At 70.9% G+C, this 55,140-nt stretch carries 53 protein-coding genes, 1 pseudogene and 1 riboswitch (2 of these 55 running past the window's edge); of the genes and pseudogenes, 32 read left to right on the top strand and 22 right to left on the bottom strand.

Annotation, left to right across the window (positions count from 1 at the left end):
- The 4 genes from ACIBCU_RS33200 to ACIBCU_RS33185 all read right to left on the bottom strand — a co-directional run.
- A protein-coding gene (locus ACIBCU_RS33200) for a LysR family transcriptional regulator (protein ID WP_362928477.1) crosses the window boundary here: on the bottom strand, window positions 1–387 show its 5' end (the start). 519 nt of this gene lie to the left of the window's left edge; the window shows 387 of its 906 coding nt (coding positions 1–387); the start codon lies at window positions 385–387; the stop codon falls past the left edge of the window.
- 37 nt (window positions 388–424) lie between these two features.
- On the bottom strand, window positions 425–1,894 hold the full coding sequence (gene dctA, locus ACIBCU_RS33195; RefSeq protein WP_399236002.1) for a C4-dicarboxylate transporter DctA: 1,470 nt from the start codon (window positions 1,892–1,894) through the stop codon (window positions 425–427).
- A gap of 269 nt (window positions 1,895–2,163) precedes the next feature.
- Entirely contained in the window at window positions 2,164–2,331 is a 168-nt protein-coding gene (locus ACIBCU_RS33190; protein WP_399236000.1) for a hypothetical protein, read from the bottom strand.
- Window positions 2,332–2,963: 632 nt separating this feature from the next.
- Window positions 2,964–3,782 (bottom strand): DeoR/GlpR family DNA-binding transcription regulator, encoded by an 819-nt coding sequence (locus ACIBCU_RS33185; RefSeq protein WP_399236142.1) that lies wholly within the window; start codon window positions 3,780–3,782, stop codon window positions 2,964–2,966.
- A gap of 270 nt (window positions 3,783–4,052) precedes the next feature.
- Here ACIBCU_RS33185 and ACIBCU_RS33180 point away from each other — a divergent pair, with 270 nt between their 5' ends.
- From ACIBCU_RS33180 to ACIBCU_RS33125, 12 genes are all read left to right on the top strand, one after another.
- Window positions 4,053–5,123, top strand: coding sequence for a sugar ABC transporter substrate-binding protein (locus tag ACIBCU_RS33180; protein ID WP_399235998.1), 1,071 nt, complete (start codon window positions 4,053–4,055; stop codon window positions 5,121–5,123).
- A gap of 33 nt (window positions 5,124–5,156) precedes the next feature.
- Entirely contained in the window at window positions 5,157–6,005 is an 849-nt protein-coding gene (locus ACIBCU_RS33175) for an ATP-binding cassette domain-containing protein (RefSeq protein ID WP_399235996.1), read from the top strand.
- Window positions 6,002–7,252 carry a sugar ABC transporter permease gene (locus ACIBCU_RS33170; RefSeq protein ID WP_399235994.1) on the top strand — a complete coding sequence of 417 codons (1,251 nt, stop codon included), beginning with the start codon at window positions 6,002–6,004 and terminating at the stop codon, window positions 7,250–7,252. The genes ACIBCU_RS33175 and ACIBCU_RS33170 overlap by 4 nt, the downstream gene beginning before the upstream one ends.
- Before the next feature lie 4 nt (window positions 7,253–7,256).
- A complete protein-coding gene (locus ACIBCU_RS33165; RefSeq protein ID WP_362928465.1) occupies window positions 7,257–8,768 on the top strand; it encodes an FGGY-family carbohydrate kinase in 1,512 nt (503 codons plus the stop codon).
- Window positions 8,765–10,261 carry an FGGY-family carbohydrate kinase gene (locus tag ACIBCU_RS33160; RefSeq protein WP_399235991.1) on the top strand — a complete coding sequence of 499 codons (1,497 nt, stop codon included), beginning with the start codon at window positions 8,765–8,767 and terminating at the stop codon, window positions 10,259–10,261. The genes ACIBCU_RS33165 and ACIBCU_RS33160 overlap by 4 nt, the downstream gene beginning before the upstream one ends.
- Window positions 10,258–10,881 carry a histidine phosphatase family protein gene (locus ACIBCU_RS33155; RefSeq protein ID WP_399235989.1) on the top strand — a complete coding sequence of 208 codons (624 nt, stop codon included), beginning with the start codon at window positions 10,258–10,260 and terminating at the stop codon, window positions 10,879–10,881. Before ACIBCU_RS33160 ends, ACIBCU_RS33155 begins: the two co-directional genes overlap by 4 nt.
- Entirely contained in the window at window positions 10,878–11,912 is a 1,035-nt protein-coding gene (locus tag ACIBCU_RS33150; protein WP_399235987.1) for a 2-hydroxyacid dehydrogenase, read from the top strand. The genes ACIBCU_RS33155 and ACIBCU_RS33150 overlap by 4 nt, the downstream gene beginning before the upstream one ends.
- A 55-nt stretch (window positions 11,913–11,967) precedes the next feature.
- On the top strand, window positions 11,968–13,137 hold the full coding sequence (locus ACIBCU_RS33145) for a hypothetical protein (protein WP_399235985.1): 1,170 nt from the start codon (window positions 11,968–11,970) through the stop codon (window positions 13,135–13,137).
- Window positions 13,138–13,702: 565 nt separating this feature from the next.
- Window positions 13,703–14,215: a YlcI/YnfO family protein gene (locus ACIBCU_RS33140; protein WP_362928456.1), complete on the top strand. Its 513-nt coding sequence runs from the start codon at window positions 13,703–13,705 to the stop codon at window positions 14,213–14,215.
- Between the two features lie 81 nt (window positions 14,216–14,296).
- Window positions 14,297–15,148 carry a DUF4097 family beta strand repeat-containing protein gene (locus ACIBCU_RS33135; protein WP_399235982.1) on the top strand — a complete coding sequence of 284 codons (852 nt, stop codon included), beginning with the start codon at window positions 14,297–14,299 and terminating at the stop codon, window positions 15,146–15,148.
- A gap of 64 nt (window positions 15,149–15,212) precedes the next feature.
- Window positions 15,213–16,226, top strand: a complete 1,014-nt coding sequence (locus ACIBCU_RS33130; RefSeq protein ID WP_399235979.1) for an ATP-binding cassette domain-containing protein — start codon at window positions 15,213–15,215, stop codon at window positions 16,224–16,226.
- Complete coding sequence (locus tag ACIBCU_RS33125) at window positions 16,223–17,008, top strand: ABC transporter permease (protein ID WP_399235977.1); 786 nt, start codon at window positions 16,223–16,225, stop codon at window positions 17,006–17,008. Before ACIBCU_RS33130 ends, ACIBCU_RS33125 begins: the two co-directional genes overlap by 4 nt.
- Window positions 17,009–17,059: 51 nt before the next feature.
- On the opposite strand, the gene ACIBCU_RS33120 is transcribed toward ACIBCU_RS33125, so the two are convergent.
- The 4 genes from ACIBCU_RS33120 to ACIBCU_RS33105 all read right to left on the bottom strand — a co-directional run bounded on the left by ACIBCU_RS33120 (window position 17,060) and on the right by ACIBCU_RS33105 (window position 22,339).
- Window positions 17,060–17,698: a LysE family translocator gene (locus ACIBCU_RS33120; RefSeq protein ID WP_362928551.1), complete on the bottom strand. Its 639-nt coding sequence runs from the start codon at window positions 17,696–17,698 to the stop codon at window positions 17,060–17,062.
- A gap of 158 nt (window positions 17,699–17,856) precedes the next feature.
- Entirely contained in the window at window positions 17,857–20,259 is a 2,403-nt protein-coding gene (locus tag ACIBCU_RS33115; RefSeq protein ID WP_399235975.1) for a beta-N-acetylglucosaminidase domain-containing protein, read from the bottom strand.
- A gap of 227 nt (window positions 20,260–20,486) precedes the next feature.
- The gene (locus ACIBCU_RS33110) at window positions 20,487–21,143 is read right to left on the bottom strand and encodes a response regulator transcription factor (protein WP_362928448.1); all 657 of its coding nucleotides are present in this window, start codon (window positions 21,141–21,143) and stop codon (window positions 20,487–20,489) included.
- The gene (locus ACIBCU_RS33105; protein WP_399235973.1) at window positions 21,140–22,339 is read right to left on the bottom strand and encodes a sensor histidine kinase; all 1,200 of its coding nucleotides are present in this window, start codon (window positions 22,337–22,339) and stop codon (window positions 21,140–21,142) included. Before ACIBCU_RS33105 ends, ACIBCU_RS33110 begins: the two co-directional genes overlap by 4 nt.
- A 165-nt stretch (window positions 22,340–22,504) precedes the next feature.
- Here ACIBCU_RS33105 and ACIBCU_RS33100 point away from each other — a divergent pair, with 165 nt between their 5' ends.
- The 7 genes from ACIBCU_RS33100 (at window position 22,505) to ACIBCU_RS33070 (ending at window position 28,669) form a co-directional block, all read left to right on the top strand.
- A complete protein-coding gene (locus ACIBCU_RS33100) occupies window positions 22,505–23,488 on the top strand; it encodes an ABC transporter ATP-binding protein (RefSeq protein WP_399235971.1) in 984 nt (327 codons plus the stop codon).
- Complete coding sequence (locus ACIBCU_RS33095; RefSeq protein ID WP_399235969.1) at window positions 23,485–24,507, top strand: ABC transporter permease; 1,023 nt, start codon at window positions 23,485–23,487, stop codon at window positions 24,505–24,507. The genes ACIBCU_RS33100 and ACIBCU_RS33095 overlap by 4 nt, the downstream gene beginning before the upstream one ends.
- A gap of 122 nt (window positions 24,508–24,629) precedes the next feature.
- A complete protein-coding gene (locus ACIBCU_RS33090) occupies window positions 24,630–25,433 on the top strand; it encodes a methyltransferase domain-containing protein (protein ID WP_362928547.1) in 804 nt (267 codons plus the stop codon).
- A gap of 319 nt (window positions 25,434–25,752) precedes the next feature.
- Window positions 25,753–25,958: riboswitch (cobalamin riboswitch) on the top strand.
- Window positions 25,959–25,987: 29 nt separating this feature from the next.
- Window positions 25,988–26,698 carry an energy-coupling factor ABC transporter permease gene (locus ACIBCU_RS33085; RefSeq protein WP_362928440.1) on the top strand — a complete coding sequence of 237 codons (711 nt, stop codon included), beginning with the start codon at window positions 25,988–25,990 and terminating at the stop codon, window positions 26,696–26,698.
- On the top strand, window positions 26,695–27,051 hold the full coding sequence (locus ACIBCU_RS33080; protein ID WP_399235967.1) for an energy-coupling factor ABC transporter substrate-binding protein: 357 nt from the start codon (window positions 26,695–26,697) through the stop codon (window positions 27,049–27,051). Before ACIBCU_RS33085 ends, ACIBCU_RS33080 begins: the two co-directional genes overlap by 4 nt.
- A 5-nt stretch (window positions 27,052–27,056) precedes the next feature.
- The gene (gene cbiQ / locus ACIBCU_RS33075; protein ID WP_399235964.1) at window positions 27,057–27,806 is read left to right on the top strand and encodes a cobalt ECF transporter T component CbiQ; all 750 of its coding nucleotides are present in this window, start codon (window positions 27,057–27,059) and stop codon (window positions 27,804–27,806) included.
- Entirely contained in the window at window positions 27,803–28,669 is an 867-nt protein-coding gene (locus ACIBCU_RS33070) for an energy-coupling factor ABC transporter ATP-binding protein (protein ID WP_399235962.1), read from the top strand. Before cbiQ ends, ACIBCU_RS33070 begins: the two co-directional genes overlap by 4 nt.
- A 4-nt stretch (window positions 28,670–28,673) precedes the next feature.
- Here the strand turns inward: ACIBCU_RS33070 and ACIBCU_RS33065 are convergent, their stop codons facing one another.
- The gene (locus ACIBCU_RS33065; RefSeq protein ID WP_399235960.1) at window positions 28,674–28,862 is read right to left on the bottom strand and encodes a hypothetical protein; all 189 of its coding nucleotides are present in this window, start codon (window positions 28,860–28,862) and stop codon (window positions 28,674–28,676) included.
- 691 nt (window positions 28,863–29,553) lie between these two features.
- Here ACIBCU_RS33065 and ACIBCU_RS33060 point away from each other — a divergent pair.
- Window positions 29,554–29,946 carry a hypothetical protein gene (locus tag ACIBCU_RS33060; RefSeq protein WP_362928430.1) on the top strand — a complete coding sequence of 131 codons (393 nt, stop codon included), beginning with the start codon at window positions 29,554–29,556 and terminating at the stop codon, window positions 29,944–29,946.
- Window positions 29,947–30,213: 267 nt separating this feature from the next.
- Complete coding sequence (locus tag ACIBCU_RS33055; protein WP_362928428.1) at window positions 30,214–31,698, top strand: SulP family inorganic anion transporter; 1,485 nt, start codon at window positions 30,214–30,216, stop codon at window positions 31,696–31,698.
- Between the two features lie 59 nt (window positions 31,699–31,757).
- Here the strand turns inward: ACIBCU_RS33055 and ACIBCU_RS33050 are convergent, their stop codons facing one another.
- The 5 genes from ACIBCU_RS33050 to ACIBCU_RS33030 form a co-directional block, all read right to left on the bottom strand.
- On the bottom strand, window positions 31,758–32,798 hold the full coding sequence (locus tag ACIBCU_RS33050; RefSeq protein WP_362928427.1) for an NAD(P)-dependent alcohol dehydrogenase: 1,041 nt from the start codon (window positions 32,796–32,798) through the stop codon (window positions 31,758–31,760).
- Window positions 32,799–32,859: 61 nt separating this feature from the next.
- The gene (locus tag ACIBCU_RS33045; RefSeq protein ID WP_399235957.1) at window positions 32,860–33,636 is read right to left on the bottom strand and encodes an SDR family NAD(P)-dependent oxidoreductase; all 777 of its coding nucleotides are present in this window, start codon (window positions 33,634–33,636) and stop codon (window positions 32,860–32,862) included.
- Complete coding sequence (locus tag ACIBCU_RS33040; RefSeq protein ID WP_399235954.1) at window positions 33,633–34,301, bottom strand: TetR family transcriptional regulator; 669 nt, start codon at window positions 34,299–34,301, stop codon at window positions 33,633–33,635. The genes ACIBCU_RS33045 and ACIBCU_RS33040 overlap by 4 nt, the downstream gene beginning before the upstream one ends.
- Before the next feature lie 99 nt (window positions 34,302–34,400).
- A complete protein-coding gene (locus ACIBCU_RS33035) occupies window positions 34,401–36,533 on the bottom strand; it encodes an MMPL family transporter (protein ID WP_399235952.1) in 2,133 nt (710 codons plus the stop codon).
- Window positions 36,534–36,629: 96 nt separating this feature from the next.
- Window positions 36,630–37,124, bottom strand: coding sequence for a MarR family winged helix-turn-helix transcriptional regulator (locus ACIBCU_RS33030; protein WP_399235950.1), 495 nt, complete (start codon window positions 37,122–37,124; stop codon window positions 36,630–36,632).
- Between the two features lie 178 nt (window positions 37,125–37,302).
- Between ACIBCU_RS33030 and ACIBCU_RS33025 the strand changes: the two genes are divergently transcribed.
- From ACIBCU_RS33025 to ACIBCU_RS33015, 3 genes and pseudogenes are all read left to right on the top strand, one after another.
- The gene (locus tag ACIBCU_RS33025; protein WP_399235948.1) at window positions 37,303–37,542 is read left to right on the top strand and encodes a twin-arginine translocase TatA/TatE family subunit; all 240 of its coding nucleotides are present in this window, start codon (window positions 37,303–37,305) and stop codon (window positions 37,540–37,542) included.
- Window positions 37,543–37,649: 107 nt separating this feature from the next.
- Window positions 37,650–39,158 (top strand): SDR family oxidoreductase, encoded by a 1,509-nt coding sequence (locus ACIBCU_RS33020; protein ID WP_362928418.1) that lies wholly within the window; start codon window positions 37,650–37,652, stop codon window positions 39,156–39,158.
- A pseudogene (locus ACIBCU_RS33015) lies at window positions 39,155–39,403 on the top strand (deoxyribodipyrimidine photo-lyase); the annotation flags it as partial. The gene ACIBCU_RS33020 and the pseudogene ACIBCU_RS33015, both read left to right, overlap by 4 nt.
- 97 nt (window positions 39,404–39,500) lie before the next feature.
- Here the strand turns inward: ACIBCU_RS33015 and ACIBCU_RS33010 are convergent.
- Window positions 39,501–40,343 carry a DUF1206 domain-containing protein gene (locus ACIBCU_RS33010; protein WP_399235946.1) on the bottom strand — a complete coding sequence of 281 codons (843 nt, stop codon included), beginning with the start codon at window positions 40,341–40,343 and terminating at the stop codon, window positions 39,501–39,503.
- A gap of 42 nt (window positions 40,344–40,385) precedes the next feature.
- Window positions 40,386–40,922, bottom strand: a complete 537-nt coding sequence (locus tag ACIBCU_RS33005) for a DoxX family membrane protein (RefSeq protein ID WP_362928414.1) — start codon at window positions 40,920–40,922, stop codon at window positions 40,386–40,388.
- A 208-nt stretch (window positions 40,923–41,130) separates the two neighbouring features.
- Between ACIBCU_RS33005 and ACIBCU_RS33000 the strand changes: the two genes are divergently transcribed.
- Together ACIBCU_RS33000 and ACIBCU_RS32995 are read left to right on the top strand one after the other, a co-directional pair.
- Complete coding sequence (locus ACIBCU_RS33000) at window positions 41,131–43,146, top strand: FAD-dependent oxidoreductase (RefSeq protein WP_399235944.1); 2,016 nt, start codon at window positions 41,131–41,133, stop codon at window positions 43,144–43,146.
- A 33-nt stretch (window positions 43,147–43,179) separates the two neighbouring features.
- Window positions 43,180–43,713 carry a PadR family transcriptional regulator gene (locus ACIBCU_RS32995; RefSeq protein WP_362928410.1) on the top strand — a complete coding sequence of 178 codons (534 nt, stop codon included), beginning with the start codon at window positions 43,180–43,182 and terminating at the stop codon, window positions 43,711–43,713.
- A 31-nt stretch (window positions 43,714–43,744) separates the two neighbouring features.
- On the opposite strand, the gene ACIBCU_RS32990 is transcribed toward ACIBCU_RS32995, so the two are convergent.
- The gene (locus tag ACIBCU_RS32990) at window positions 43,745–44,749 is read right to left on the bottom strand and encodes a DMT family transporter (RefSeq protein ID WP_399235940.1); all 1,005 of its coding nucleotides are present in this window, start codon (window positions 44,747–44,749) and stop codon (window positions 43,745–43,747) included.
- Window positions 44,746–45,558 carry a phosphatase PAP2 family protein gene (locus tag ACIBCU_RS32985; protein WP_399235938.1) on the bottom strand — a complete coding sequence of 271 codons (813 nt, stop codon included), beginning with the start codon at window positions 45,556–45,558 and terminating at the stop codon, window positions 44,746–44,748. Before ACIBCU_RS32985 ends, ACIBCU_RS32990 begins: the two co-directional genes overlap by 4 nt.
- 163 nt (window positions 45,559–45,721) lie before the next feature.
- On the opposite strand from ACIBCU_RS32985, the gene ACIBCU_RS32980 reads away from it, so the two are divergent.
- From ACIBCU_RS32980 to ACIBCU_RS32960, 5 genes are all read left to right on the top strand, one after another.
- Window positions 45,722–46,369 (top strand): TetR/AcrR family transcriptional regulator, encoded by a 648-nt coding sequence (locus ACIBCU_RS32980; protein ID WP_362928404.1) that lies wholly within the window; start codon window positions 45,722–45,724, stop codon window positions 46,367–46,369.
- A 204-nt stretch (window positions 46,370–46,573) separates the two neighbouring features.
- Entirely contained in the window at window positions 46,574–47,587 is a 1,014-nt protein-coding gene (locus ACIBCU_RS32975) for an SPFH domain-containing protein (RefSeq protein WP_362928402.1), read from the top strand.
- Window positions 47,584–48,483 (top strand): hypothetical protein, encoded by a 900-nt coding sequence (locus ACIBCU_RS32970; protein ID WP_399235936.1) that lies wholly within the window; start codon window positions 47,584–47,586, stop codon window positions 48,481–48,483. The genes ACIBCU_RS32975 and ACIBCU_RS32970 overlap by 4 nt, the downstream gene beginning before the upstream one ends.
- A 62-nt stretch (window positions 48,484–48,545) precedes the next feature.
- Window positions 48,546–49,046: an NUDIX hydrolase gene (locus tag ACIBCU_RS32965; RefSeq protein WP_399235934.1), complete on the top strand. Its 501-nt coding sequence runs from the start codon at window positions 48,546–48,548 to the stop codon at window positions 49,044–49,046.
- Window positions 49,047–49,096: 50 nt separating this feature from the next.
- Complete coding sequence (locus ACIBCU_RS32960; protein ID WP_399235932.1) at window positions 49,097–49,591, top strand: FBP domain-containing protein; 495 nt, start codon at window positions 49,097–49,099, stop codon at window positions 49,589–49,591.
- 140 nt (window positions 49,592–49,731) lie between these two features.
- Here ACIBCU_RS32960 and ACIBCU_RS32955 read toward each other — a convergent pair whose 3' ends face one another.
- Window positions 49,732–50,103 carry a VOC family protein gene (locus tag ACIBCU_RS32955; protein ID WP_362928394.1) on the bottom strand — a complete coding sequence of 124 codons (372 nt, stop codon included), beginning with the start codon at window positions 50,101–50,103 and terminating at the stop codon, window positions 49,732–49,734.
- Between the two features lie 90 nt (window positions 50,104–50,193).
- On the opposite strand from ACIBCU_RS32955, the gene ACIBCU_RS32950 reads away from it, so the two are divergent.
- Window positions 50,194–50,655, top strand: coding sequence for a MarR family winged helix-turn-helix transcriptional regulator (locus ACIBCU_RS32950; protein WP_399235929.1), 462 nt, complete (start codon window positions 50,194–50,196; stop codon window positions 50,653–50,655).
- A gap of 750 nt (window positions 50,656–51,405) precedes the next feature.
- Here ACIBCU_RS32950 and ACIBCU_RS32945 read toward each other — a convergent pair.
- From ACIBCU_RS32945 to ACIBCU_RS32935, 3 genes are all read right to left on the bottom strand, one after another.
- Entirely contained in the window at window positions 51,406–53,436 is a 2,031-nt protein-coding gene (locus ACIBCU_RS32945; RefSeq protein ID WP_399235927.1) for a CocE/NonD family hydrolase, read from the bottom strand.
- Window positions 53,437–53,475: 39 nt separating this feature from the next.
- Complete coding sequence (locus tag ACIBCU_RS32940) at window positions 53,476–54,792, bottom strand: acetyl-CoA carboxylase biotin carboxylase subunit family protein (RefSeq protein WP_399235925.1); 1,317 nt, start codon at window positions 54,790–54,792, stop codon at window positions 53,476–53,478.
- Between the two features lie 116 nt (window positions 54,793–54,908).
- Window positions 54,909–55,140: the 3' portion of an alpha-ketoglutarate-dependent dioxygenase AlkB gene (locus tag ACIBCU_RS32935; RefSeq protein WP_362928386.1), read on the bottom strand. Its footprint extends 395 nt past the window's final position; the window shows 232 of its 627 coding nt (coding positions 396–627); its start codon lies off the right edge, out of view; it ends in the stop codon at window positions 54,909–54,911.

The following is a 55,140-nucleotide window of genomic DNA, read 5'->3' as shown; positions in this document are numbered from 1 at the left end:
GAAGGCCGCGTGGCTGCTGACGGTGACGGACGGATGCGAGGCTGCGAAGCGGTGGATCAGGGTCGTCAGCGGCTCGATTCCGGGCGAGGGCATGGCCGCCACGTCGACGGTCCCGCCGTGCAACCCCGACAGCGCCGCGGCCCTGTCCCGTACGGCGGCCATGTCACGCAGCACGCGGCGGCTGGGTTCGAGGAGTTCCGCACCGGCCTCACTGAGCGTCACCCCGCGGCCCATGCGGTGGAACAGCGGGACGCCCAGATCCGCTTCCAGGTTCGCCATCGCCTGGGACAGGGAGGGCTGGGCCACGTGGAGCGCGACGGCCGCCTTGCTGAAGCCGCCGTGCTCCACGATGGCGAGGAAGTATTCGAGTTGCCGAGCGTCCACCATGCCTCCAAGCCCGCGGTCTGCGGGTACCAGAGGGACCTTAACTCCTGGTGGAGGCCACGCTCTCGCCCTCGGTGTCCAGGCTGTTCTCCCGCGCCGTCGGCACCGCGGCCGCTCCGTCGCGTGCCTGTGCGGCTCGCCCGTCCCGCACTGCCAGGTCCGTCGCAGGACTCTCCGCCTCGCCGTCCGGCACGTAGGCGTCCTCTCGGATCTCGCCTGACAGCACCTTGCGGGCCCGGGTCAGGTCGAGGCCGTTCTCCCAGCGGGCGACGACCAGGGTGGCTACTGCGTTTCCGTAGAAGTTGACCAGGGCCCGGCATTCGGACATGAACTTGTCGATGCCGAAGATGAGCATGATGCCGGCCGCAGGCACATGCCCGACGGTGGAGAGGGTCGCGGTGAGCGCGATGAAGCCGCCGCCGGCGACTCCGGCCGCCCCCTTGGACGTCAACAGCATCACCGCGAGCAGACCGAGCTGCTGGCCGATGGACAACGTGGTGTCGGTGGCCTGCGCGATGTACAGCGTGGCCAGGGACAGATAGATCGCGGCCCCGTCGAGATTGAAGCTGTAGCCGGTGGGCACCACCAGGCCGACCGTCGACTTCTCGGCACCCATGAAGTTCAGCTTCCGCATCAGCCCGGGGAGTGCGGGCTCGGCGGTGGAGGTGCCCAGGACGAGGAAGAACTCCTCCTTGAAGTACCGGAACAGCTGGAAGATGTTCAGCCGCACATATGCGGCCAGCACCCCGCCCAGCACGACCACGACGAAGAGGATGGAAGTGACGTAGAAAAGCAGGATCAGCGAGCCGAGACTGGTCAGCGTCGAGAGCCCGAACTTCCCGATGGCGTAGGCCATCGCGCCGAAGGCGCCCAGAGGGGCCGCCTTCATCACGAACGAGAGCACCTTGAACACCACTTCGGTCAGCCGGTTGACTCCCGCTATGAGCGGCTCACCTGCCTTGCCGACAGACTTCAGCGCGATGCCGAAGATCACCGCGAGGAAGATCACCTGCAGGATGTCTCCCTCGACGAACGCACCGAAGAAGCTGTTCGGGACCAGCCCGGTGAGGAACTCCCACCAGTGCTGGTGCTCCCCCGCCTCGATGTACTGGCCGGCGTCACCGGAGACATCCAGTTCGGAAGGGTCCGCGTGCACTCCGTCGCCCAGCCGGAAGACATTGATCGCCACCAACCCGGTGACCAGAGCGACGATGGTGCCCACCTGGAAGTAGGTGAGGGCCTTGATGCCGGTCCGGCCGACCTTCCTGAGATCGGCGACACCCGCGATGCCACCGATGATGGTCAGGAAGACGATGGGCCCGATCAGCATCTTCATCGCCGTGATGAAGGTGGTGCCGATCGGCTCCATCGAGGTGGCCAGATCCGGCCGGCGCCAGCCGAGCAGGATCCCGACCACTATGGCCACCAACACCTGTACATACAGCAACCGGTACCACGGCCTGCTCTTCATCACTGCGCCGCCTGCGGCTTCGTTCGGGGCATGCGTCATTGCAACCTCCATCCAGGCACGGGCATGGGTCGGCGGCGCTCTCGCACAAGGCGAGCACTCATCCTTGGGAAGATGCTGTGCGCGCGGTGCCGGCTCCGACGACCCGTACGACCCCGGGTCCCACCCGCCGTCGCACCACCTACGGGCCACAGTGAAGCCGGTAACGGGCCACGGGGTCCACGACCAAAAACCGATCCCCCGTATAGGCAGTACCTATACTTCAGCCCTCTGATGGGCGGGGCGCCCGCAGACCGGAGAGCACTCCGGTGTCAGGGGCGGGACAGCGCACGGGCGATTCCTGCGGCGACAGTAGTGGCAAGTACCCAGCCCGCCGCGACCAGCAGGTACGACAACCGCTGGGCGCCTCCCTCCGGGTTGAAGTCGCGCTCCTGCCCGAGGTCGACCAGCGGCAGCAGCAGGTCGGTCGTACAGGCCACCGGGTTGAAGTGTGGGGGCTCGGCCGGCTTCAGTGGGGACGGGGGTGAGACCGAGTACGCGGCAGGTGCGGTGGAGCCGGGGGCCGGCCCCGGCGCTGCCAAGCGCTCCTCGCGTACAGCACTCGGCGTGCTTCGGCCTGGTCGCCCGCTCGGAGGTATAACTCGGCGAGCTGTTCGTACGGTTGGGGCCGGTATCCGGACGGGTCCCGCGCCAGCCGGCGGAGCCGTGCCGCGGCGGGGAGCTCCGGCTTAGGAGCCTCGTACCTGAGGCCGTCCAGGCCGAGCTGTGCGGGCCAGCGCTCCGGATCGTCGCCGATGACGCCGAGCTGGGCGTGTTCCAGGTCCACCTCCCCGTATCGGCTCGGCCGGCCGCAGCAGGAGTTCGGTGGCTCGAAGCACGGGGTCGAATGTGAAACCGGCGACCGTTCGCCCGTCCACTTGATCACCGCGTGCGATCGGGGCATGCGCGGAACGGGCATAGGCATCGAATATCCCACCACGACCTCGACTCCGCCATGAACCACCTCCGGCGAGATCGGCGCTTTCCGCGAATACGTCACCCTATTTTGTCCGATGGGTCGACTGAGCGGCTCATATGAGGAGTTCTGGCGTTCGGCCGCTCACACCCGCCGCTACCGCCTCGGTCCCGTGCCGGGCGTCGCCTGCGCCCGCGGTTGTTCCGGGCGGGCCACGAGTACCTCGACGCCGTCCGCCTGGAGGGCGTCGAGGTCGAAGGCCGGGATGCCCGAGTCGACGATGACGAGGTCGAAGGCGGTCACGGGGGCCAGTTGGTAGAGCCCGCGCCGGCGGAACTTCGTGTGGTCGACCAGAAGGACCTTGCGGGCGCACGCATCCATCAGGGCTCGCTTCACCGCCACCGTCTCCTGCGACTGGTGGTAGCAGTGGCCACGGGTGATGGCGGTCGTGGAGGCGAAGAGCGTGTCGGCGCTGAGACTGTTCACGGCGTCCACCGTGCGCAGGCCGAGGAAGGCGTCGTAGGCAGGGTAGTAGGTGCCGCCCAGGGAGATGAGCTCGATGCCCGGGCTGCCGGCCAGCGTCTGGGTGACGGGACCGAAGTTGGTGATGACGGTCAACGGGGCGTGCCGGCCCAGGAGACGGGTGAGTGCCAGAGCCGTCGTACTGTCGTCGATGACGACCGCCTGCCCGGGCTTGACCAGAGGCAGGGCGGCGCGGGCGATGGCCTCCTTGGCCCCCGTCATGGCGCGGGCACGGTGGCGCACGTCGCCGTGGAAGGCGGTCGAGGGCTGCGCCGTCGCACCCCCGCGGACCTTTCTCAGCCAGCCCCGGTCCTGAAGGTAGTCGAGGTCCCGGCGGATGGTCATGGCGGTCACGCCCAGCTCGTCCGCCAGCTGCTCGATCCGGACGAAGCCCCTGTCCACGACGCGGACTTTGATCCGCTCCCTCCGCTCGCGGGGTTTCCTGCCGCTCATGTCGGCCGGTTGCCGGTCCTCTGCTCCCACAGGCGCTCCTGTTCGTTTTCTGTGAAGTGCACATCCCCTGCCGCCGACGGCCCCCCGTTGCGGAACGAGGGCCGTCGGCCGGAGTCCGCATCCCGCATGCCTTGATCCCGAACGCCGAGCGAACATCGAATGCCGGGGAAACAGCACAGCAATTGTTCAATTACTGCGGTCCGTTGACACAAATGAAACATCTGAGTTTCCTGAGCGTTGCCTTCAGTGTCGATGAGCAGGGAGTGGAACATGAGAAGACCGGCACGTCTCGCTCTCACCGGCATCCTCGCCATGGGCGCGCTCGTATCGTGCGCGGAGGAGCCCGGCGGCACGGCCGGCTCCGGTGGCAGCAGTGGCACGGGCAAGGTGGCGTTCCTGATGCCCGACCTCGCCTCCACCAGGTACGAGCAGTACGACGCCCCCCTTTTCAAGAAGCGCATGGGGGCGCTCTGCCAGGAATGCAAGGTCATCTACCAGAACGCCGACAGTGACGCGTCGTTGCAGCAGCAGCAGGCCAACTCGGCGATGGCGCAGGGCGCCAAGGTCATCGTGCTGGACCCGGTCGACTCCGATTCCGCGTCCACCATCGTGCAGATGGCGCATTCCCAGGGCGTCAAGGTGATCGCCTACGACCGCCCGGTGACCAGGAAGGCCGCGGATTTCTATGTCTCGTTCGACAACGAGGCGATCGGTGAATCCATCGGCCGGTCGCTGGTCGGCCGCCTCGAGAAGACGGGAGCGAAGGGCGGACTGCTCCAGGTCAACGGTTCTCCGACCGACGCCGCCGCCGGGCTGATCAAGAAGGGCATCCACAAGGCGATCGACGACAGCGGGTTCGAACTGCTCGCCGAGTACGACACGCCGGACTGGTCACCGGAGAAGGCGCAGCAGTGGGCGAGCGGGCAGATCGCCCAGTACCCCGGCCGGATCGCCGGCGTGGTGGCCGCCAACGACGGCACCGGGGGCGGAGTGATCGCGGCCTTCAAGGGCGCCGAGGTGAAGGTCCCTCCGGTCACCGGCAACGACGCCGAGCTGGCGGCGGTCCAGCGCGTCGTATCGGGCGACCAGTACAACACCATCTCCAAGCCCATCAAGACGGTCGCGGAGGCGGCGGCGGAGGCCGCCCATCAGCTGATGGAGGGTGAGACGCCCAAGGGGGACTCGACGCTCTTCGACACGCCTTCGCAGCTTTTCGAACCGACGGTGGTGACGCGGGAGAACGTCAAGGAGGTCATCTTCGGTCCCGGCGGGGTGCTCGAGCCCGCGGATGTCTGCACCCGCGTGTACGCCGACGACTGCCGGCGTCTGGGCATCGAGTAGCGGCGTCCTGTGCCGGAGCGAGAGAGGGGACACATGACGAGCTCCGCGATCCCGGCGACCTCCGGTTCGCCTGGGACGGGCCCGGGAACCGACGGGACGGTCGTGCTGTCGCTGCGGGGTGTGAGCAAGCAGTTCGGCGCGGTCGCCGCGCTCAGCGGCATCGATCTCGACGTCGAGGCCGGTGAGGTGGTCGCCGTGGTCGGGGACAACGGCGCCGGCAAGTCCACGCTCGTGAAGATCCTCTCGGGTGTGTACGCGCCCGACGCGGGGGCGGTCTCCTTCCACGGAAGGGAGGTCTCGTTCGACTCCCCGGGCGCCGCGCACGCGTTGGGCATCGCGACGGTCTACCAGGACCTGGCGCTGTGCGAGAACCTCGACGTCAAGGCGAACCTCTTCCTGGGCCAGGAGCTGCGGCCCTGGATGCTGGACGACGTCGCCATGGAGAAGCGGTCCTGGGAACTGCTGCGTGAGCTGAGGGCCAGGATCCCCACGCTCGACGTCCCGGTGGCCGCTCTCTCCGGCGGTCAGAGGCAGACGGTGGCGATCGCCCGGGCCCTGCTCGGCCGGCCGGAGGTCGTCCTGCTGGACGAACCGACGGCCGCCCTCGGTGTGGCGCAGACCGCGGAGGTGCTCAACCTCATCGAGCGGCTGAGGGGCAAGGGGCTCGGCGTCGTCATGATCAGCCACAACATGGAGGACGTCCGGGCGGTCGCCGACCGGGTGGCCGTGCTCCGGCTCGGGCGCAACAACGGTGTGTTCGACGCCCGCGAGGTGACCTCCGAGGAGGTCGTCGCCGCGATCACCGGCGCCTCCGACAATGCCGTTTCGCAGCGTGCCGCGCGCCGCGCGGTCACTTCTCGGGAAGAGGAGGGACAGTCGTGACCTCTCTCGGCTCTCCGGTGGCGGCGGCCACCGGCCTGCAGGACGAGCCTCCGGCGGCGCGGCACGGTTTCCGGGACAGCGTCCGGGGCACGGTCCGCCAGGCACGCGCCGGCGACCTGGGCATGCTGCCGGTCGTCGCCGGTGTCGTGGTGATCTGGACGATCTTCCAGTCGCTCAACCAGACCTTCCTGTCCAGCACCAACCTGGTGAACCTGTCCTTCGACATGGTGTCCCTGGGTGTGATCGCGCTCGGAATCGTGTGCGTCCTGCTGGTCGGCCAGATCGACCTGTCGGTCGGCTCGGTGAGCGGGGTCGCCGCAGCCGTCACGGGCGTGGTGATGGTCCGTCACGAACAGTCGGTGTGGCTGGCGGTCCTCATCGCGGCCGGCGTCGGCGCGCTGATCGGCTGGGTCTACGGGCAGGTGCTCAACCGCTTCGGAGTGCCCAGCTTCGTCGTCACCCTCGGCGGCCTGCTCGCCTTCCTCGGCACCCAGCTCTGGCTCCTGCGCGGCCAGAACGCCATCAATCTGCCGTACGACTCCGCCCTGGTGAAGTTCGCCCAGGTGTGGTTCGTCCCCGACGCGCTGGCCTACGTGCTCATGCTCCTGACCGCCGGCGGTTTCCTCGCCGTCGGCCTGGCCCGCTCCCGCAGCCGCCGCCGTGCCGGGCTGTCGTCCGTATCTCCGCGGTGGCTGGCGGTGCAGTCCCTGGCCCTGGCGGCGGCGCTGCTGTTCGCGGCGTACTACCTGAACCGCACCCGTGGTGTCCCGTGGATGTTCGTGCTCTTCGTCGCCCTGGTCCTGATCCTGCACTACGTCCTCACCCGGACCGGGTTCGGCCGGTCCCTGTACGCGGTGGGCGGCAACGCGGAGGCCGCCCGCAGGGCGGGTATCGACGTACGCGGCGTGTACACCGCGGCGTTCGTCATGTGTTCCACCCTCGCCGCGACCGGCGGGGTCCTGGCCGCCGCCCGTCTCGCGGCGGCCAACCAGAGCACCGGCACCGCGGACGTGAACCTGAACGCCATCGCCGCGGCGGTGATCGGCGGGACCAGCCTCTTCGGCGGCCGTGGTTCCGCCTTCGCCGCGCTCCTCGGCGTGCTCGTCATCCAGTCGATCTCCAGCGGGCTCACCCTGCTCAATCTCGATTCCTCGTACCGCTTCATCATCACGGGCTGCGTGCTGCTGGTCGCCGTCGCCCTGGACTCCGCCGCCCGCCGCTCGCGGCAGGCACACGGAAGGGGCTGAGGGCATGACGTCGCTGGCCATCGACGCGGGCACCACCACGGTCAAGGTGGTCGGATACGGCTCGGACGGAACAGAACTGACGGTCAGCCACCGGCCGACGCGGGTGCTGCGGCCCCGGCCGGGTCTGGCGGAGCAGGACATGGGCCAGGTCTGGGAGGCGGTCGTCTCCGCCGTCCGCGAGGTCGTGGCCGCGCTGCCCGAAGCGCCTGATCTGGTCGCCGTCACCGGGCAGGGCGACGGAGCATGGCTCGTCGACGGCCGGGGCCGGCCCACCGGGCCCGCCGTGCTGTGGAACGACGGCCGGGCCGCCGACCTGGTCACCGGGTGGGAGCGCGACGGCACCCTGGAGCAGGCCTTCAGGATCTGCGGCTCCAGGCTGTCCACCGGCATGCCCAACGCCGTGATGGCCTGGATGCGGGAGCACGACCCGGACCGGACGCGCCGCTCCCGCCACCTGCTGACCTGCGGCGGCTGGCTCTTCCTGAAGCTCACCGGGGAAGCGGCCGTGGACGAGTCCGAGGCGTCGGCGCCCTTCCTGGACATCGGGCGACGTACGTGGTCCGATCGGCTGTTCGAGCTGTACGGCGTGGAGTGGGCCCGTGACCTGCTGCCCGAACTGCGCGACGACGACCACCGTGTGACCGCGCTCAGCACCGCCGCCACCGCCGCGACGGGACTGCCCGAGGGCATCCCGGTGGTGCTCGCCCCCTACGACATCTGCGCCACCGCCATCGGCTCCGGCGCCGTCAGCACCGGCCGCGCCTGCACCGTGCTCGGCACCACGCTGTCCACCGAGATCGTCACCGACTCGGCCGGCTGTGCGCTCACCGACGAGCCGGTGGGCATCACCGTCACCCTGGGCGTCCCCGGGCACTACCTGCGCGCCTTCCCCACCATGAGCGGCGGCGACATGCTGCACTGGGGCGCACGGCTCCTCGGGCTCGATTCGGTCGCGGACCTGATGGCCCTGGCCGAGCGCGGCGCCGAGGACACGGCCGGAGTGCGGTTCCTGCCCTACGTCTCCTCGGCCGGGGAACGCGCCCCGTTCTTCGACCCGGGAGCGCGCGGTTCCCTGTCCGGCCTGTCCCTGGACAGCGGCCGGGAGGACGTGGCCCGCGCGGTGGTGGAGGGCGCCACCATGGCCATCCGCGACTGTCTGGCCGCTTCCGTGGCCACCCCGGAGCTGTTGACCCTCAGTGGGGGCGGCGCACGGAGCGCGTACTGGACGCGGCTGATCGCGGATGTCGTCGGCCTCCCGGTGGCGATCCCCGCCGACGCGGAGACCGGGGCCCGGGGCGCCTGGCTGACCGGCATGGTCGCGACCGGCCGCGAGCCCGACTTCACGACCGCGGCGGCACGGCACGTACGGATCTCCGCGACCTGCGAGCCGGACCCGGGCAAGGGCTTGGCCGTGGGTGCCCGTTACGAGGAGTTCGTCCGGCTGCGGGAGCTGCACCGGCCGATCTGGGCGCTCGGGCGCGACGGCGCGGGTCTCGTCGGCGGAGCGGGCGCGTGAGCGGCGCCGACCAGGACGTCTGGCTGGGCATCGATCTGGGCACCCAGGGGGTCCGCGCGGTCGCCGTGGCCTCGGACGGCCGGCTGCTCGGGTCGGGGTCGTCGCCGCTGACCAGTAACCGGCGGGGCGAACGCCATGAACAGGACCCGGAACAGTGGTGGCGTGCGGTCTGCTCGGCCGTGGGGCAGACCTGCGCCGCGGGCACCGACCCGCGCCGCATCCGCGCCCTGGCCGTCGACGCGACCTCCGGAACAGTCACGCTGACCGACCGGCACGGCAGGTGCGTCGCCCCCGGCCTCATGTACGACGACGGCCGCGCGACCGTGGAGGCGGAGCAGGTCAACGCACTCGGCGAAGAGCAGTGGGCCAAGGCCGGCTACCGTCGGATGCAGCGTTCCTGGGGGCTTCCCAAGCTCCGCTGGCTGCTCGACCGGTATCCGCACGCGGTGGCGGACGGCTGGCGCCTCGCGCACCAGAACGACGTCATCAACCGCAGGCTCGTCGGGCACGAGGTGCCCACCGACACCAGCAACGCCCTCAAGTCCGGGGCCGACGCCGCGACGGTGTCATGGCCGGAGAAGGTCTTCGCCGCGCTGGCGATCCCCACCGGCGTCCTGCCCGGGCTGGTGCTGCCCGGCACCTTGATCGGCGAGGTCTGCGCCGGTGCCGCGGCGGAGTGCGGGCTCGTCCCGGGAATTCCCGTGGTCGCCGGGATGACGGACGGCTGTGCGGCCCAACTGGGCTCCGGGGCGACCGCGGTGGGGAGCTGGAACTCGGTCCTGGGCACCACGCTCGTGCTCAAGGGTGTCACCGAGGAACTGCTGCACGACCCGAACGGTGTCGTCTACTCCCACCGTTCGCCCTCCGGCCACTGGCTGCCCGGCGGGGCTTCCAGCACCGGTGCGGGCCTGGTCGCCCGGGAGTTCCCCGGCGTCGGGCTGGACCTGCTGACCGACGAGGCGGCGCCTCTGCTGCCCACCGGGCTGCTGCGCTACCCGCTGGTCTCGCCGGGTGAGCGATTCCCCTTCGTCGCCCCGGAGGCCGTGGCGTTCCGCAGCCGGGAACCGGCGGGCCGCGCCGAGGACTTCGCCGCGCTGATGCAGGGCGTCGCGTACCTCGAACGCCTCTGCTTCGACTACGTGGACCTGCTCGGTGCACCCACCGACGGGGCCGTCGTCCTCACCGGGGGCGCGACCCGTAACCCCGTGTGGAACCAGCTCCGCGCCGATGTGCTGCGCCGGCCCGTGTCCCTGCCCCGCCATGCCCAGCCCGCCCTCGGCATGGCTGTTCTCGCCGCCTCCGTCTGCGGTGACCCGGGCGGTCTGGACCGTGCCGCCGCCGCGATGGTGCGGCCCGACCGGGTGCTGGAGCCACGGGCCTCGGACCGATCCGCGCACGACGAGGGCTACGCCCGGCTGCTCGATCTGCTGGTCCAGCGTGGCTGGCTGCCCGCGACCGTCGCGGCCCACGCACAAGAAGGGACCGCATCATGAGTCTCCATGTCTTCCTCGTGCGGCACGGGGAGAGCGTCTGGCACGCCGAGAACCGCTACGCCGGGGTCACCGACATCGATCTCTCGGAGCACGGCCGCGCCCAGGCCGCGGGGCTCGCTTCCTGGGCAGGCCGGGCGGATCTCACGGCGGTGTGGTCCTCACCGATGCGACGCTGCCGGCAGACCGCGGAGGGGAGCGCGGCCCGCGCCGGTCTGCCGCTGAATCTCGAACCACGGCTGCGCGAACTCGATTTCGGCATCGCCGAGGGGATGACCCGCGCCGAGATGCGCGAGCGCCTGCCCGGCGCGTTGAAGGCCTTCGAGGCCGACCCGGTCGGGAGCCACTTCCCGGAGGGCGAGGATCCCGCCGCCGTCAGCGAGCGCTATGCCGGCTTCCTCGCCGGTCTGCGGGCCGGTCATCAGGAGGGGCGTGTCCTCGTCGTGGCCCACTCGACCGCCATCCGGCTCGCCCTCTGCCGACTGCTCGGCATTCCGCTCCGTGACTACCGCCGTGTCTTCCCCTACCTGGCCAACTGCGCGTTGAACGAACTGATCCTCCGAGACGGCACACCCTCGCTGCTGGCGCTGAACCAGCACGTGACCCCAGGAGTACCCGAGTGACCACGATCCTCGCGGCCGGCGACCACTTCGTCCGTAACTCCCTCTTCACCGACCACCTCCGGCCGGTCGCACCCGCGGCCACCTTCCGTGAACTCACCCTGCCCTGGCCCGTCGAGCCCTTCGGAGCGGTGGCCGAGGTCCACGAGGCCTCCGGCACGGAGGACCAGCTCATCGAGGCCCTGGGCGGGGTGGACATCTGCGTCACCCAGATGGCACCGCTGACGGAGCGGGTCCTCGATGCGAGCCCCGGGCTCCGTCTCTTCTGCGTCGGCCGGGGCGGCCCGGTCAACGCCAATCTCGCGGCGGCCACCCGGCACGGTGTCGCGGTCACCTTCGCCCCCGGCCGCAACGCCACCGCCACCGCCGAGCACACGGTCGCCCTGATGCTGGCTGCCACCCGCCGCGTACCCGCCACTCATCAGGACCTCACGGCGGGCATCTGGCGGGGCGACTACTACCGCTACGACAGGGTCGGCCCCGAGCTGGAGGGCAGCACGGTCGGCATCGTGGGATACGGCGCCATCGGCTCCCGGGTGGCCCGGATCGTCCAGGGTTTCGGCGCGCGTGTCCTGGTCGCCGATCCGTACGCCGACGACGCCGTCCTGGGGCCGGCGGAGCGGGTGGACCTCCCCGAGCTGATGCGCCGCTCGTCCTTCGTCACCGTGCACGCCCGGGCCACCCCGAAGACCGAGGGGCTGCTCTCCCGTGAGCTGATCGGGCTCATGCCGCCCGGCGGCGTACTCGTGAACTGCGCCCGTGGCTCCCTGCTCGACTACGACGCCGTCTGCGACGCCCTGGACGAGGGCCGCCTCTTCGGCGCGGCCTTCGACGTCTACCCGGAGGAGCCGCTGCCGCCCGGCTCCCGGCTCCGGCGCACCCCCAACGTCGTCATGACCCCGCATCTGGCGGGCGCAAGCAAGCAGACCGCCCACAACGCGTCCGCCCTCGTGGCCGGTGAGGTCGCCCGCTTCCTGGCCGGCCGCGCCCCGGCCCACTGCGCGAACCCGGAGGTGCTGCGGACCTGGTCATGACGGACGTACGAAGGGAGTTGGAGCAAGTCTCACGTTCCCGTGGAAAGGAAACCGCGTGCGCCGCAAGCTCCGGATGTTCCGAACCGTACTCGTCGCCGGGATCAGTGTCCCGGCCCTCCTCCTCGCCGCCCCCTCCCCCGGCGTCGCCGCCGGGAGCGACCGCGGCGGCCGGCCGGCCGAGCTGCCGTCCTACGTCTACGGGGGCGCGTGGCCGACCAGCCATCTGCAGGGTGTGACCGTGGACCGCGGGCGCGGCTTCGTCTACTGGTCGTTCACCCAGCAGCTGGTCAAGACCGACCTCGCCGGCACGGTCCTCGGGACCGTGGAGGGCCTCACCGGCCACCTCGGTGACATCGACGTCGGCGACCGGGACGGCAGGGTCTACGGATCGCTCGAGTACAAGGCGGCGGAATCGTTCTACATCGCCGTGTTCGACGCTCAGAAGATCGACCGGGTCGGGATGAACGCGGAGCGGGACGGCGTCATGACCGCGGTCCATCTCGACGAGGTGGCCGAGGACTTCACCGCCGACATGGACGGCAACGGCGTCTTCGACGGCGACACCGCCGACACCCCCGACCACCGCTACGGGTGCAGCGGCATCGACGGAGTGTCGTTCGGCCCCGAGTTCGGCAAGCGGGGCGGACGGCAGACGCTGAAGGTCGCGTACGGCGTCTACTCCCACACCGGCCGGACCGACAACGACCACCAGGTGATCCTGCAGTACGACATCAGCGCCTGGGGCAGGTACGCACGACCGCTCTCCCAGGCCGCCCCGCACCACAGCGGCCCCCGGCACCATGACGGCAAGTTCTTCGTCCGCACCGGCAACACCACCTACGGCGTGCAGAACCTCCAGTACGACCCGTACACCAGGAACTGGATCATGGCGGTCTACAAGGGCAGGAAGGAGGGCTTCCCGAACTACTCGTTCTTCACGGTCGACGGCTCCGCCGCGCCGGTACGCGGAGAGATCGAGGGCCAGCCCGCGCCGGAGACCGGCAAGCTCCTCACCCTCCGCGAGGCCGGCCTGCGCGACGAGGCGACCGGCATCCGCGGCTGGGAGTTCCACGGCAGCTACGGGTTCGACGCGCTGGGCGATGGCCGCTATTACGTCGCGGAGGGCCGGGCCGTGGAGAAGGACGGCGTCGTCGGGCAGGAGGGCGAGATCCGCCTGCACCGCTGGACGGGCGAACCCCCGGGTCCCTTCGAGCCCCTCGGCTGAGGGGTCCGCACGGCCTTCCTTGAACGCGACTGCGGTACGGGCACCGAGGGGCGTACGGAAGAGGCGGGCGCAGCAGCCCGCGGGCCCCTGCCGGACCGGGACGAACAACGCCCCGGTCCGGGACGGCTGAAGGGGGGTCGGGGTCCTCGACGCCTCGGCTGTCGTTCATGGCACTCCTCATGGAGACGGGCACGTCCCCGGACCGCCGGCGGCCGGAGCACACCGATGACGCCATGCCCGCCCCCAGCGGGTCGGAGGTGTCCGTTGGCGGACCCTTGACTCCCCACGCCCGGCCCTTGACGCGTCATTGGCGAAGCCTTCCGGTCCCGTCCATCGCGTCGTGTGTGCCCGGCTCGGCCTGACACCCTCCGGCACCACCTGGCGCCACTCGGCGCCATCTGGTGCCACTCTGCGCCATCCATCAGGCATGCACACGTATGGCGCCACATTAACCCCCACAGGCACCACAGCATTTTCGCAGGTCAGCACGGATTCAGCGTCGCGGCGGTCCCGCGACACCTCCTCACCCTTGCGCTTGGCGCCATGATGGTGCCATGATGGCGTCATGGACCTCACCCCGTACGTCGACACCATCCGCCGCGACCTGGCGGTGGCCGCCGAAGCCGGCGGCGACGAAGCCCGTGAGCTGGCAGAGAGGCTCACCGCTCCCCTGGAGTCGGCGATCCGGCTGACCATGCTCAATGTGCTCTCCGCCGCGATGGACGAGATCACCCGGGAACTCGCCCCCGGCTCGGTCGACGTACGGCTGCGCGGGCTCGACCCCGACTTCGTGGTGACACCGCCGCCCGGCGACAGCGGCGCTTCCACGGAGCCGGCAGCACCTTTCGAATCCGCCGGAACCCCGGCCGACAGCGACGAGGGCGGCACCGCCCGCGTCAACCTGCGCCTGCCGGCCCACCTCAAGACCCGCGCAGAGGAGGCAGCGGCCCGCGAGGGCCTGTCGGTCAACGCGTGGGTGGTCCGCGCCGTGTCGGCCGCGGCCGACGGCGGCGCCCAGCCGCGCACGACGGAGAAGACCCGGACCGTCGGACAGAGCTTCACGGGCTGGGTGCGCTGAGCGCACCCTGGCCGCACCGCTTCACCCACACCACGTCCCACCATCGGGGACGCCTTGAAGACCCAAGAGGACGGGACAGCCATGCCTTCTTTCGACACTCCCGAACCGATCTCGGTCACCGCACACGTGGAGGCCGGTTCCATCCAGTTCACCGCGGGCGACCGCCTCGACACGGTGGTCGCGATCCTGCCCCGTGACCCGAAGAAGGACGTGGACGTGCGGACGGCGGACCAGACCGAGATCACGTACGCCGGCGGCACACTGACGGTCAGGACGCCCAAGACCAACCTGCTCGGCCGCACCGGCACCGTGGACGTGACCGTCGAACTGCCCACGGGCTCACGCATCGACATGACCGGCGCCTGGGCCCAGGTGCTCGGTGAGGGCCGGCTCGGCGAGGTCCGGGTGAAGACCTCGTCCGGGGACGTCCGCCTCGACACGACCGGCCCACTGTGGCTCAAGGCCTCCCACGGCTCGATCAGCGTGGACCGGGTCGAGGGCCTGGCCGAGATCACCACCAGCTCGGGCAGCCTGCGCGTCGGCATCGTCGACGGCCCCGCCGTCCTGAAGAACTCGCACGGCACCACGACCGTCGACGCCGTGACCGGCGAAGTCCGGGTGAGTGGCGCCAACGGCGACATCGAGATCCGGCGCGCCGAGGACTCGGTGACCGCCACCACCGCCCACGGCACCCTCCGCGTGGGCGAAGTGGCGCGCGGCACAGCCCAGCTGGAGACGAACTACGGCGCCATCGACATCGGCGTCCGCGCGGGCACGGCCGCCTGGCTCGACGTCAACTCGGGCTCGGGCCAGGTTCGTAACGCGCTCACCGCGTCCGACGCCCCGGAGGAGACCGAGGACACCGTCAAGATCCGCGCCCGCACCCGGCACGGAAACATCGACATCCGCCGCGCCAAGGCCGGAACGGCCTGAACACCGGCCCCGCCGGCTCGCCCACCACGCCCCAGCCACTTCACCCTTCGAACGGGAGGGCTCCATGCCTTCACCTGTCATGCCCACGTCCAATCGAGAGCCCGGCGCGCAGTCACCCGCCGCCATCTCCGCCGTCGGTCTGCGCAAGTCCTACGGGGACAAGACCGTCCTCGACGGCATCGATCTGCACATCCCGGCGGGGTCCGTCTTCGCCCTGCTCGGCCCGAACGGCGCCGGCAAGACCACCGCCGTGAAGATCCTCTCCACGCTCATCACGGCAGACGGCGGGCAGGCGCAGGTCGCGGGTCACGACCTCACTGCGGACCCGCAGGCGGTGCGGGCCGCGATCGGCGTCACGGGTCAGTTCTCCGCAGTCGACGGCCTGATCACCGGCGAGGAGAACATGCTCCTCATGGCCGACCTGCACCACCTCTCCCGCAGCGAGGGGCGGCGCACCACCGCCGAACTGCTGGAGCGCTTCGACCTGGTCGATGCCGCGAAGAAGCCCGCCCAGAGCTACTCGGGCGGCATGAAAAGGCGCTTGGACATCGCCATGACCCTGGTCGGCGGCCCGAGGATCATCTTCCTCGACGAGCCGACCACCGGCCTCGACCCCCGCAGCCGCCACACCATGTGGGGCATCATCCGCGAACTCGTCGCCGACGGCGTCACCGTCTTCCTCACCACCCAGTACCTGGAGGAGGCGGACGAACTCGCCGACCGCATCGCCGTACTCCACGACGGCAAACTCGCCGCCGAGGGCACCGCCGACGAACTCAAGCGGATGATCCCCGGCGGACACATCCGGCTCCGCTTCACCGACCCGGCCGCATACCGCTCCGCCGCCTCCAGCCTGGGCGAGGTCACCAGGGACGACGACGCGCTGTCCCTGCGGATCCCGAGTGACGGCAGCCAGCGCGAGCTGCGCTCCATCCTCGACTGGCTGGACTCGGCCGGCATCGAGGCGGACGAACTGACCGTGCACACCCCCGACCTCGACGACGTCTTCTTCGCGCTGACCGGCCCCCTGACCGGCCCGTCCAACGTCCCCAGCCAGCCCAAGGAGAACGTCCGATGAGCTCCCTCTCCCTCACCGTGCGCGACTCGTCCACCATGCTGCGCCGCAACCTGCTGCACGCCCGGCGCTACCCGTCGCTCACCCTGAACCTGCTGCTCACCCCGGTCATGCTCCTGCTGCTCTTCGTCTACATCTTCGGAGACGCCATGAGCGCGGGCATCAGCGGCGGAGACCGCTCCGACTACATCGCCTACATCGTCCCCGGCATCCTCTTGATGACCATCGGCTCCACCACGATCGGCACCGCCGTGTCCGTCTCCACGGACATGACCGAGGGCATCATCGCCCGCTTCCGCACCATGGCCATCCACCGGCAGTCGGTGCTCATCGGGCACGTCGCCGGCAGCGTGCTGCAGTGTGTGATGAGCGTGGTCCTCGTCGGGGCCGTCGGAGTGGCCATCGGATTCCGCTCCACGGATGCCACGGCCATGGAGTGGCTGGCGGCGTTCGGGCTGCTCGCGCTGTTCGCGCTGGCGCTCACCTGGATCGCGGTCGGCATGGGGCTGGTCAGCCCGAACGCCGAGGCGGCCGGCAACAACGCCATGCCGCTCATCTTCCTGCCGCTCATCTCCAGCACCTTCGTACCGGTCGACGCCATGCCGGGCTGGTTCCAGCCGATCGCCGAGTACCAGCCCTTCACCCCCGCCATCGAGACCCTGCGAGGCCTCCTCCTCGGGACCGAGATCGGCCACAACGGATGGCTCGCGGTCGGATGGTGCCTGGCGCTCACGGTCCTCGGCTACCGCTGGTCCAAGGCACGGTTCGACCGCGACGCGAAGTAACCGGCCTGCGATTCGGACCGCCTCCCGCGAGCGATGTCATCGCAGCGGGAGTCAGTCCTTGCGCCCGGTGGTGGCCACGGTGACGCCGAGGCCGATCATCGCGAGCCCGCCGACGCCGCCGACCAGGGAGAGCCGCTGAGGCGAGCGGGCGAACCAGTCCCGCGCAGTGGCCGCGACCAGCCCCCACGCGCAGTCCGAGACCACGGCGATGACATTGAAGACCAGGCCGAGCACGAGCATCTGAGCCGCGACGTGCCCCTGGTCACGGTCGACGAACTGCGGGAGGACGGCCGCGAAGAACACGATGGTCTTGGGGTTCGACACACCGACGGCGAACCCCTCCCAGAACGTGCGCGAGCCACCCTGAGCCGCCGCGCCGCCGGCGAACGCGGCCCGCAGCGAACCGCGCTCCCGCCAGGCCTTGACGCCGAGATACACCAGGTAGGCGGCGCCTGCCAGCTTGAGCACCGTGAAGACGAGGGCGGAGCGCTCGACGACGGCCCCGATCCCCGACGCCACGGCCACGATGAGCACGTAGGCGCCCAGCGTGTTCCCCACGACCGTGGTCAGCGCGGCGCGGCGTCCCTGGGCCAGCGCCCGCCCGATCACGAACAGCACGCTGGGGCCGGGGACGATGATCAGCAGGAACGACATGGCCGCGAAGGCGAGCAAGCGGTCGGTGGACACCATGACGGTCATGCAAGCACGGGGAGGGTTCGCTCCTCCACCGGTTTCCCGGCCCGCCGCACGGTCCGGACGGCCCCAGGCCGAGAGCTCTTCGCGGGGTGCCGCGGCGGGTGAGGTCGGGCGGCTGCCGCGCAGCGCCCGTCCTCCGGTGTCATCCGCCGTCAGGAGGCGGTGGCTCCGTAGACGCCCATCTCGTGGATCGAGTAGCCCCAGGTCGTCTTCCGCTCGACCCCCTGCACGCGGACGTATCGCACGGCCTCGTCGGCGGTGAGCCGCACGACGTCGTTGCCGCAGTCGTCCGGGCGCTGCGTGGACACGGTCTTCCACTCCTTCCCGTCCTGGGAGGTCTGGACGGCGTACTCCGCCGCACAGGCGCCCTCCCAGGCGAGGGTCACCGCGGCGACTCGCGCCGGGGCGGCGAGCTCGATCTGCACCCACTCGTCGTCCGAGTAACCGGATGCCCAACGGGTGCCCATCAGGCCGTCGTTGACATGGCCGGGTGCCAGGCGGTCGAGGTCCTGCTCCACGCTGGACGCGGATGCCGTTCCTTTCAGGGCCAGGTTCTCCCCGCCACCCGCGGAGTCCCAGAGCTGCAGCCGGACACCGGCCTGGACGAGGAAGGCGTCGAGCACTCCGTCACCGACCTTGGGCTGGGCCTTCCCCCAGGAATTGCGCGGCGGATCGACCCGCACGGCGCGGGCCCGCTGCTGGAGCTCGTCGGACTCGGCGAGCAGCCGGCCGGAGGTCTCCTCGTCCCCTGACTGCCGCGCCTGGAGCGCGTCGAGCATCGTCACCACCGCCTTGCCCCACAGCTCGGTCGCATCCAGCCAGGGCGCCGCGTCGACGGTGAAGCCCTCTTCCACGGATCCGCCGCGGATCGTGGCCGGGGACCGCTCGACGGCGGTCGCGTAGGTGCGCAGGGCCTTGACGGCGCCGGTGCGGTTCCCCTCGTCCCATGCCTTCCAGAACTCCGCTGTGCGCCGCGCGAGTTCGGGTGCCTGGGGCTGCCAGGGAGTGGTGTCGAAGGTCGGGGCCATGTGTTCGAGGTCGCCGAGAACGAGCAGGGCGTCGGTGGCCTCGCGGTCGCCGCCCGCGAGGTAGGACATGGCGTTACGCCAGTTCCTCTCCGCGTCGTACGCCCGGTCGTTCCAGGTGAAGTCGGCGGTCCCGAAGACGGCGACCTTGCTCGCGTACGGCTGGTTCATGGGGTTCGCCACGATCCCGGAGATGTGCTCGGACAGGCCCGCCTCGCGCTTGTCGTACGGTGCGAGCAGCAGCCGTCCGCTGGTGTTGCCGAAGTCGTTGACCGGATAGTTGTCCCAGACGAAGACCTTGCGGCCGAACGCCTTCGCCGCCTGCTCCGCCTCCTCGTCGGTGATCTGTGCGGGAACGACGCCCACGCCGGTCCACATCACCTCGACCGCGGGGTCCAGTGTGTCCCGTAAGGCCTGCTTGTAGGGCGTTTCGGAGAGGTCCGAGTACTCGGTGGGCACCATCTGCAAGGGCCACGTGCCCTCGTGGGTCGCGATGAAGGTGCGCTGTACGTCGTTGAGCAGGTCGACCTGGGCCTTTCCGGCCGCTCCTCTGCCCGGCTCGCCGTACGCCTCCCGGTCGCCCTCGCAATTCCAGCTGGCGTAGTCGATGTCGTCGAGCGGGAGGGAGAAGGCGCGGGTCCCGAGGTCGTACAGGGCCTGGAGCTTGGCCTTGAGCGCCTTGCGGTCGGCGGGGTCGGAGTAGCAGATCGACTCCCCGGGGGAGACGGCGAAGGTGAAGCGCACATGGTTCGCCGTGGCCCGCCGCACCAGCTCGCCCAGCTCCGCCAGCTTGTCGGCGGGATAGGGCTCGCGCCACTCACCCCGGTGGTAGGGGTCGTCCTTGGGCGCGTAGACGTACGTGTTCGCCTTGACGTCCCCGTAGAAGTCCATCTGGTCGAGGCGTTCGGCGGGCGTCCAGGGCTGGCCGTAGAAGCCCTCGATGGTGCCCCGCAGCGGCATCGACGGGAAGTCGCTGACCCGTACACCGGACACCTTCCAGCCGTGGTGTCCGGAGCGGACGAACAACTGGCGCAGGGTCTGGACGGCGTAGAACTGGCCGGCGTCGTCCTTGCCGCCGAGGGTGATCCGGGAGCCCGGTCCGGTCCGCGAGACGCGCAGGGCGTAGCCCTCCGGGTGGTCCGGTACCGCCGTGTCGCCGAGTCCCGCCGCGATGTCGGAACGCGTGGCCGGACCCAGCCGCACGGTGAGCAGTCCGGCGGCGGCCTCGGGAACCTTTCCGGGAGCGACGATGTCCACCCGGTGGGCGCCGTGCGCCTTCAGCTCGCGGACGAGGCGGTCACGGGCAGCGGCATCCGTGTCCTTGTCCGCCACCACGAGCACCCTGCACGTCACGACGGCGTCCCCGCCCGCTCGGGCGAGGGACTGCGGGGCCGGCGAGACCGACGGCACCGCCGCGGTCGCACGCGGAGCGGCATCGGTGGCGACGGCGGGGAACGCGTCGAGCGCCATGGCGCTTGCGAGTGCGAAGCACACACCGAGCACCGTGGTGGCCTTCAGGTTTCTTCCCATGAGCTCTCCAAGCATGGTCTAGACCATCAAATGCCCTTGCTCTCATGGATGGTGCGGCGTCAGGAGCCGAGGAGTAAGACGTATGGGGTCTAGACCTCTTCGACGCTCCCCTTTACTCTGGCCAACACGGTCCGCCAGGAGCTACCACCTTGGCATGCCCCGCTCACGGCGGCGCGACACGCGGGTCCGCGCCGAGGTGGAGAGGGTCCGGCGCCACGCGGTCGGACCTACCGTCGCCCGTCGACCAGGCCGGACTCCCAGGCCCAGGCGGCGATCTCCACACGGTTGCGGGCTGACAGCTTGATCTGGACGTTGGCGAGGTGCGTCTTCACCGTGCCCACCGAGATGGACAGTTCGACGGCGATCTCGGCGTTGGTCAGTCCTCTGGCGACCAGACGCACCAGATCCTTCTCCCGCGCGGAAAGCGCGGTGTGCGGCTCCCGGGGCGCGGGCGCCGCGCTGTTGAGGCGCCGCAGCAGCCGTACGGTGATGGCCGGGCTCACCAGCGCCTCGCCCGAGGCGGCCGCCCTGATGGCCTCGACCAGCAGGGCAGGGCCCGAGTCCTTGATCAGGAATCCGGAGGCCCCTTCACCCAGGGCACGCTGGACGTACTCGTCGTCGTCGAACGTCGTGACCACGACGACCTTCGGCGGATCCACGGTGCCGGGGCGAGTCAGCCTGCGCAGCGCCTCCAAACCGTCCATGCGGGGCATACGGATGTCCATCAGCACCACATCGGGCCGGTGGCGCTCGGCAAGCTCCACCGCGAACACCCCGTCCGAGGCCTCCGCCACGACGTCGATGTCGTCCTCCGCGGCGAGGATCATCGCGAACCCGGCTCGGACCATCGCCTGGTCGTCGGCGATCAGCACACGGATCGTCATCGGACCGCCACCCCTGCCGTGGACACGGGAAGCGTCGCCTCGACGCCCCAGCCGCCCGCCGTCACCGGGCCCGCCTGGACAGTTCCCCCGATCAGGCCCACCCGCTCCGCCAGGCCCTTCAGCCCGAAGCCGCTCTGGGAGACATGGCGCGGCCGCCCGTCGTCGCTGACCCGTACGGTGAGCCGGTCTCCCGAACGGGCCACACGCACCCGCACCTCGGTGCAGCCATGGGCGTGCTTGCGTACGTTGGTGAGGGCCTCCATCACCACCCGGTGTGCGGTGGTGGTCACCTCCACCGGCAGGTCGTCGAAGGTCCCTTCCAGATCGAGCCGGGCCCGGGCGCCTCCGACGGCCGAGAACTCCTCTACGAGGGAACGCACTTCGCCGATGCCCGCCAGCGGCGTCAGGGCCACTTCCCCATCGGCGCCGCGGAGCATCCCCACCATGTGCCGCATGGATGTCAGCGCCTCCGAGCCCGCCTGCTCGATCCTCTGCAGCGCCGGCGGCACCAGTTCGGGCCGCCGGTCCGCGATCGCGTGGGCTCCCTGCGCCTGGACGACGATGCCGGTCACGTGGTGGGCGACGAAATCGTGCAGGTCCCTGGCGAACTCCGTCCGCTGCTCCAGTCTGAGCGCCGCGGCCTGCCGTCGCCGGTCCGCCAGGAGCAGGCGCATCCCGAGGCCGATGCCCAGCGCCGTGACCGCTGCCAGGGCGAAGAGCAGCGCGAAGATGGTGGTGGACTGCCGCACCGAGACCGACACCGGCCGCAGCACGATGGCCATGAACAGCACGGGGACGGCCACGGCCGTCCACGACGGCGCCCCGCGTCGGGCGACGACCAGCAGGATCCACACCAGAGCCGCCGGTTCGGCGTATCCCAGCGCCTGCGCCCCGATCGTCATCTCCATGTGCAGCAACACCGAGAGACACAGCGAAATGACCGCCAGTGTGCAGCCGGCCGCCGGCAGCGCCCGGCTGCCGAGCCGGGGCGAAGCGACGACCAGAGCGATGGCCAGCAGGGCGCCAGCCAGCTTGGCGGTGCCCAGCGCGGAGTCGTCGGGGTCCCCGATCCGGTAGAAATCGCCGCCCACCCAGTCCAGCACGACGAGGCCGGCCAGGGCCACGACCAGAACCAGCCGGACCGTGACAAGCAGCTGCGGATGGTCCTTCCCCCGTGTGGCTGTGGGTGCGGCCAACCTCGCCGGCATCTCTCTCACCGTCCTCCCGCCGACCGGCCGAAAGTCGGAGTCGGCCGCGCATGATCTGTCTTTTGCCCGATCCGCCGCAGGCCACGGCGGAGAAGAGTGGTGTCCACCCGGGCGGCGTGTCATAGCCGACCCTCCCACACGCACAGGAGTCACATGAACCACGCAGAGGTGCACCAAGGAAGCGGGCCGGGGTTCGGGCGCCCCGTCGGCGCGGCTGCGATCGAGGCCCATGGGCTCGGCAAGCAGTACCGGCGCGGCTGGGCGCTGCGGGACGTCTCCTTCCGGCTGCCTGCCGGACGGGTGTGCGGCCTGGTCGGCCCGAACGGCGCCGGCAAGAGCACCCTGATGGGCCTGGCCACCAACATGATCCGGCCGACCACCGGCGCCCTGCGGGTGTTCGGCGCGGCGCCGGGGTCGACGGATGCCGTCCTGCGGACCGCGTTCCTGACCCAGGAGAAGCCGCTGTTCCGGCGCTTCACCGTCGCGGAGACCCTGCGGCTGGGCCGCGAGTTCAACCCCTGCTGGGACCAAGAGGTCGCCGAGGGCATCGTCCGCGCGGGCCAGGTGCCGCTGAAGGCGAAGGTCGGCACACTGTCCGGGGGGCAGCGCACCCGCGTCGCCTTCGCCCTGGCTTTCGGGAAGCGCCCTGACCTGCTCATCCTCGACGAGCCGATGGCCGATCTGGACCCGCTGGTCCGCCGCGAGCTCATGGCCACCCTGACCGCGGAGGCCGCCCAGCACGGCACCACGGTGCTGGTCTCCTCGCACATGCTCGCCGAGCTGGAGCACATCTGCGACTACCTGCTCGTCATCGCGAACGGCGGTCTGCGCCTCGCGGGCGAGGTGGAGGAACTGCTCGCAGCACACGCGCTGTTCGCCGTCTCCGGGGACGGCTCGTCCCCCGCCCTCGCGCCGCACAGCGTCATCGGATCGCACGACGAGGGCAGGCCGGGCGTCCTGGCCCGTCTCAGCGGACCGGTCGAATACGGCGGACAGGCCGAGCCTCCCACCCTGGAGGAGCTCCTGCTCGCCTACCTGCGGTCACCCGACGCGCCTGCGCTGATCGCCCCCGGCGCCCGCGTCGGCGACATCCACGACATCATCACCCACGACCGGACGAAGGCTGTGACCGCATGACCACGCTCACTCACGACCCGGCCCGTACAGCGCCCACCGGCCCGGCACGCAACCACTGGATCCCCCGGCTCGGCGGTCCGGTCTGGCTCGTCTGGCGCCAGCACCGCGCCGCGTTCTGGACGCTCATCGCCGCCATGCTCCTCGGCGTGCTCGTCATGGTCTATCTGCGCGGGCAGACGATGGACTTCCTGGCCGCCCAGGACCCGACCTCGCGGAAGTCGGGGGGCCTGCCACCCGAGTTCGAGACGTACGTCAACCGTCTGCACAGCATCGGGAGCTACCTCAGCTACATCCCCGTTCTGGCCGGTGTCCTGCTCGGGGCTCCGCTCATCGCGGGCGACCTGGAGACAGGAACCGCCAAGCTGGTGACCTCGCAGTCCGTCAGCCGACTGCGGTGGCTCATCACGAAACTCGCCGTTCCCGCCGCGATGCTCGCTCTGTCGACCGGCGTGCTCACCGCCGTCCTCACCTGGTGGTGGAACCCGCTCAAGGGGCTTTCCGACGCCCTCATCTGGACCTCCTTCTTCAGTGTCACGGGGGTCGTACCGGTGGCCTACGCCCTGCTCACGTTCACCGTGGGCGTGGCGGTCGGCCTGCTCCTGCGCCGCACGCTGGTGTCGATGGTGGTCACGCTCGGCATCGTCGTGGCGATCGGGTTCGTCTGGGACGAACTCTGGCGGAGCCTGGGACACATCATGTCGGTCAGCACCGACAAGGGCGTCGGGCCCGGTGCGGTACGGCCGGAGCTGCCTGTCCAGGCGGAGCAGCAGGGACAGGGCACCTACTTCCTCACCGGCTCCGGAGACCGCCTGGACTGGACCACCTGCCTCGACCAGGTGGAGAACGACCGGGCGCACACCGCCTGCCTGGAGTCCAAGCACGTCATCGGCTGGTCCATGGACTACCTCCCCGTCTCCCAGATGCAGACGATGCAGTGGCTCGGAGCCGGCATCATGCTCGCCGTCGCCGCCGCCGTCGCCACCTTCGTCATCCTCTGGGGGCGCAAGCGGCTCCTGTGACCCGTGGCCCCCGGGGCCGGGGGCTCACCGCGCGGTCCGGAGGACGCCCGGACCGGTTGGCGGGGAGCGGGCGCCGCGTGGTGGACTTCGTGTACGGACGGAGAGAGACGGTGGCGCAGGGCATGGCCGATCACAGCACGGACCACGGGTATCTGCTGGACAACCAGCAGTCGGAGGCAGGCATCCGATTCGGTGCGCTGTCCGAGCTGTTCGATCCGGTGACGTTCCGGCACGTCGACCGGATCGGCATCACCCGGGGCATGCGGTGCTGGGAGGTCGGGGCGGGCGGCCCCTCCGTGCCCGCGGGTCTTGCCGAGCGGGTCGGAGCAACGGGGCAGGTGGTCTGCACCGACATCGACGTGTCCTGGGCACGCGAAGCCGCCTCCGAAGTCGTCGAGGTCATGCGCCATGACGTCGCCGCCGACCCTCCGCCGCCGGGTGGCTTCGACCTCGTGCACGCCCGGCTGGTCCTGGTGCACGTCGTCGACCGCGCGGAGGCGCTGCGCCGCATGATCCAGGCGCTGCGACCGGGTGGTGTGCTGCTCCTGGAGGATGCCGATCCGGGGCTGCAGCCTCTGCTGTGCCCGGACGAGTCGGGCCCCGAGCAGCGGCTCGCCAACCGTCTGCGCTCCGGGTTCCGTGAGCTCATGGCCGCACGCGGTGCCGATCTCACGTACGGCCGGACACTGCCCCGGCTGCTGCGCGAAGGCGGCCTCGACGACGTACAGGCGGATGCCTACTTCCCGATCACCTCGCCGGCCTGCACCGTTCTCGAGGCAGCGACGGTCCGGCAGATCCGTGGCCGGCTCGTGGCGGCGGGGATCGCGACCGACGAGGACATCGACCGCCACCTGTCCAACGTCGCCACCGGACGACTCGACCTGGCGACGGCCCCCTTGGTCTCCGCCTGGGGGCGCCGCCCGTAGAAGGCGCGCGCCGGCGCGGGCTGTCGTCCGCGGTGTACGCCGACCCGCCGAGCAGGCCGGACTCCTGGGCAGGCTGCGCAGCCCCGCCTCATCCGCATGTACGACACGCTGACGGTCGACCACCCGGACGGCCAGGAGCCGGACGGCGTCACCGTCGTGCGGGAGTGCCTGGCCCCCACGCACGAGCGACGCGAGGCCGGAGGACCGTGACGGTTGCCGCCGCGATCCCCCGCGCCGTCCGTCGCGGCCGTCGGCGCGGGAGACCACCGGGCCCCGCCCGGCAGGGCCGGTGGCGGCCCTCGGTGACCTCAGGCCCGCTTGTCATCGTCCCCCACCTGGCACTACTGTCGCCACGCCTTGGTGAACGGGAAATCGGTGTGATGCCGGTGCGGCCCTCGCCACTGTGATCGGGAAGTCCGGCTCCGGCCCTCGCGGGCAGCCACTGGGTCCTTGTGACCCGGGAAGGCGGAGTTCGGGCGGTGGTACCCGTAAGCCAGGAGACCGGCCAAGGCACTTCAACCATCCACGAGGTGCTGGAGAGGGTCTGCTGAGTCATGCACATTGCCGAGGGTTTTCTGCCTCCGGCGCACGCGATCGCCTGGGGTGTCGCGTCCGCGCCGTTCGTCGTCCACGGAGTCCGGTCACTCACGCGTGAAGTCCGGGAGAACCCCGAGAGCACGCTGCTTCTGGGGGCTTCCGGGGCCTTCACGTTCGTTCTTTCCGCATTGAAGATCCCCTCCGTGACCGGGAGCTGCTCGCATCCCACGGGCACGGGGCTGGGGGCCATCCTGTTCCGTCCGCCGATCATGGCGGTCCTGGGCACCATCATCCTGCTGTTCCAAGCGCTCCTGCTCGCCCACGGCGGGCTGACCACGCTGGGTGCCAACGTCTTCTCGATGGCGATCGTGGGGCCCTGGGCGGGGTACGCGGTCTACAGGCTGCTGCGCCGGTACGACGTGCCGCTGATGGTGGGGGTGTTCTTCGGCGCGTTCGTCGCCGACCTGTCGACGTACTGCGTCACGAGCGTGCAGCTGGCGCTCGCCTTCCCGGACCCGAGCACCGGCTTCCTGGGCGCGCTCGGCAAGTTCGGCTCCATCTTCGCGGTCACCCAGATCCCACTGGCGGTGAGCGAGGGGCTCCTGACCGTTCTGGTCATGCGGCTCCTCGTGCAGTCCAGCAAGGGAGATCTGACCCGGCTCGGTGTGTTCCTCGCCGGCAGGCGGGACCGGACCAGGACGGCCGAGACCGAGGCGGTGGCCCGATGAACAGGAACACGAAGATCAACACCCTTCTGCTGCTCGTCGTGGCCGCGCTGGCCGTCCTGCCGCTGGCCCTCGGCCTCGGCGACGACGAGAAGGAGCCGTTCACAGGCTCCGACGCCCAGGCCGAGACGGCGATCACCGAGATCGATCCCGCATACGAACCCTGGTTCTCCCCGCTGTACGAACCACCGTCCGGCGAGATCGAGTCGGCGCTGTTCGCCCTCCAGGCCGCGTTGGGCGCGGGCGTCCTCGCCTACTACTTCGGTCTGCGACGCGGGCGCCGCCAGGGCGAGCTGCGCGCGAGCGTGCAGCAGGACGGCTCCGGCGCCGGGGAACCCGCGGCCCGGGGGGACTGAGACTCGTGCTGCCGATCGACGCGGCGGCGCACAGCAGTCGCTGGCGCCGCCGCCATCCCGTGGACAAAGCCGTACTCGGTCTGGGACTCACCATTCTGGCGATCTCGCTGCCGCCCTGGCCGGGAGCCGCACTGATCCTCCTCACCGCCGTCACCGTGCTGCTGGGGCCGGCCGGTGTACCCGCCCGCCAACTCTGGCGGGCCTACCGGGTTCCCCTGGGTTTCTGCGTGACCGGGGCGGCCACACTGCTCGTACAGGTCGGCGGGCCGGAGGGACTCGTGACACCGGCCGACGGGGGGCCGGTCCGTGCCGGGGAACTGCTGCTGCGCACCTCGGCGGCGTCGCTCGGAGTGCTGCTGTTCGCCTTCACCACCCCGATGTCCGACCTGCTGCCGCGCCTGGTCAGGGCGGGGGTGCCGGCGCCGGTGGTGGACGTCGCCCTGGTGACGTACCGCATGAGCTTCCTGCTCCTCGACTCGGTGCGCCGGGTCAGGGAGGCCCAGGCGGCCCGGCTCGGGCACACCACTCGGGCCGCCGCCTGGCGGTCGCTGGCGGGGCTGGGGGCCACCGCGTTCATCAGGGCCTTCGACCGCGCGGCACGGCTCCAGACCGGGCTCGCCGGGCGTGGTTACGACGGGACCCTGCGCGTCCTGGTCCCCGACGCTCGTGTCTCCGGCCGGTTCGTGGCCGTGAGCGTCACCCTGCTCGCGACCCTCATCGTGCTGACGCTCGTCCTGGAAAGGCCCCTCTCATGAGCGAATCCGTACTGCTCGCCCTGCGGGGCGCGTCCTTCGCGTACGAGGACGGCCCTGCCGTGCTCAGCGGCCTCGACTTCGAGGCGCGGGCGGGGCGTGCGCTCGCCCTGCTCGGCCGGAACGGCAGTGGGAAGACCACGCTGATGCGTCTGCTCAGCGGCGGGTTGCGCCCCCGTGAGGGGCAGTTGACGGTGGAGGGCCGCCCGGTCACGTACGACCGGAAGGGCCTGACCCGGCTGCGCACGACGGTCCAACTGGTGGTGCAGGACCCGGACGACCAGTTGTTCGCCGCGTCCGTCTCCCAGGACGTGTCCTTCGGACCGCTGAACCTCGGGCTGCCCGACAGCGAGGTGCGGGCCCGGGTGGACGAGGCGCTGGGCGCCCTCGACATCACGGCGCTGGCGGACCGGCCCACCCACCTGCTCTCGTACGGGCAGCGCAAACGGACCGCCATCGCGGGCGCGGTCGCGATGAGGCCCCGGGTGCTGATCCTCGACGAGCCGACCGCCGGACTCGACCCGGACGGTCAGGAGCGGCTGCTCTCCACGCTGGGCACCCTCCGGGAGAGCGGCACCACCGTCATGATGGCCACGCACGACGTCGACCTGGCCCTGCGCTGGGCCGACGACGCCGCGCTCCTCACCCCCTCGGGTGTCCGCGCCGGGCCGGCGCCGGCAATGCTCGCCCGTACGGATCTCCTGGAGGAGGCCGGGCTGCGGCTGCCGTGGGGCATCGCGACCGCCCGACTGCTGCGCACGCACGGCCTGCTGGACACGTCGACGCCCGGTCCCCGCACCCCCGAGGAACTCGCGGGCTACGCCTCACCCGCCGACGGGAGGGGGCAGGTCACCGCCCGCCGGTGAGGGGTCAGATCACGCGGAAGAGGTCGCCGGCGGCATCCACATCGGTGAGGTCCTCGATGCTGCGGCTCGCAGTCGCTCCGCCGTGTCCTGTGCGCCCATCGCCATCTCCCTGATCGAGAACCCTGCCCGGGGCCGGAGGGTTACGGGCCCGCCGGTCCGCGGCCATCATCATGCCGACCGGGGCAGGCGCCATTTCGCACGTCCTCGACAAGGGGAATGAACAAAACGCGAGGGCGAGTTCCGTAAGCCGGTTCTCGCCCCCGCCGTGGGAAGAGACTCCGAGCGGGGACCAGTCCGCGTCGCCGCCTCGATGCCGGCGCCAAGGCCGTAGCCACGGCGACGAGGCACGAAGAAATACTTTCGGCGAACGCGACAACGAGCAGGAATTGAGATCCTTGAGGTCCGGGCCGAACGGGCCGGGCTTTCCTGCCGACGGTCCGGAAGCGCGAATTGATTTCCCGCACGCAGCCGACGGCTTACGTCGAACCCGGCCTTCCACACGCTGTCGATGTTCTCGGCCCCTCGGGGAGTGCCCAGACCAGAACCCCGGAGCTGCTCGCTCCGGGCAGCCACCACGCCGGGTCCACAAACGATCCAGTCAACCGCAGCCGTGTTTCCAGCGGGTTAACAAAACCCGCTGGCCGAACCACTGTGCGAATATGACGGATGCCGATCGCCCTGCATATGCACCGCCCCCGGAAGCGCGGATGATCTCAAATAGTGAGAACGGATCGGCTGGCGCGCCCTGCATGCCCACAGCGCTCCGCCACATGATTCGGCTCGTCAGGCATCTACTTTCGGACTCTTCACAAAGGGTTAACTCCATAATCCCCCTGGCCTGTTAGCGTCCCCAGGAACGGGTGAAGTCCAGGAGGAGGTGAAGCGTGCGAGCAGCGGCGGTCCGGTTCGTACTCGCGATCCTGATGGGCTTCCTGTTGGCCCCGTACTCCGGCACCCCGTCGGGGGACGCGCACGCCTCCGCCCCAGGGTTCGAGGCAGCAGCTCTCCCGGAAGCGACCACGGGCGAGGCGCACGGCGAGTACGGCACATGCGGCACCTCCGAACGCGGGGACGAGTCGAACGGCCTTCTGCGCCACCGGGACCGGCATCGCTCCGCGAGCGTCCCCGCCCCGGAGACTCCTTCGCGTTCCGTCGTGACGGTCGACGCAGGCGGCCTGCTCGCTCCGGCGGCCGTCGCCGCGATGGGCAACGCGCACCACACCTCCAGATCCTCGACCGCGCACTCCTCCACCGTGCTCCAGGTGTTCCGCTGCTGAGCTGACCCGAGGCGCCCGGTGGCCTGCCCCCCTCTCGACCCGCTGCTGCGGGCTCATCGACACGGGGTCATGTCGCCTGCCGTCCAGGCTCCCGTTCTCACACGTATGCCGACGCGCCGCCCTCAGGCGCGCCAGGAGGAACACTGGTATGCAATCTCTCGTCGATCACTCCCGGACAGATGCGCTACGCATCAGCGACAGCGTCATCTGGGCACCGCCGCCCGGCGACGTGCGCTCGGCCCCCTTCCGCACGGGATGAGGGCCGCCATGGACAGGGTCTCCAAGTTCCCTCACCTGCGGCAGGATTTCGCCGCGTCACTCGTTGTCTTCCTCGTCGCCCTGCCGCTGTGCGTGGGCGTCGCCGTCGCGTCGGGGGTCCCGGCGGAACTGGGACTGATCACCGGCATCGTGGGCGGGCTCGTCACCGGCCTCATGCGCGGCAGCAGTCTCCAGGTGTCGGGGCCGGCCGCCGGTCTCACCGTGCTCGTCTTCGAGGCCGTCCAGACCTTCGGGCTGCCCGCGCTCGGAGTCATCGTGCTGACGGCGGGTCTGCTCCAGCTGGCCATGGGCGCGCTGCGGCTGGGCCGCTGGTTCCGGGCGATCTCGGTCTCGGTGGTCGAGGGCATGCTCGCGGGCATCGGCCTCGTCCTGATCGCGGGTCAGCTCTACGCGGCGGCCGGTGTCGAGGCACCGCTCTCCGGTACGGGCAAGATGGCCGGCATTCCCGGGCTGCTGGCCGACAGCGTGTCCAGTCCCGCGGCTCTCGCCTCACTCGCGGTGGGCGCCGGGACGATCGCCCTGATGGTGGGATGGAACAGGATGCCGAAGCGGGTGCGGGCCGTCCCGGGCGCACTCGCCGCGGTCGCGCTGGCCACCCTCGCCTCGCTGGCGTTCGGGCTGCCGGTCGAGACCGTTCAGGTCCAGGGGCTCGTGGACGCCGTCCAGGCCCCCTCGCTGTCGGAGTTCGGCGGGCTCGCGAGCCTGAGCCTGCTCGGGACCGTGGCGGCGTTCACCTTGATCGCCTCCGCGGAGAGCCTGTTCAGCGCGGCCGCGGTGGACCGGCTGCACGACGGACCGCGTACCGAGTACGACAAGGAGCTGATGGCCCAGGGCACGGGCAACACCGTGTGCGGACTCCTGGGCGCACTGCCGATGACCGCGGTCATCGTGCGCAGCTCGGCCAACGTGCAGGCGGGTGCGCGTACGCGGGCCTCCCGGGTGCTGCACGGTGTGTGGCTGCTCCTGTTCGCGGCGCTCCTTCCGTCCGCGCTGGGCCTCATCCCCCTCCCCGCGCTCGCCGGCATCCTCATCCACGCCGGATGGAAGCTGATCCCGCGGCGCGCGCTCGTGACTCTGTGGCGGGAGCACCGTGGTGAGGCGATGATCCTGGTCGTCACGGCGGTGGCGATCGTGACGGTGAACATGTTCGAAGGAGTTCTGACCGGTCTGGCCCTGTCGGTGGCCAAGGCGGCCTGGGACGCCTCGCACATCAAGCTGGAGGTCGTCGACAGCAATCCCGACGGAGTCCGGGCCCGCCTGTCGGGCAACGCGACCTTCCTGCGGCTGCCGAAGATACTCGACAGCCTGGAGGCCCTTCCCAAGGACCGGCCCATCTCCCTGGACCTCTCCGGCCTGCACCATCTGGACCATGCCTGCCGTACGGCTCTGGAGAACTGGGCCGAGCGGCACAGCTCGTCCGGCACCGAACCTGTGCAGCTGACCCGGTCCGACGTGGTGACGGCTGCTCCCTGAGAGCGCGGACGACTCGCCGGGCGCCCTCCTCGGGCGTCCCGGCGAGTCGTCCCCTGCGGTCAGCCGTTGGGCAGGATGACCGCGCGGCCGTTGATCTTGCCCGCGTGCAGCCGCTCGTAGGCGAGCGGGGCCTCGTCGATGGAGTACGTCTCGACGTGGACCTCGACGGCCCCGGCGTGGGCGAGCTCGATGACTTCGGCGAGCTCCCTGCGCGAGCCCCAGTACGGCGCGGAGACCGACGTGGAGAACGGCAGGACGCCGAAGCCGACGGGCAGCAGGCCGCCGCCGATCCCGACGATGGTGACGTCGCTGTCGATGGAGGCGACCGCGCCGGCCGTCTTCACGGTCGGCTCGGCGCCGACGAAGTCGAGGACGACCTGGGCACCGATGCCACCGGTGAGTTCGCGGACCTTGGCGGCCGCGTTCTCGTCGGACAGCACCGCCTCGTGGGCGCCCACGGTCCGGGCGAGTGCCAGCTTCTCCTCGGTGACGTCCAGTGCGATGACCCGTACGGCGGTCATGGCACGCAGCAGTTGGATGGCGACGTGACCGAGGCCGCCGGTACCGATGACCACGGCGGTGGCGCCGGGCGACAGCTTCGGCAGCGAGCGCTTGATCGCGTGGTACGGGGTGAGGCCCGCGTCGGTCAGCGAGACGGTCTTGACCGGGTCCAGGTCGCCGATGGGCGTCAGGTGCCGGGCGTCGTCGACGATCATGTACTCGGCCATGGCGCCCGGGTTCCCCAGGCCGGGCGGGTTGATGCCCAGGTCGGCGGCGCGCAGACAGTAGTTCTCCCGGCCTTCCGCGCAGTTCACGCAGGTGCCGCAGCCCCACGGACCGTAGACGGCGACCGCGTCTCCCACCGAGACGCCCTCGGCGCCCTCGCCGAGCGCCGCGACCGTACCGACCCCCTCATGACCGAGCGTGAGCGGCAGCTCGTAGGGGAACCCCTCGGCGGGCCAGCTCATCACGGCGATGTCCGAGTGGCAGACACCCGCGGCGCTGACCTTCAGCAGGATCTGACCGGGCCCCGCCACGGGCTCGGGTATCTCGACGACCTCGGGGGCGGCGCCGACGGTGCGGTACTGGACGGCTTTCATGTCTCTCCTTCGTTCCGTACTTCCTTTGTGACCCTCGTGGTGGCGGTGCGCCACTCGGGGATCAGGGGGCGGAGTAGCCGCCGTCCACCAGGTGGTAGCTGCCGTGGATGAAGGAGGCGCGGTCGGAGAGCAGGAAGGCGATGAGTTCGGCGACCTCCTCCGACGTGCCGAGACGGCCCGCCGGGTGCAGGGAGATCAGGTGGTCGCGGGCAGGCCCGTCGGTGTCGCGGAGCAGCGGGGTGTCGATGAAGCCCGGGCCGACCGCGTTGATGCGGACGTTCTGTGCCGCGTATTCGAGTGCCGCGGTCTTGGTGAGGCCGACGACGCCGTGCTTGGCGGCGACGTACGCCGGAGAGTTCGCGAAGCCGTTGGTGCCGAGGATCGACGAGACGTTGACGACGGCGCCGCCGCCCGCGGCCAGGATGGCCGGGAGCTCGTGGCGCAGCGAGTAGAAGACGCCGCTGAGGTTGGTGGCGACGACCCTGTTCCAGTCCTCGATCCCGTACTCCCCGGTGGGCTGCGAGGGGCCGCCGATGCCGGCGTTGTTCACCGCGAGGTGCAGGGCTCCGAAGGTGTCGACGGCGAACCGCACGCCGGCCTCGACGGAGGCGGGGTCGGTCACGTCGAGGGCAACCGCGGCGGCGCGGGCGCCGGTGGCCTTCAGCTCGTCGGCGGCCTTGCGGGCGCTCTCCTCGTTGTAGTCGGCGACGACGACGGCCGCGCCGCTCGCGGCGAGCCTCCGGGAGAGGGCGAGGCCGATGCCGGACGCGCCGCCGGTGACGAGGGCGACCTTGCCGGCGAACTCCGCCTCGTAGGCGGTGGGAAGGGGGGTGCTCATGGTGTGCTTCCTTGCGTGGTGCTGTGGGGCGCCGGCCCGTCCTGCCGGGGTTCCAGCAGGTTCGCGGAGAGGGCGTCGAAGGCGTGTACGACGAACTCGGGCAGGGCGGCCGGCCGGCCACCCCGTACCCATGCCGCCTGGGCCGCGAGGAGCGCTCCGGCTCCCGCGGCGACGGCCACGGCGGGACGGAGGTCCTGCCGTGGGTCGGCACCGAGGCGTTCCGCGAGAATCGCCACCGACTCCTCCTGGGCGTCCACACGGATGTGGTGGTACGCCGCGTACAGAGTGGGTTCCTCCTCGGCCATGCGCAGCAGGTCGAAGATGCGTGGCCGCAGATGCCAGGGCTCAGCCTCCGGGTCGTCGAGCCAGTCGAGGACGGCCCGGCGGTAGGCGGTGAGCGGTGGCTCGGCCAGGGGGCGCTCGCGGAGCGCTCGGTTGATCCTGTCGCCGTCGCCCCGCACTGTGTCGAGGACGGCGGCCTCCTTGCTCGGGAAGTACCGGCTGAAGGTGCGCCGGTCGACGTCGGCCGCCTGCGCGATCTCCTCGACCGTCACGCTCCGCAGACCGCGTTCGAGTACGAGATCGAACGCGCTCCGCGCCAGCGCGTCCCGGGTTTTGCGCGCCTTGCGGCTGCGCCGTTCCGGGACGTTCCCTGTCGCATTCATAGATGCATCGTACACCTTAAAATGTCCCGCTGGGACTTCTGTCCCATCGGGACATCTTCGGCCCCTGGATGTGCGTGCCGGCCGACGGCCCGCCTCCCGTCACGCCAGGGTTTTCGTCTCCCCCTCCGGCACCTCCTCGCGGCTCCGGCTCAGCGCGCCCGGCCACCAGGCGACAGGCCCTATGTCCCTCACCAGCGCGGGGACCAGGAGCGAGCGCACGACGAGGGTGTCCAGCAGGACACCGAACGCGACGATGAACGCGATCTGGACGAGGAAGGCCAGGGGGATGACTCCCAGGGCCGCGAAGGTGGCCGCCAGGACGACACCTGCGGAGGTGATGACCCCGCCCGTGGTGGTCAGCCCGCGCAGCACACCCTGCCGGGTGCCATGGATCAGGGACTCCTCGCGGACGCGGGACATCAGGAAGATGTTGTAGTCCACGCCGAGGGCGACCAGGAAGACGAATCCGTACAACGGCACGGAGGAGTCGGTGCCGCCGAAGCCGAAGACATGCCGGAAGACGAGCGACGAGATGCCCAGCGTGGCCAGGAAGTTGAGCGCAACCGTGGCCACGAGGAGCAGCGGCATGAGCAGCGAGCGGAGCAGGCCGATCAGGATGACGAGGATAATGACCAGCACCACGGGCACGATGATGTTGCGGTCGTGCTCGGCCGTCCTCTGGGTGTCGTACTGCTGTGCGGTGTAGCCACCGACCAACGCCTCGGAGCCGGGCACGGCGTGTACCGAGTCGCGCAGCCGCGTGACCGTCTCCTTCGCGGCGTCGCTGTCCGCCGCGTCCGCGAGGGTCGCGTCGATGCGGACCCGTCCGTCCACGACGAGCGGTTCCCCGCCGCCCGGACGCCCCGAAGCGGTCATGACGGAGACGCCCGCGACTCCGGGAACCTCCTCGGCAGCCGCGACAACCTGGTTCGACCGGTCCGCGGCGGCGATCACGACGGCGGGGTTGCCCGATCCGCCGGGGAAGTGGCGGCTCAGGGTCTCCTGCGCGGCGACGGACGGCGCGTCGTTGACAAAGATCTCTTCGAGGGGGACTCCCTTGGAGTTCAGTGTGGGCATGAAGGCCGCGCAGGCGAGGAGGCCGGCCAGCGTGACGGCCCACACCTTGCGCGGGGAGCGGTCGACCAGCCCCGCGATCCTCGACCAGATCCCCTTCGAACCGGAATCGGCCTCGGCCCCGCCCTCGTCCGGGCCCGACGGCCAGTACGCGGCCCGGCCCAGCAGGACCAGGACGGCGGGCAGGAAGGTCAGAGCACTCAGGACGGAGCACACGATGCCGATGGCACCCACGGGGCCGAGGGCGCGGTTGTTGGTCAGGTCGCTGAGCAGGAGAGCGAGGAGTCCCAGCGCCACGGTGGCGGCGCTGGCCGTGATCGGCCCCGCCGATTCACGGAGTGCCGCGCGCATCGCGGTCCACTTGTCGGGCTTCCGCCCGAGCTCCTCACGGAACCGCGCGGTGAGCAGCAGCGCGTAGTCGGTGGCGGCTCCGATGACCAGGATCGACAGGATGCCCTGGACCTGCCCGTCGACCCGGACGATGTCGTGGTCAGCCAGTACGTACACGATCGCGCAGGCCACGCCGAGCGCGAAGACCGCGCCGATGATGATGATCAGAGGGAGCAGGACACCCCGGTAGACCAGGAGCAGGATGACGAGCACGGTCACCAGGGCGACGCCCACCAGCAGTCCGTCGATCCCGGCGAACGCGTCGGACAGATCGGCCTGGGAGGCCGCGGGGCCCGCGAGCCCGACCACCGTTCCCGGCACCTCCTCCATGAGTGTCCGGACATGTGCGAGGGCGTCCGGGAGTTCGTCCCCCAGGTCCGGCCTCAGCTGGACCACGCCCTCCAGTGCTTTGCCGTCCTCGGACAGCAGCGCCGGGCTCACCTCCCCGGCGACTCCGGGGCCGCCCTTCGCCGAGGCGAGAGCGGCCGTGGCCGCCTTCCGCTGCTCGGGGCCGAGCTCCTCACCCTGCTCGGCCGACGTCCAGACCACGACGGCGGGCACGGTCTCCTGCTTGCTGAACGCCTTCTGGGCTTCGACGACCCGGGTGGACTCCGCGCTCTGCGGCAGGAACGCGGCCTGGTCGTTCGTGGCCACCTCCCCGAGCTTCCCGGCGTACGAGCCGAAGGCACCGCCGACGACGAGCCAGGCGAGGACGAGGAACACAGGGACAAGAAACAGCCGGCGGACCGGCTTCGGTGCGGTGGACATGACACTCCTGGGTCGGCCCGCGATCTCTCAATCATGATGTATCTCAATCATCGAGATTACATGCCGCACGGTCCAGCCTCCCACCGGCATGGCGGTTCAGCGCCGAGGAACCTGCATACGGGCGAGTTCACCGTTCATCCGGCCGAGGAAGCGGAGCGTGGCCTCCAACTCCTGGGGCGCGGACGTGGAACGCGCGCCGGCCGCCGCCTCCGCGAGGGGCATGAAGAACGAGCGCGCGGCCGCCTTGGCCCCGGGCTCGTAGTGGAGATGCACGACTCGGCGGTCGGAGCTCTCGCGTGCACGCCTGATGTGGCCCGACCGCTCCAGCCGGTCCAGACACGCGGTGACCGCGCCGGACGTCAGACCGAGGTGCTCGCGCAGTCGTCCCGGAGTCAGCGGCGCATCCGCGTCGAGGATCGCGCCGAGTGCCTGTACGTCCGTGGCATGCAGGCCCTGCGCGTGGGCGAAGGCGTGGACCAGCCGGTTGATCTCACTGTTCATCCGGCGCAACTGCGCGGCGAGAGCCTGGAGATCCGACACCCCCGCCATATCCGCGCCCGATCCGTCGCGAGGGTTGTCTGCACTGTCCACCGCCCCATACTAGGCGCGCACGACGGCACCGCGACCGCCGGACAGGAGAGAGCGCCCGGTCCGGAAGACGCCCTGCCGTGGACTTCTACAGTGCTGTAGATTTGGCACGCTGCCGCGGACCGGGGAGTCCCGGCCGCCGGGGAGAGCTCCTCACACCCACAGGGAGAAGACAGCCGTCATGTTCGGAATCAGCGAGATCGCGATCTTCCTCATCATCGCGGTCCTGATATTCGGTGCCAGGAAACTCCCCGAACTCGCCCGTTCCCTGGGCAAGTCGGCGCGGATCCTCAAGAGCGAGGCCCGGGCGCTGAAGGCCGACGGCATCTCCCCAACGGTCCCGGCGGACCCGCCCGCCGACGGGGCGAACGACCCGCGCGTCATCAGGGGGACGGCCACCGAGAAGCCCGGGCCTCACTGATCCCTGCCGCTCCGCCACCCGCAGGGTGGGCCTCGGCGTGTCCGCAAGCGGAATCGCTCCCGCGGGGAGACCGTGGACGGAGGGGACCCGATCCGGAGCGAGGCGTCATGGAGAGCAAGGACGACAGCGGCGGGCTGCGGTGCCTGGTGACGGGCGCGACGGGCTACATCGGGGGCCGCCTCGTACCCGCACTCCTGGAGACCGGCCACCGGGTGCGCTGCCTGGCGCGGACCCCGGAGAAGCTGCGGGACCACCCGTGGGCGGGCGAGGCCGAGGTGGTCAAGGGGGACGTGACCGACGCGGAGTCCCTGGGCGCGGCGATGCGCGACATCGACGTCGCGTACTACCTGGTCCACGCGCTGGCCACCGGGCCGGGCTTCGAGAGGACCGACCGCGACGCGGCACGGAACTTCGGCGAGCAGGCGAGAGCGGCCGGCGTCCGGCGCATCGTCTATCTGGGCGGGCTCACGCCCCCGGGCGTCCCCGTACGGGAGCTGTCCCCGCATCTGCGCTCGCGCGCCGAGGTCGGGCGCATCCTGCTCGATTCGGGGGTACGGACGACCGTGCTGCGCGCAGCGGTCATCATCGGTTCCGGTTCGGCGTCCTTCGAGATGCTGCGCTATCTCACCGAGCGGCTGCCGGTCATGGTCACCCCCAGCTGGGTGTCGACACGGATCCAGCCCATCGCCGTGCGGGACGTGCTGCGCTACCTCGTGGGCAGTGCGCACATGCCCGCCGACGTGAACCGCACCTTCGACATCGGCGGACCCGACGTCATGACGTACCGCGACATGATGCAGAAGTACGCCCAGGTCGCCGGGCTCCCCCACCGGCTGATCCTGCCGGTGCCGATGCTCTCACCGGGCCTGTCCAGCCACTGGGTCGGGCTGGTCACCCCCGTGCCCGCGTCGATCGCCCGCCCGCTCGCGGAGTCCTTGCGCCACGAAGTCGTGTGCCAGGAGCACGACATCGCCGATCACGTCCCGGACGGCCCCGGGCAGCCCTTCTCCTTCGCCACCGCCCTCTCGCTCGCGTTGCAGAGGGTGCGCGAGGCGAGGGTGACGACGCGGTGGTCCTCCGCCTCCACCCCGGGCATTCCCAGCGATCCGCTCCCCACAGACCCGGACTGGGCGGGCGGGAGCCTCTACACCGATGTGCGCGAGCGCGATGTGGACGCCTCCCCCGAGGCCCTGTGGCGGGTCGTCGAGGGGATCGGCGGTGAGAACGGCTGGTACTCGTTCCCGCCGGCCTGGGCGGTCAGGGGCTGGCTGGACCGGCTGGTGGGCGGAGTGGGCCTGCGCCGGGGAAGGCGGGACGCCCAACGGCTGAGGGTCGGGGACTCGCTGGACTTCTGGCGGGTCGAGGAGATCGAGCCCGGCCGGCTGCTCCGGCTGCGCGCGGAGATGCGGCTGCCGGGTCTGGCCTGGCTCGATATGTACGTGGAGAAGGGCGAGGACGGCCGGTCGCACTACCGGCAACGGGCGGTCTTCCACCCCTCCGGACTGCTCGGCCACGCCTACTGGTGGAGCGTGTCGCCTTTCCACGCCGTGGTCTTCGGCGGGATGGCTCGCAACATCGCGCTGGCGGCGGGCCGGGGAACGGCTGGCCCGGCATGACCGTGGCGATCGTCCTGTTCACTTCCGACCTGCGGCTGCACGGCCATCCGCCGCTGCACTCGGCGCTCGCTTCGGCCGACGAGGTGGTGCCCCTCTTCGTTCTCGACGAGGGCGTGGAGGCCGCCGGGTTCGGCGCACCGAACCGGCGCGCGTTCCTGGCCGACTGCCTCAGGGACCTGGACGCCGTGCTCCTCGAACGCGGCGAGCGCCTGATCGTCCGCGAGGGGGACGTGGCCGACGAGGTCGGCTAAGTCGCCACCGAGGCGGGTCGTCACGCTCCCGGAGGGACTGGCCAGGTTCAAGGAGGCGCGAGGGCTGGACTGAGCCCGGGCGGCGTCCGGTTCAGATCTTGCGCCAGCGGGCGTTGGCCCAGGAGAAGAGGCCGAAGGCGGCCAGGCCGACGGCGATGAGGACGAGCAGCCAGGGCCCGGCGGGCGTCTCGGTGAAGGAACGCAGTGTGTCGTCCATACCCTTGGCGCGGCCCGGTTCGTGCTGGACGGCGGCGGCCACGGCGAACCCGCCCGCTGTGACGAAGACCGCGCCCCGGACAGTGCCGCCCAGGACGCCCACGACGTCGACGGCCTGACGCGTCTTCTTGGTCATCTCGCCCCTCTTCAGGTGCTTGTGGTACTTGCGTGCGAGGGCGCGGTAGGCCATCCACAGCCCCGCGCCGACCACCACGGCGCCCGTGATCCCCACGATCCACTGACCGCCGGTCCATTCGAGGGCCCGCGCCGTGACGTCGTCGGTCTGACGGTCGCTCGATCCGCTGCCGCTGCCCTTGTCGCCGAGCGCGTAGGAGAGCACGGAGTACGACACGAAGGCGTAGAAGACGAAGCGCGCGGCTGCCATGGCGCGCTTGTTGGCCTTGCCGCCGTCAGGGCCCGCCTGGCCGAAGGCCGCCTCGGACAGCCTCCACAGCGCCATCCCCGCCAGGGCCACACCGAGCACCAGGAGCAGGATGCTCCCGAAGGGCTTCTCGGCTATCTCCGCGATGGCGCCGCCGCGGTCGGCCTGCTTTCCGCCTCCGTCGGAGAAGGCGATGCGCAGGGCCAGGACTCCCACCAGGAGGTAGATCACCCCGCGCGCCACGAAGCCGGCGCGGGCACCCACATCCATGGCCCGGCTGCGCGAGGCTCTTCTCGCCTTGCCGCGTGCGTTCATCGACAGCGCGTTCGCATTCATGCACTGCCGGATGCCCCTGAATCGACGATCAATGCGGGAGAGCTACGCGCCCTCGTCCGCCGACTCGTCCTGAGCTGCCTGCCCCTTGGCGCGGCGGCCGACCACGGCGGCCGCCCCCAGGGCGCTGCCCGCGAACGCGAGAGCCATGACCCACGGGCGGTCGAGGACGTGCCCGGTGGCATGGTCCAGGGAGTAGCGGCCGGCCCCCGTCACCCCGATCGCGGCGGCGACGAAGCCGAGGAACGCCGGGTACTCGTAGCCGCCGCCCATCGCGAAGAAGCCCGCGGGTGCGTGCACGGCGACGGCGCCCGCCATCGTGCCTGCCGCGGCGGCACCCGCCGCGGGGGTCGCGAGGCCGAGCGCCAGCAGGATCCCGCCTCCGGCCTCACCGAGGCCGGCCGCCAGGGCGCTGTGCTTCGGCGGGTGGAAGCCCATGGCCTCCATCGCCGCGGTGGTCCCCTCGATGCCCCCGCCGCCGAACCACCCGCCCAGCTTCTGGCTCCCGTGGGCCGCCAGGACGGCTCCCGTGCCGACCCTGAGTACGAGGAGGCCGACGTCGCGTCGGTTGATACAGGCCATGGAGGTGTCTCCTGTCGACATGGAGGGGCAGCGGCGGTGAGCCGTACGGCTCCACTCTTGTCCGGGGCGGGCCGCGGGGTCGGATGGTGTTACGCCATCCGTGGACCGGGCCTTGCGGCAACTGCGACGTACGTCATTATGCAACTAGTTGCACAATGACGCTCGCGTGGTCTAGAACTGGCTCGACGACACCTGCGAGGAGACCCGGATGAGCCCGTACCCCACTCTGCTGAGCCCGCTCGACCTCGGCTTCACCACGCTCCCGAACCGGGTGCTGATGGGGTCGATGCACATCGGTCTCGAGGAGGTCGAGCGCGGCTTCGAGCGGATGGCCGCGTTCTACGCGGCGCGCGCACGCGGCGGGGTGGGTCTCATGGTGACCGGGGGGATCGCGCCCAGCGAGCGAGCGTGCTCCTTCCCCGGCGGCGCCAAGATGACCACCGAGGCCGAGGCGGAGCAGCACTCCGAGGTCACGGCGGCCGTGCACGCGGCGGGCGGGCGCATCGCGATGCAGATCCTGCACTTCGGGCGCTACGCCCACCACCCCGACCTGGTGGCGCCGAGCGCGCTCAAGGCCCCGATCAGCGGGTTCACCCCGCACGCGCTCGAGGACGACGAGATCGAGGAGACCATCGAGGACTTCGTCCGGGCGGCGGAGCTCGCGCGCCGGGCGGGCTACGACGGCGTCGAGATCATGGGCTCGGAGGGCTATCTGATCAACGAGTTCATCGTCGCGGCCACGAACCACCGGGAGGACCGCTGGGGCGGCTCGTACGAGAACCGCATCCGCTTCCCCGTCGAGATCGTGCGCCGCGTCCGTGAGCGGGTCGGCCCCGACTTCATCCTGATCTACCGGCTGTCCATGCTGGACCTGGTTCCCGGTGGTTCCACGCTGGAGGAGGTCGTCCGTCTCGCCCGCGAGATCGAGGCGGCCGGGGCGACCATCATCAACACCGGGATCGGCTGGCACGAGGCCCGCATCCCGACCATCGCGACCTCCGTGCCGCGCGGCGCCTTCACCTGGGTGACGGAGAAGGTGCGGGGCGCGGTCTCCGTGCCTCTGGTGACCAGCAACCGCATCAACACCCCCGAGCTGGCCGAGGAGGTCCTCGCCTCCGGCCGCGCGGACATGGTATCCATGGCGAGGCCCTTCCTCGCCGACCCCGAATTCGTCGCCAAGGCCGCCGAGGGCCGCGCCGACGCCATCAACACCTGCATCGGCTGCAACCAGGCCTGTCTGGACCACATCTTCAGCCTGCAGATCACCTCCTGTCTGGTGAATCCGCGCGCCTGCCGCGAGACCGAACTGGTGCTCTCGCCGACCCGGGTGCGCAAGCGCGTCGCGGTGGTCGGCGCCGGGCCGGCCGGACTGGCCTGCGCGGTCACGGCCTCCGAGCGCGGGCACGCGGTGACCCTGTTCGACGCGGCCGACGAGATCGGCGGCCAGCTGAACGTCGCGCGCCGGGTCCCCGGCAAGGAGGAGTTCGACGAGACGCTGCGCTACTTCCGTACGCGCCTCGCCGAGGAGGGAGTCGAGCTCCGGCTCGGCACCCGGGCCACGTCCGCCGCGCTCGCCGGCTTCGACGAGGTCGTCCTGGCCACCGGGGTCGAGCCCCGCACCCCCGCGATCCCCGGCGTCGGGCACCCCAGCGTGCTGAGCTATCTGGACGTCCTGAAGGGCGGCGCGGAGGTCGGTGACCGGGTGGCGGTCGTCGGGGCGGGCGGGATCGGCTTCGACGTCGCCGAGTTCCTGACCGACGGGGGCGACGCGGCGAGCCTCGACCCGGAGGTCTTCTTCCGGCAGTGGGGCGTGGACACGGACTACGCGGGGCGGGGCGGGCTGCGGGCGCCGGAGCGCCCGAAGTCCCCGCGCACGGTCCATCTGATCCAGCGCAAGGCGAGCAAGGTCGGGGCCGGGCTCGGGAAGACGACCGGCTGGATCCACCGGACCGAGCTGCGCCACCGCGGTGTCACGATGATCGCCGGCGCGTCGTACGACCTGATCGACGACGAGGGCCTGCACCTCACCGTGGACGGCGAGCAGCACCTGCTGCCGGTCGACACCGTGGTGCTGTGCGCCGGTCAGGAACCGCGGCGTGAGCTGTACGAGGAGCTGCTCGCAGCGGGCCGTCCGGCGCATCTGATCGGCGGTGCCGACGTGGCCGCGGAACTGGACGCCAAACGTGCGATCCGTCAGGGCACCGAGCTCGCCGCGGAGCTGTGACCACCCGCTCCAGCCGTCCCTAGGATGCACTGCATGTCACTCCCGCACGCGATCCTCACGGCCCTGCTCGAGAAGCCGTCGTCCGGTCTCGAACTGACGCGCAGGTTCGACCGGTCGATCGGCTACTTCTGGCCGTCCACGCACCAGCAGATCTACCGCGAGCTGGGAAAGCTGGAGCAGGCCGGTCACATCCGGGTCCTGCCGGCCGCGCAGCCGGCGCGTGGGCAGAAGAAGGAGTACGAAGTGCTGCCCGCCGGCCGCGAGGCTCTGACGGCCTGGGTGTCGCTCGCCGAGGATCCGCGGCCGGTACGCGATCCCCTGCTGCTGAGGATGCGGGCGGCCGCCGTGGTCGGTGCCCCGGGACTGGCCGGGGAGCTGCGCAGGCACCTGGTGCTGCACCAGGAGCGGCTGGCGGAGTATCTGGAGATCGAGAAGCGGGACTTCCCTCCGGAGCGGACAGCGGACGAGGACCGGCTGCGCCGTCTGGTGCTGCGCGGGGGGATCGATCTGGAGACGTTCTGGACGGGCTGGCTGACCAGGGCGATCGACGAGCTGGACGGCCCCTGAGGGCTGCCCGGCCGGTGGCCGTCGGGACAGCTCAGCCGGGGCCGCCCGAGCTCCCGACCGGTTCCGGGTGCAGTGTGAACGGCTCGGTGGGACGTGGGGCGGTGAGGGACGGGCCGGTGATGACGACCCTCGACGGGGGCCCGGTGACGGCCGACCCGGTGACCGCCGGCGCGGCAGCGGCCCCGGCCGGCGCGGGCACGCTCCCGGCCGTGCTCCCCGCCTGTGCGCGGCTGAGCAGGATCACGCCCCGGACTGCTGCCAGGGCGCCGATGAGCGCGGGGACGAGGCCGAGCGCCCCGCCCTGGATACGCTCGCCGAGCAGGATCAGGCCGATCGCGGCGGCGGCGACCGGATTGGCGAGGGTGACCACGGCGAGCGGGGCGCCGAGGCCGCCCCGGTAGGCGGTCTGGGACAGCATCAGGCCGCCCAGGGCGAAGAAGGAGACGAGCACCGCCACGGTCACCAGCCGCCAGCTCAGCAGCGGGCCCGAGTGGTCGGTCGCGGCCACGGTGAGGGTCTGCGTGAGGGCGGAGGCCACCCCGGAGGTGATGCCGGAGGCGGCGGCGTGCCGGAGGCCGGGCCGGGTGCCCGGGCGGCTGAGCGCGGCGACGAGCGCCATGGTGACGGCCCCGACGCCCAGTGCCTCGGGGAGGCTCAGGGTGTCGTGCGGCGCGGCGCCGCCCGCCGCCAGGAGCAGCGCGGCGAGGCCGACGAGAGTGAGGAGCGTGCCGCGCCATTCCGTACGGCTGACCCGGCGGCCGGCGGAACGGGCACCGAGCGGAACGGCGGCGACGAGTGTGAGCGCGCCGAGCGGCTGGACCAGGGTGAGCGGTCCGTACTTCAGCGCGGCGACGTGCAGCAGTGCCCCGCCGGCGTTCAGGCCGACCGCCGACCACCAGGCCCCGCGGCCCATCAGGCGCAGCGCCCCGGCGGAGGGGTCGGTCCGCCCGGCCAGCCGGGCCTGGGCCACCGCGGCGGCCGCGTAGGCACCGGCGGAGACGAGGGAGAGCGCGACGGCTATGAGTGTGGCGTTCATCGACGCGCTCCGGATCGTGCGTACGCGGGGGACACGTAGTTCTGGGCCGGGACGGCTGGCCACGGCAGGTGCGTACGGACCGGTGTGCGCGGCAGCCTGAGCGCGGCGTACGCGACGGCGAGCAGGGCGGAGACCACGATCACGTCGAGCCAGTAGTGGTTGGCGGTGCCCACGACGACGAACAGGGTGAGCAGGGGGTGCAGCAGCCACAGCAGGCTCCACGGGGAGCGTGTGGCGACGATCAGTCCGACGGCGACCGCCAGGGCCCAGCCGAAGTGCAGTGAGGGCATGGCCGCGAACTGGTTGGCCATCGAGTCGGTCGAGGGCGTCTCCCCGTACACCGTCGGTCCGTAGACCTGCCCGGTGTCGACGAGGCCGGCCGCGTGCAGCATGCGCGGCGGGGCGAGCGGGAAGAGCAGGTGCAGGGCGAGCGCGGTGCCGGTGAGCGCGGCCAGGATGCGGCGTGACCAGACGTAGTGGCGCGGGCGGCGCCAGTACAGCCAGACCAGGAACGCCACCGTGGCCGGGAAGTGCACGGTCGCGTAGTAGGTGTTCGCCGCCTCGACGAGCCTGTCGCTGTGCAGCAGAGCGCCTTGAACGGCTCCTTCGCCGGGAAGGCCGAGAGCCCTTTCGAAGCTCCAGACGTGTCCGGCGTTGTGGAAGGCCTCCTCGACATGGCCGTTCGCGGCCTGACGGCCGAGTTTGTAGACGAGGAAGAGTCCGGCTATCAGAAGCAGCTCGCGGACGAGGGGCGGTCGGGCTGAGGCGTCCGGCTCCCGCTCCGAAGGCTCGCTGCGGGTGTGCTTCACCCGTGCCCCTTTGCTGACGGTGCGCTGTTACGACGTCGGCATGGCCAGTCCATGCCGTATCGATACGCCAGTGTACCGATACGTCGGCGTATCGGTACACACGCGTATCGGTACACTGGCGTATCGAGGGTCCCCAGCCGCAGAGTCGCAGAGAGGGAAGCAGATGCCGTCGCCCGGTTCAGCACAGGAGTCCGTACCCGCGTCACGCCGGTCGAAGATCACACCGGAACGCGCACAGGAGCTCTACACCGCCGTGCTGGACCTGCTCCGGGAGAGCGGGTACGACTCACTGACCATGGAGGGCGTCGCCTCGCGCACCCGGTGCGGGAAGTCCACGCTCTACCGCCAGTGGGGCTCCAAGCCGGAGCTGGTCGTCGCCGCACTGCACGGCACCCGCAGAACCTTGTTCTCGGACATCGACACCGGCAGCCTGAGCGGCGATCTGCACGAGGTGGCACGGGTGGTGGACGCGGCGTCCGGCCAGGACACCGCACTGATGCACGCGCTCAGCCATGCGGCACTCCAGAGTCCCGACCTGCTCTGCGCGATGCGCTCCACACTGATCTCGCCGGCCATCGCGGCTTTCGACGCGATGGTCGAACGCGCCGTCCGACGCGGCGAGATCGATGCCGACAACCCCGCGGCGGACTACGTGGCCGCCCAGATGCTCGGCATCATGCGCGCCCGGCCACTCCTGGAGGAGCGGTACGCGGGCGACGCCTCCTTCCTCGCCCGCTTCATCGAGTGCGCCGTGCTGCCGGCACTCGGACTCCCCGCCTCCCCGCCCGCTCCCGAGGGAAGCGGGACCTGATGAACGTGGACCGTCGTCCGAGCGGATGACGGCGGTCCACCCGCGCGCCGCACCGTGGGGACGGGGTCGGCGCACAACCGGCCGGCCGGCGGTTTCCGAGGAGACCACCGGCCGGCCGCTTCATGTCCGGCACCCCTTCTCGTCCCCTTGACGATATCCCCCGGAATTCATTATCGTCTCCATGACGAGAAAGAGGGGGTCAAGATGGCCGACATCACCCGGCGCTTCGGCTGGCGCCACCTGCGCTCCGCACCCACCGCCCACATCCGCCACCACAGGCGCGGCAGACTCACCCATGACGGCCCCGGACTGAGCTTCTGGTACCGCTCGCTCTCCGCGGCGCTCTCCGAGGTCCCGGTCGACGACCGTGAGCTGGCGATGGCGTTCCACGCCCGTACGGCCGACTTCCAGGACGTCACCGTGCAGGCCACGGTCACCTACCGGATCAGCGACCCCGCCGAGGCGGCCGTCCGGCTCGACTTCTCGGTGGACCCCGACACCGGGATCTGGCGCGGTGCACCCCTGGAGCAGATCGCCACCCTGCTCACCGAGACGGCGCAGCAGCACACCCTGGACGTCCTGGCCCGCACCCCTCTCGCCACCGCCCTCGTGGACGGGGTCGCCGCCGTACGGGAACGGGTCGCCACCGGGCTCGCCGCCGAGCCCCGGCTGCCCGCCACCGGCATCGACGTGGTCGCCGTACGCGTCGTCGCCATCCGCCCCGAGGCGGAGGTCGAACGCGCCCTGCGCACCCCGGCCAGGGAGCAGATCCAGCAGGAGGCGGACCGGTCGGTGTACGAGCGCCGGGCGGTCGCGGTCGAGCGCGAGCGCACCATCGCCGAGAACGAGCTCGCCAGCAAGATCGAGCTCGCGCGCCGCGAGGAGCAACTGGTCGACCAGCGCGGCACCAACGCCCGCCGGGAGGCCGAGGAGAAGTCGGCGGCCGACGGGGTGCGTACGGCCGCGGAGGCCGCCCGCACCGTGCGCCTGGCCCGCGCGGAGGCGGAGGCCGCCCGCGACGTCGGGGCGGCACGCGCCGAGGCGCAGGCGGCCTGGCTGCGGGCGCATGCGGACGTCGACCCCGGCACGCTGCACGCCCTGGCCGCGACGCGGCTGGCTGAGAATCTCCCGCGCATCGACAGCCTCACCCTCTCCCCCGACGTCCTGACCGGTCTGCTCGCCAGGCTCGGCCGGCCGGAGCCGGGGGCGCGGGCGTGAGCCTGGCCCCGCGGGCGGTGCTGGTGCACCGGACGACGGAGTACGAGGAGCTGCTGGCCCGGCACGGGACGCACGGGCAGGCCGCGTTCGTGCTCGCCGGACGCGGCCGGTCGCTCGACGAGGTGGCCGAGCGGCACCGGCGCCACGAGCGGGCACTCACCGAGGTGGCGGCGGCCCTGCCGCTGCGGTGGCGCCGGACCCGGGTGGAGCGGGCGGATCTCGACCGTTTCCTGTTCGGGCCCGAGGACGTGGTCGTCGTGGTCGGGCAGGACGGCCTGGTGGCCAACGCCGCGAAGTACCTGTCCGGGCAGCCCGTGGTGGGCATCGACACCGACCCGGGCCGCAACCCCGGAGTTCTCGTGCGCCACAGGGCCCGTGACACGGCGGCGCTGTGCCGGGCCGCCGCGTCACCCGGCGGACGGGTGGACGCCCTCACGATGACCGAGGCCGTCGCCGACGACACCCAGCGGCTCCTCGCCCTCAACGAGATCTACCTCGGACCGCCCGGCCATCAGACCGCCCGCTACCGCATCGGCCCCGACGGCGCCCCGTCCGTCGTCGAGTCACAGGCGTCGTCGGGCGTCCTGGTGGGCACCGGCACGGGCTCCACCGGCTGGCTGCGCTCGCTCTGGCTCGAGCGCGGCAGCCCCCTGCGGCTGCCGGCCCCCTCCGATCCGCGACTGGTCTGGTTCGTGCGGGAGGCCTGGCCCTCACCGGCCACCGGCACCTCGATGACCGCGGGCGAGCTGGGGCGCGGGGACGGCCTCAGGCTCACCGTCGAGTCGGACCGGATGGTGGTGTTCGGCGACGGGATGGAGTCCGACGCACTGGAGTTGACGTGGGGTCAGTCCGTCCGTCTCGGTGTCGCCGGCACCACACTCAATCTGGTGGCGTGATCGCCGTGTGAGGATGAGGGGACCGCGTCACCCGTGCCGACCAGCTGGGGGCAGAGCAGCCTATGACCACCGATTCCGTGAACGTCCCGCCCCGGAACGCCCGCACTCCGCTCGCCCAGGCCGCCTTCGGCGTGGGCGTCGTCGTGCAGGACGGGGCCGGCAGGATCCTGCTGGGAAGGCACCGCGGCGGCACCTGGGAGCTGCCCGGCGGCAAGGTCGACCCGACCCACGAGTCGGTCGCGGAGGCCGCCGCCCGCGAACTGCGCGAGGAGACGGGACTGCGGGTGCCCGTGGACGCTGTCACCGTCTTCGCGATGGTGCACGATGTGGTGGGCGGCATCAACAGGATCAGCATGGCCGCACTGGTGAGGGTTGATTCGGCCGTCCCGCAGGTCACCGAGCCGCATCTCGTCAGCGAGTGGCGGTGGACCGACCCCGAGGAGCTGCCAGGTCCCCTGTTCGACCCGTCGGCGCAGATCCTGGCCGTCTGGCGCCCGGATCTCGCCATCGAGCATCCGGCGGCCCATCACCTGCGGGTCTCATCGCCCCGGGACCCGGCCTAGTACAGATAAACATTTGCCTAGGACTCATAGGCAGAGTTAGCGTCGAGTCCATGAGAGCCGTCAATGAGCAGGACATCCGGGCGTCGTTCGTCAACTGTTCCAAGGGGGAGGCGAAGCGCCTGCCGCTCCCCCGCGATCTCGACGAGCGCCGCTGGGACGACCTGGACTTCCTCGGCTGGCGCGACCTCTCGGCTCCGGACCGGAGCTACATCGTCACCGAGCTGCGCGGCGAGGTCACCGGCATCACCCTCCGTTTCCCGTCCCAGCAGCGCGGCTTCCTGCACCGCAGCATGTGTTCGGTCTGCCTGACCACGCACCCGGGCAGCGGGGTCTCGCTGATGACCGCCCGCAAGCGGGGGCAGGCGGGCAGGGACGGCAATTCGGTGGGCATCTACCTCTGCACCGACCTCGACTGCTCGCTGTACGTGCGCGGCAAGAAGACGCCGGCCCCCGGCGGGCGCTTCGAGGAGTCGCTGACCGTCGAGCAGCAGATCGAGCGAACGAGGAACAAGCTCACCGCGTTCCTGGACCTGCTCGCAGCCTGACCCGGCACCGCCCGGTCAGCCGAGGCGGACCGGAAGGTGCCGGCGGGATGGTCCGTCCGGTTCGGCCCGGCACCGCACGCGGCGTGCGCCGCCGCGCTCGTGCCGGGCCGGGCCTGAGGTCCGGGACGCCGCGTGCTAAGTCAGCCTCCGTGGACGGTGAGCCGGTAGCCCTCGGGGCCGGTGAAGGAGAACACCGGCCCGAACGGGCTGTCCTGCAACGGGGTGACGTCCTCCGTGCCCGCCGCCACGAGCTGCTCGCGCAGCATGCCGGCGTCCGTGGTCCGCAGCCACAGCGCCACCCCCAGACCGGGGCGCGCGGCGCCGTCCAGGTCGACGCCCGGGAGCGGCTCACGGACGGCGAACGGGATCGGTTCGGTCGCGAAGACGACCGCGTGGGGCGGCGCGGAGGGTGCCCGGCGCAACCCGAGTCGCTCCTCGAAGAAGGCGGCCGCGCCGGGCACATCCTTCACCTGCAGAGCGATGAAGTCGGGGCCTTCGACGGTGGCGGTCATGGTTCCTCCTGGGCAGTACATCGCTTCGATGTCAGTACTTTGACATGACTGACCATAGGTACCGGCTCCCGGGTATGTCAAAATATTGACATGGAAGACCGTGCACCCGTGCCCGCACCCCACCCGGCCCACGACGTCACCGAGCACGTCGGATACCGCCTCAAACGCGCCTCGTCCGCCCTGCGCAACGCCATGGACAAGGCCCTGCGTGAGCACGACCTCACCGTCCCGCAGTACTCCTGCCTCGAACTCCTCGACGAAAGGCCCGGCCTGTCCAACGCCGACCTGGCCCGTGGCACCTTCGTCACCCGGCAGTCGGCCAATGTCGTCCTGCGCGGCCTCAAGGAAGCCGGACTCATCACCCGGCCGCTCACCACCGACCACGGACGCGCCCTGCCCACCCATCTGACCCCCGCCGGGGAACGGCGCCTGCGAGCGGCACGGGGCGCCGTCTACGCCATCGAGGAACGCATGATCAGGAACGTTCCCGAGGGCCGCCTGACGGCCCTCCTGGCCGACCTCGACTCGATGACCGAGGCCCTCGGCGGGTGACGAGGGACGGCGCGGGCCCCAGGCAGTGTCCAAGGAAGCGGCGGGGCCCAGCAGGTCCACGAGGCCGTCGGCCAGCTCCGTACGCCAGCACAGGTAGTCGTGGCCGCGTGCCGCGCCAGAGGAACGTCACCGCCCGGTGACCGGCGCTGCCCTGCGGGTCCGGAGAGACGAGGGGCGTGCCGCTGCCGCCCACCGTCGCCCAGAAATCCTCGGTCTCCCCCGGCGCCGGCTCCCGGAGCCGCGGCACCTCATCCGGGCGCGCGGTCCGCGGCGGCCGGCGCGGGGTGTCTTGCGGCGACACTGACGTGATCACGAGTGGGACTCCGTAGTACGAGGAACGACAACTCAGGTCACCAAGGCGGCGTCCGCCCGGACGGGCACGCCGCGCACCACCGGACACCGCGCCTCCGAACACAACCCCCTCGCAGGGAAGTTGTCGTGCACCCCACACGCCCGAGTGCGCGTTACCACCTCAATGGCGACCAGGTCATCGAGGCCACCGCCGAGTCCGTCACCCCACGGCTCATCCCCACCGGCGACGGTCCGATCTCGATCGCGCTGTCCAAGAACGGCAGGACCGCCTACACCGCCGACCAGACCGGCGGCGGCCTCTCGGTGATCGACCTCGGGAAGGGACTCGTCACCAAGACCGTCGCGGCGGGCGTGGGCCCCAACCACGCTCACCGACGGCACTGTCACTCCTTCGGCAGCGTCCTTCGGGGCGTGGCAGCCGGCCCGCACGGAGGTGGGTCAGACGGTCTGCCTGCTGATCCGCTCGTTCCACGTACGGGAGAAGACCCGGTGCCCGTCCTCGTAGCCGTCGAGCGTGGCGTCCACGTGGAAGGCCTCGTCGTCCGAGGTCAGCACGGTGCGTGTCTCGACCCGGACGTCCCAGCCGGCCCGGCGGAAGCGCATCTCCCAGGCCGACTCGCCGCGCACCGACCCGAAGTCCTCGCCGATCCAGCTGTACTTCTCGCAGGCCCTCAGCCCGGCCTCGATCCCGTTGTCCTCGTACCGCTGGAGCCCACGGTCCTTCACGATGTCGAGCACGGACCGGTAGTCCACCAGGTCCCTGGTCACGGTCCACGCCTGTTCCGGCTCACTCAGCCGGGTGACGGCGGGGGGCGCGCAGCCCTCGGGCTCCCCGAAGGGGCGCAGGGCCTTGTCCTCCGGTACGTCGTCGGGGCGGACCGGCAGGGTGAGGGTGCTGCCCTTCTCGTACACGCTCAGCAGTGCGGGTCCGGGCGCCGGCCACACGAGCGGCCAGTACGAGGTGGACAGCGACAGCCGGATGCGGTGGCCGGGCGGGAAGGCCTGCGCGACGCTGTGGAGCGGTACGCGGACGCGGTAGCGCCTGCCCGGTTCCAGGGCCTCGGAGGATTCCTCGCTGTCGCGGTGGGTCAGGTTGAGCACGCCGTACGTCACCCGGGTGGAGCGTCCGTCCGGTGCGACGTCGGACAACCTGACGTTCAGCTGCGCGACCGGGGCGTCCGCCGACACCTCCACCACGACGACGGGGGCGCCGAGGATCTCGACGCGTTCGTCGAGCGGCGCGGTCTGGAAGACGAGCGAGCCGCCGTCCTCCTCGCGCTGGTCGTAGGGCAGGTCCGGCGGGGCGTTGTACGAGGCCCACTTGCCGGCGAACTGGCCGACGGACAGCGGCGACTGCACCGTGTGGACGCGGTCCTCCTCGCTTTCCTGGTCATCAGGCTCCCCCAGTCCGCCGTCCCGCAGCGGGAGGACGGTCTCGCCGACGTTCGGCGAAGGCCAGGACGGCTCACCGACCCACCGGCCGGGGCGCTCCTCGTAGGAGGTCGAGGGCGGGACGCTCTCCTGCATCCATGCCTGGAGCATGGGGCCGTCCATCACGCCGTTGTCGATGCCCTTGAGCCAGTGGTCCCACCAGCGCACGACCTCCTGGAGGTAGCCGATGGCAGGCCCCGGCTCGCCGAGGTGCGGGAGCTTGTGCGACCAGGGGCCGATCAGTCCCTTGCGCGGGACGTCGACGTGGCTCAGCAGGCGGGTCACGGCGTTGGAGTAGCCGTCCGCCCAGCCGCTGGAGGCGAGCACCGGGCAGCGCAGGGCCGAGTAGTCCTCGCTCAGGCTCGCGTGGCGCCAGTAGTCGTCCCGGTCCGGGTGGCGCAGCCACTCCAGGACCCAGGGGCGCGCGGCGTCGAGCCGTTCCCGCCACATCTCCCGCCAGCGCTCACCGACGACGGCCGGGTCGGGCGGACAGGTGGCGTACGCGAACATGGTCCCGGCCTCGGCCAGGTTGTCGGACAGCATCGCACCGCCGAGGTAGTGCATGTCGTCCGCGTACCTGTTGTCGGTGAACGACGCGATGCAGATGGCGCGCAGGCTCGGCGGCCTGCGTGCGGCTGTCTGGAGGGCGGCGAAGGCGCCCCAGGAGATGCCCATCATCCCGGTGTTCCCGTCGCACCAGGGCTGCTCGGCGATCCACGCGAGGACCGACTCGGCGTCGCTCTGCTCCTGTTCGAGGTACTCGTCCAGCAGCACACCCTCCGACTCGCCCGTCCCCCGGATGTCGACACGCACACACGCGTAGCCGTGGCCGGCGATGTACGGGTGGTGGATGGCGTCACGTGTGGAGGTGAGGTCGTTCTTGCGGTACGGGATGTACTCCAGGACGGCCGGCACGGGTTCCGCGTCCGATGCGGTGGGACGCCAGATCCGCGCGGAGAGCTCGACTCCGTCCTCCATGGGGATCGTGACGTGCTTCTCTTCCTGGATCGCGAAGGGCAACTGGTCGACGTGGCGCATGCCTGTGCGACCTCCTTTCGTCGTGCTGGACCGGACGGGTCACCGGGTTTTCGTGCCGCGGCTCCCCGGCTCCGTCTCGTCGAAGGTGAGACCGAGGGCGGCCACGCACCGGTCGAACTTGTCGCGCAGGTCCTCCTCGTCGTCGCCCCCGGTGAAGATGTGTGCCACTTCGTAGCTGTAGCTGTCCTGCCCGGAGACGGTGGAGAGCTTCTGCCCCTCCTCGGGCACGACCTCGATCCGCACTCCGGGTATCTCGCGTTCGATCGCGGCGATCCGTTCCGGGGTGGGCACCTCGTGCACCTTCCCGTCGCCGAACCAGCGGTAGTACCACTTGGCGGCCACGGCGTAGCGGCCCTTGCCGCCGGTGAGTTGAGGGTCGCGGCCCAGCGCGAGGCTGATCATGCGGTGGTGGTTGGGCGCGCCGTCCACGTAGTCGAAGAGCTCGGCATGGGACTGGGAGTGCCGGGGGTTGATCTCCAGGAGGCTGATGTCCTGAGTCTTCGGGTCGTAGAAGTACTCGATGCTGAAGGTCGCCTCGTCCATGCCGATCCGCTCCATGGTCCGCTCGCTGACGTCGTGGAGCTTCCGGATCACGGGGGCGGGGAGGCTGCTCGGGTACTGGTGGCGCAGGAAGCACGGGGACGCCGGGTAATTGATCGAGTCCAGCACCCCGTAGACGGTCGCCTTGCCCTGGTGGACGTAGCCCTCGACGGCCACCTGGATCCCGGTCATCGCCTCCTCGGCCAGGCAGACCTGGCCTCCTACGTCCTTCATCTCCGGGGGGAGGTCCAGAAGGTCGAGTACGGAGTCGAAGGGCCTGCCGACCCTGCCTATGCCCGCCCGGATCTTGTCGACGGCCGCCCGGAACTCATCCATGTCCGAGACTCCGTACGCCAGCTCGGAGGAGTAGGCGAGGGCCGGCTTGAGCCACATGGGGAAGTTCACGCCCTCGGGGGGCTTCGGGTCATCCGCTTCCAGGTCCACCCGGCCGAAGCGCGGGTACTCGTCGATGACCTTCTGCTGTTCGAGCCGGCTCCAGTACTTGTGCTCGCACTTGACGACGGATTCGAGGCTGGTCGTCCGCACGCCGTACTCCTTGCCGAGCATCGGGACGAGAGTGCTCACCGGGAAGTCCCAGTATCCGACGATCGCGTCGATGCTGCCGTCGTGCGCGTCGAGCACAGCCCGGGCCCGGTCCATCAGCGCGGGCACGGACACCTCGCCCTCCTGCAGCTCCTGGACGGTCAGCAGGCGGTGGAACCGGTAGGAGCCCGCGTCCGGAACAGCCTCCAGAGTCGGCAGATTCGAATCGTCGAGGCCGACGACGAAGATGTTCTTGTGCTGCACCTGCGGCATGTGGATGTCCCTTCGGTAGGAAGTGCTTGCTGCACACCACAGGCGCCTGCCCTGCCGCACGGCTGACATGCAGTGCCATCTCCGGGGGACAGCCGGCATCGCCCTGCGCTGCCGCGTCAGCGCACCCCACGGGGGCGGTACTGGACGCTGATCCGTGGCCCTCGGGCGTGCGCGGTCTTGGGGACGGCGTGCTGCCAGGTGCGCTGGCAGGAGCCGCCCATGACGATGAGGTCGCCGTGGCCCAGCGGCCGACGCACGGTGTCGCCGCCGCGGCAGGGACGCAGGAGCAGATCGCGCGGGGCGCCGAGGGAGAGGATCGCGACCATCGTGTCCTGGTGCGAGCCGCGT

The sequence above is a fragment of the Streptomyces sp. NPDC051064 genome (genome assembly GCF_044455985.1).
In the GTDB taxonomy this organism is placed as follows: Bacteria; Actinomycetota; Actinomycetes; order Streptomycetales; family Streptomycetaceae; genus Streptomyces.
Note: the sequence above shows the minus strand (reverse complement) of the source record. Positions and strands in the feature narration are given on the sequence as shown.

What these genes read in the sequence shown, in the direction of transcription:
- dctA (WP_399236002.1), bottom strand. Translation starts at nt 1,894, where the DNA reads ATGACGCATGCCCCGAACGAAGCCGCAGGCGGCGCAGTGATGAAGAGC.
- ACIBCU_RS33185 (WP_399236142.1), bottom strand. Translation starts at nt 3,782, where the DNA reads ATGAGCGGCAGGAAACCCCGCGAGCGGAGGGAGCGGATCAAAGTCCGC.
- ACIBCU_RS33180 (WP_399235998.1), top strand. Translation starts at nt 4,053, where the DNA reads ATGAGAAGACCGGCACGTCTCGCTCTCACCGGCATCCTCGCCATGGGC.
- ACIBCU_RS33175 (WP_399235996.1), top strand. Translation starts at nt 5,157, where the DNA reads ATGACGAGCTCCGCGATCCCGGCGACCTCCGGTTCGCCTGGGACGGGC.
- ACIBCU_RS33165 (WP_362928465.1), top strand. Translation starts at nt 7,257, where the DNA reads ATGACGTCGCTGGCCATCGACGCGGGCACCACCACGGTCAAGGTGGTC.
- ACIBCU_RS33155 (WP_399235989.1), top strand. Translation starts at nt 10,258, where the DNA reads ATGAGTCTCCATGTCTTCCTCGTGCGGCACGGGGAGAGCGTCTGGCAC.
- ACIBCU_RS33140 (WP_362928456.1), top strand. Translation starts at nt 13,703, where the DNA reads ATGGACCTCACCCCGTACGTCGACACCATCCGCCGCGACCTGGCGGTG.
- ACIBCU_RS33135 (WP_399235982.1), top strand. Translation starts at nt 14,297, where the DNA reads ATGCCTTCTTTCGACACTCCCGAACCGATCTCGGTCACCGCACACGTG.
- ACIBCU_RS33130 (WP_399235979.1), top strand. Translation starts at nt 15,213, where the DNA reads ATGCCTTCACCTGTCATGCCCACGTCCAATCGAGAGCCCGGCGCGCAG.
- ACIBCU_RS33125 (WP_399235977.1), top strand. Translation starts at nt 16,223, where the DNA reads ATGAGCTCCCTCTCCCTCACCGTGCGCGACTCGTCCACCATGCTGCGC.
- ACIBCU_RS33120 (WP_362928551.1), bottom strand. Translation starts at nt 17,698, where the DNA reads ATGGTGTCCACCGACCGCTTGCTCGCCTTCGCGGCCATGTCGTTCCTG.
- ACIBCU_RS33115 (WP_399235975.1), bottom strand. Translation starts at nt 20,259, where the DNA reads ATGGGAAGAAACCTGAAGGCCACCACGGTGCTCGGTGTGTGCTTCGCA.
- ACIBCU_RS33110 (WP_362928448.1), bottom strand. Translation starts at nt 21,143, where the DNA reads ATGACGATCCGTGTGCTGATCGCCGACGACCAGGCGATGGTCCGAGCC.
- ACIBCU_RS33100 (WP_399235971.1), top strand. Translation starts at nt 22,505, where the DNA reads ATGAACCACGCAGAGGTGCACCAAGGAAGCGGGCCGGGGTTCGGGCGC.
- ACIBCU_RS33095 (WP_399235969.1), top strand. Translation starts at nt 23,485, where the DNA reads ATGACCACGCTCACTCACGACCCGGCCCGTACAGCGCCCACCGGCCCG.
- ACIBCU_RS33090 (WP_362928547.1), top strand. Translation starts at nt 24,630, where the DNA reads ATGGCCGATCACAGCACGGACCACGGGTATCTGCTGGACAACCAGCAG.
- ACIBCU_RS33085 (WP_362928440.1), top strand. Translation starts at nt 25,988, where the DNA reads ATGCACATTGCCGAGGGTTTTCTGCCTCCGGCGCACGCGATCGCCTGG.
- ACIBCU_RS33080 (WP_399235967.1), top strand. Translation starts at nt 26,695, where the DNA reads ATGAACAGGAACACGAAGATCAACACCCTTCTGCTGCTCGTCGTGGCC.
- ACIBCU_RS33070 (WP_399235962.1), top strand. Translation starts at nt 27,803, where the DNA reads ATGAGCGAATCCGTACTGCTCGCCCTGCGGGGCGCGTCCTTCGCGTAC.
- ACIBCU_RS33065 (WP_399235960.1), bottom strand. Translation starts at nt 28,862, where the DNA reads ATGGCGCCTGCCCCGGTCGGCATGATGATGGCCGCGGACCGGCGGGCC.
- ACIBCU_RS33055 (WP_362928428.1), top strand. Translation starts at nt 30,214, where the DNA reads ATGGACAGGGTCTCCAAGTTCCCTCACCTGCGGCAGGATTTCGCCGCG.
- ACIBCU_RS33050 (WP_362928427.1), bottom strand. Translation starts at nt 32,798, where the DNA reads ATGAAAGCCGTCCAGTACCGCACCGTCGGCGCCGCCCCCGAGGTCGTC.
- ACIBCU_RS33045 (WP_399235957.1), bottom strand. Translation starts at nt 33,636, where the DNA reads ATGAGCACCCCCCTTCCCACCGCCTACGAGGCGGAGTTCGCCGGCAAG.
- ACIBCU_RS33040 (WP_399235954.1), bottom strand. Translation starts at nt 34,301, where the DNA reads ATGAATGCGACAGGGAACGTCCCGGAACGGCGCAGCCGCAAGGCGCGC.
- ACIBCU_RS33035 (WP_399235952.1), bottom strand. Translation starts at nt 36,533, where the DNA reads ATGTCCACCGCACCGAAGCCGGTCCGCCGGCTGTTTCTTGTCCCTGTG.
- ACIBCU_RS33025 (WP_399235948.1), top strand. Translation starts at nt 37,303, where the DNA reads ATGTTCGGAATCAGCGAGATCGCGATCTTCCTCATCATCGCGGTCCTG.
- ACIBCU_RS33020 (WP_362928418.1), top strand. Translation starts at nt 37,650, where the DNA reads ATGGAGAGCAAGGACGACAGCGGCGGGCTGCGGTGCCTGGTGACGGGC.
- ACIBCU_RS33010 (WP_399235946.1), bottom strand. Translation starts at nt 40,343, where the DNA reads ATGAATGCGAACGCGCTGTCGATGAACGCACGCGGCAAGGCGAGAAGA.
- ACIBCU_RS33005 (WP_362928414.1), bottom strand. Translation starts at nt 40,922, where the DNA reads ATGGCCTGTATCAACCGACGCGACGTCGGCCTCCTCGTACTCAGGGTC.
- ACIBCU_RS33000 (WP_399235944.1), top strand. Translation starts at nt 41,131, where the DNA reads ATGAGCCCGTACCCCACTCTGCTGAGCCCGCTCGACCTCGGCTTCACC.
- ACIBCU_RS32995 (WP_362928410.1), top strand. Translation starts at nt 43,180, where the DNA reads ATGTCACTCCCGCACGCGATCCTCACGGCCCTGCTCGAGAAGCCGTCG.
- ACIBCU_RS32990 (WP_399235940.1), bottom strand. Translation starts at nt 44,749, where the DNA reads ATGAACGCCACACTCATAGCCGTCGCGCTCTCCCTCGTCTCCGCCGGT.
- ACIBCU_RS32980 (WP_362928404.1), top strand. Translation starts at nt 45,722, where the DNA reads ATGCCGTCGCCCGGTTCAGCACAGGAGTCCGTACCCGCGTCACGCCGG.
- ACIBCU_RS32975 (WP_362928402.1), top strand. Translation starts at nt 46,574, where the DNA reads ATGGCCGACATCACCCGGCGCTTCGGCTGGCGCCACCTGCGCTCCGCA.
- ACIBCU_RS32965 (WP_399235934.1), top strand. Translation starts at nt 48,546, where the DNA reads ATGACCACCGATTCCGTGAACGTCCCGCCCCGGAACGCCCGCACTCCG.
- ACIBCU_RS32960 (WP_399235932.1), top strand. Translation starts at nt 49,097, where the DNA reads ATGAGAGCCGTCAATGAGCAGGACATCCGGGCGTCGTTCGTCAACTGT.
- ACIBCU_RS32955 (WP_362928394.1), bottom strand. Translation starts at nt 50,103, where the DNA reads ATGACCGCCACCGTCGAAGGCCCCGACTTCATCGCTCTGCAGGTGAAG.
- ACIBCU_RS32950 (WP_399235929.1), top strand. Translation starts at nt 50,194, where the DNA reads ATGGAAGACCGTGCACCCGTGCCCGCACCCCACCCGGCCCACGACGTC.
- ACIBCU_RS32945 (WP_399235927.1), bottom strand. Translation starts at nt 53,436, where the DNA reads ATGCGCCACGTCGACCAGTTGCCCTTCGCGATCCAGGAAGAGAAGCAC.
- ACIBCU_RS32940 (WP_399235925.1), bottom strand. Translation starts at nt 54,792, where the DNA reads ATGCCGCAGGTGCAGCACAAGAACATCTTCGTCGTCGGCCTCGACGAT.